The organism is Streptomyces thermospinosisporus, assembly GCF_039526425.1.
In the GTDB taxonomy this organism is placed as follows: Bacteria; Actinomycetota; Actinomycetes; order Streptomycetales; family Streptomycetaceae; genus Streptomyces; species Streptomyces thermocarboxydovorans.
Map to the genome: position 1 here is coordinate 124,726 of NZ_BAAAIZ010000069.1, position 55,032 is coordinate 179,757.

Below are 55,032 nucleotides of genomic sequence, written 5' to 3' on the forward strand. Positions count from 1 at the left end.
GGAACTGCCCCTGCGGGCGCTCCTCGCCGCGCAGCTTGGCCAGTTCCCTCAGCAGCCGCTCCTGCTCCGGGTCGAGCTTGGTCGGCGTCTGCACCTCGACGTGCACGATGAGATCGCCCCGGCCGCCGCCGCGCAGATGCGTCACGCCCCGGCCGTGCAGCGGGATCGACTGGCCGGACTGGGTGCCGGGCCGGATGTCGACCTCCTCCATGCCGTCCAGCGTCTCCAGCGGCACCTTGGTGCCGAGCGCCGCCGCGGTCATCGGGATGGTGACCGTGCAGTGCAGGTCGTCGCCGCGCCGCTGGAAGGTGGGGTGCGGCAGTTCGTGGATCTCCACGTACAGGTCACCGGCGGGACCGCCGCCGGGCCCGACCTCGCCCTCACCGGCCAGCTGGATGCGGGTGCCGTTGTCCACACCGGCGGGGATCTTCACCGTCAGCGTGCGGCGCGAGCGGACCCGGCCGTCGCCCGCGCACTCGGGGCACGGGTTCGGGACGACCGTGCCGAAGCCCTGGCACTGCGGGCAGGGGCGCGAGGTCATGACCTGGCCGAGGAAGGACCGGGTGACCTGGGAGACCTCACCGCGGCCGCGGCACATGTCGCAGGTCTGCGCGCTGGTGCCCGGCGCGGCGCCCTCGCCGTTGCACGTGGTGCACACGACGGCCGTGTCCACCTGGATGTCCTTGGTCGTGCCGAACGCGGCCTCGTCCAGCTCGACGTCGATGCGGATCATCGCGTCCTGGCCCCGGCGGGTGCGCGAGCGCGGCCCGCGCTGCGACGCCGTGCCGAAGAACGCGTCCATGATGTCGGAGAAGTTCCCGAAGCCACCGGCACCGAAGCCGCCCGCGCCGCCGCCGGCGGACTGCGAGAGCGGGTCGCCGCCGAGGTCGTAGACCTGCTTCTTCTGCGGGTCCGACAGCACCTCGTAGGCGGCGTTGATCTCCTTGAACCGCTCCTGGGTCTTCGGGTCGGGGTTGACGTCCGGGTGCAGCTCGCGTGCGAGCCGCCGGAAGGCCTTCTTGATCTCTTCCTGCGACGCGTCGCGGCGCACGCCGAGTACGGCGTAGTAGTCCGTGGCCACTACGACTCCGCCAGGATCTGTCCGACGTACCGTGCCACTGCGCGTACCGCTCCCATCGTTCCGGGGTAGTCCATGCGGGTCGGTCCGACCACGCCGAGCTTGGCAACCGCCTCGCCGCCCGAACCGTAGCCCACCGACACGACGGACGTGGAGTTGAGTCCTTCATGGGCGTTCTCATGACCGATACGGACGGTCACGCCCGGATCCTTGGCCTCGCCGAGCAGCTTCAGGAGCACCACCTGCTCCTCCAGCGCCTCCAGGACGGGCCGGATCGTGAGGGGGAAGTCGTGGGCGAAGCGGGTGAGATTGGCGGTGCCGCCGATCATCAGCCGCTCCTCGTTCTCCTCGACGAGCGTCTCCAGCAGGGTGGACAGCACCGTGGAGACGGTGCCGCGGTCCTCGACCTCGAACGCCTCGGGGAGGTCCTCGACGAGGCTCGGCACATCGGTGAAGCGGCGGCCGGCGACCCGGCTGTTGAGCCGGGCGCGCAGATCCGCCAGCGACGTCTCACCGAAGGGCGCCGGGCAGTCGATCACGCGCTGCTCCACCCGTCCGGTGTCCGTGATCAGGACGAGCATCACCCGGGCCGGCGCGAGCGACAGCAGCTCCACGTGACGCACGGTGGACCGGGTCAGCGACGGGTACTGCACGATGGCGACCTGCCGGGTGAGCTGGGCCAGCAGCCGGACGGTGCGCGCCACCACGTCGTCGAGGTCGACGGCGCCCTCGAGGAAGTTCTGGATGGCCCGCCGCTCGGGCGGGCTCATCGGCTTGACGCCGGCGAGCTTGTCGACGAACAGCCGGTAGCCCTTGTCCGTGGGTATGCGCCCCGCGCTGGTGTGCGGCTGGGCGATGTATCCCTCTTCCTCCAGAGCCGCCATGTCGTTGCGCACGGTGGCCGGGGAGACGCCGAGATTGTGCCGCTCGGTGAGCGCCTTGGAGCCGACGGGCTCCTGGGTACCGACGTAGTCCTGGACGATGGCGCGCAACACCTGGAGCCTGCGTTCACTGAGCACGGCGCACCTCCAGAAGCCTTCCGCCCGGTCATGTCTCTGGCACTCTTCGCACGCGAGTGCCAGACTTCCCCGGCCCAGTGTACGGCCGGGAGGTATACCCCGGGCAAGGCCGGGCGGGCCCCGCTAGCGTCGCCGATATGACCGTGACTTGGGAAGAGTCGGGCTGGGAGCGGGTGGCGGCCGGGGTGGGGCGGTGCCGGCTGCCGGTGTGGGACTGCACGGCGGGCCTCGTGGCCGGCGCGGACGGGGTGCTGCTGATCGACGCGGGCTCGAGTCTCGCCGAGGGCGTGCGGTTGCGCACCGAGGCGCAGGCGCTCGCCGGTCACCGTGTGACGCATCTCGCGCTCACCCACCCCCACTTCGACCACGTCCTCGGCGCCGCCGCCTTCGCGGGTGCGGAGGTCTACGGCGCGGTCGGCCTGGACGCGGCCCTGGCGCACGGCCGCGGCGAGCTGCGCGCGGACGCGGTGCGCCACGGTCTTGACCCGCGGGCGGCGGAGGAGGCCGTGGACGCGCTGATCCGCCCCCGGCACCTGGTGAGCGGCGAGTGGACCCTGGACCTGGGCGGCGGCCGGCAGGTGCTGCTGGCGAACGTGGGCCCCGGCCACACCGCCCACGATCTGGTGGTCCTGGTGCCCGGCGAACCCGAAGTGGTCTTCTGCGGCGACCTGGTGGAGGAGTCGGGCGAGCCCCAGGCCGGGCCCGACGCGGCGCCGTCCCACTGGCCGGCCGCGCTGGACCGCCTGCTGGAGCTGGGCGGCGAGGACGCGGCGTACGTCCCCGGTCACGGGGCGGTGGTGGACGCGGCCTTCGTACGGGCCCAACGCGAGGCGCTGGCGGCGAGGTTCGGCGTGTCGTGATGATCACGGCGCCCCGGCTCCTCGTATCGTCATCAGAATGCGCCAGTACTCCGCCGATCTGACCCCTCCGTGGAAGAAGCCGCAGCCGGCCCCCGAGGTGCCCGCCGACCCCGGCCTGGTGGTCGAGGAGCCCGCCACCGGCTTCTGCGGCGCGGTGATCCGCTGCGAGGCCGGCACCGTGACCCTGGAGGACCGCTTCGGCAAGCACCGGGTCTTCCCGCTCCAGCCGCGCGGCTTCCTCCTGGAGGGCCGCGTGGTCACCCTGGTCAGGCCCTCCGCCGCCGCGCCGGTGCGCCCCGCCCGCACCGCCTCCGGCTCGGTGGCCGTCCCCGGTGCGCGGGCGCGCGTGGCCCGCGCCGGGCGCATCTATGTCGAGGGCCGTCACGACGCCGAACTGGTCGAGAAGGTCTGGGGCGACGACCTGCGCATCGAGGGCGTGGTCGTGGAGTACCTGGAGGGCGTGGACGACCTCCCCTCGGTCGTGGCGGAGTTCTCCCCCGGCCCGGACGCCAGGCTGGGCGTCCTGGTGGACCACCTGGTGCCGGGCTCGAAGGAGTGGCGCATCGCGGAGTCGGTCACCGGTGAGCACGCCCTGGTGGTCGGCCACCCGTACATCGACATCTGGGAGGCGGTGAAGCCGTCGGCCCTGGGCATCGAGGCGTGGCCGCGCGTGGCACGGGGCGAGGACTGGAAGACGGGCGTGTGCCGGGCGCTGGGCTGGCCGGAGAACACCGGGGCGGCCTGGCAGCACATCCTGTCCCGGGTGCGCTCCTACAAGGACCTGGAGCCGGCGCTGCTGGGCAGGGTCGAGGAGCTGATCGACTTCGTGACGACGTAGGGGCCGGGGGATTCGTGACGACCTGGGCGCCGACGGGGTCGGTCCCCTTCAGCCGCCCGCTCAGTCCACCAGGTGAGCCGTCCGCTCAGTCCACCAGGTGAGCCGTCCGCTCAGTCCACCAGGTCCCGTACCACCGCGTCGGCCAGCAGCCGCCCGCGCAGGGTGAGCGCGGCCCGCCCCTCCTGGTACGGCTGCTCCTGCAGCAGCCCCTCGGACAGGGCCCTGCGGGCCGCCGCGAGGCCCTGCTCGCGCAGCAGGGAGAGCGGCACGCCCTCCCTGAGCCTCAGCTCCAGCAGGATGCGCTCCACCCGCCGGTCCTCCTCCGTGAGCACCTCGCGCCCCGCTCCCGGCGACCTGCCCTCCGCGAGCGCCGCCGCGTAGGCCCCCGGATGCTTCACGTTCCACCACCGCACGCCCCCCACGTGCGAGTGCGCTCCCGGCCCGGCGCCCCACCAGTCGGCGCCCCGCCAGTACAGCTCGTTGTGCAGGCACCGGCCCGCTTCCGAGGTGGCCCAGTTCGACACCTCGTACCACTCGAACCCGGCGCCCGAGAGCACCTCCTCGGCGATCAGGTACCGGTCCGCGTGCACGTCGTCGTCCGTCATCGGCACCTCGCCCCGACGGATGCGCCGCGCCAGCTGAGTGCCCTCCTCCACGATCAGGGCGTACGCGGAGACGTGGTCGGGTCCGGCGCCGAGTGCCGCGTCCAGCGAGGCCCGCCAGTCGTCGTCGCTCTCCCCCGGCGTGCCGTAGATCAGGTCCAGGTTGATGTGCTCGAAGCCGGCCGCCCGGGCCTCGGCGACGCACGCCTCGGGCCGCCCCGGCGTATGCGTGCGGTCCAGCACCTTCAGCACATGCGGCCGGGCGCTCTGCATGCCGAAGGAGATCCGGTTGAAGCCGCCCTCGCGGAGCGTGGCGAGATACGCCGGGTCCACCGACTCGGGGTTGGCCTCCGTGGTCACCTCGGCGTCCTCGGCCAGCCCGAACTCGTCCCGGATCACACCGAGCATCCGTACGAGATCACCGGCGGCCAGCAGGGTGGGGGTGCCTCCGCCGACGAACACCGTGCGCACCGGCCGCGGGTCGTCCCCGAGCACCTTGCGGGCCAGCCGGATCTCCTCGGCGAGCGTGTCGGCGTAGTTGTCCCGGGAGGCCAGGACGCCGCCGCTGCCGCGCAGCTCGGTCGCGGTGTAGGTGTTGAAGTCGCAGTAGCCGCAGCGGGTCGCGCAGTACGGGACGTGCAGATAGAAGCCGAGGGGGCGGTCGGCGGCGCCGGCGAGCGCGGACGCGGGGAGCGCACCGTCGGCGGGGACGGGCTCGCCGTCGGGGAGTGCGGAAGGCATGTGCTCCATTGTCCCGCACCGGGCCGGCACCCCCCTGTCCTGCCTGTCCCGCCCCTGGTCTGTGACTCCGCCGCGTCTCACTCCGCCTGGAGCACCAGCAGGGCGAGGTCGTCCGTGGGCGGCCTGGCCCCGAACTCGTGCACCAGCCGGGTGATCCGTTCCGCTATCAGCTCGGCGTCCAGGCCGGCGCAGCCCGCCAGCGCGGTGGCGAGGCCGTCGCCGTCGTCGAACTGGCGGGAACCGGAGCGCCGCTCGGTGACGCCGTCGGTGACGCAGAGCAGGCTGTCGCCGGGGCGCAGCTCGAAGCTGTCGCTGGTGTAGGCGGCGTCCTCGACGACCCCGAGCAGGGTCTGCGGCTGGGCGACGGTGTGCACGGTGCCGTCGGGGGCGAGCAGCAGCGGCAGGGGGTGCCCGGCGGAGGCGAGGGTGCAGCGGACGCCGCCCTCGAAGGGCACCAGCTCGCCGTAGAGCAGGGACAGGAAGCGGGTCTGGGGCCCGTCGCCGGGTGCGGTGGGCCGGGCCCCGGCCGCCACCAGCGCGCGGGCGGCCGCGTCCGCCGCCTCGGTGGCGTCGTCGAGGAGGAGCTGGTTGAGGCGGTCGAGGACGTCGGCCACCCGGTAGCCCTCGCGGGCGAGCAGCCGCAGCCAGGGCCGGGCCAGCCCGATCACCACGGCCGCCTCCGGGCCCTTGCCCTGGACGTCGCCGAGGGCGAAGCACCAGCGGCCCTGCCCGGCCGGGAACAGGTCGTAGAAGTCCCCGCTGGGCCCGCCCTTGTCGCAGGGCTCGTAGACGAGGGCGGAGCGGACCCCGGGGATCTCGGCGACGGCGCCGGGCAGCAGCCCGCGCTGGAGCACGGCGCTGATGGTGGCCTGCCGGGCGTACTGCCGTGCGGCCCCGATGGCGAGCGCGACCCGGCGGCTGAGATCCTCCACCAGGCCGGTGATCTCGTCCGGGAACCGCGCGATCCCGCCCCGCCCGATCACCAGCGTCCCCAGCGGCCGCCCTCCCGCCACCAGCCGGTAGGCCAGGGCGACTCCGGGCGCGCCGGAGCCGTCCCCCGCGTCCGGTGCGTCCGACGCGTACGCCGCGTCCGCCGTCTCGAGCGCCTTCTCGGGCCACGGATACGGACGCGGACCGGTGTCCGGGGGATCCGAGGGTTCCGGAGGATTCTGCTGGAGGGCGTCGCGCAGCTCCTCGATGCGGTGCTCGCTGGCGTGCCAGACGCGGGCGAGGCGGGCGCCGCCGCTCCAGGCGGTGGTGCTCCAGGCGCCGTGTCCGCCGGCCTCGTCCTCCAGCCAGACCGCGCACCAGTCCGCAAGCCGCGGCACGATCAGCTGCCCGGTGAGCGCGGCCACCAGGTCCTCGTCGAGCTGCCCGGCGAGCAGATCGGAAGCCTCGGCGAGGAAGGACAGCGCGCCCCGCCCCAGCCAGGCCCCGTCCCTCCGGGCCCTCCCCTCCAGCCAGTCGTCCCCGAAGAGCACACCCTTGGAGGCCCCGGCCCAGTCCTCCGCCCCTTCCGCATCCGGCGCCTCCAGCCGCTCCCCCGTGCCTCCCGCACCCTCCTGCACCGCACCGGAGTCCCACTCGGACCCGACGGCGGCCAGCCCGCTCCCGCCCGGCGCGGACACGAGGAGGTGAGCCGCCTCCCCGGTGTACGTCCCGCTCTCCTCGGCCGGGGTGCGGCCCCCGGCGGGGAGGCGGGCCCAGACCGTCTTGGCCTCCGGGCGGTAGGTGATCCCCCAGGCGTCGGAGAGCGCGGCCACCAGGCGCAGCCCGCGGCCGACCTCGCCCGGCTCCTGCGCCGCCGCGAGCGCCGGTGCGCCCTCGCGCGGGGCGCGGGCGGGGTGCTGGTCGGTGACCTCGACCACCAGTGCGCCGGTGTCGCCCTCCAGCCGGCAGGTCAGCTCGACATCCGTGCCGGCGTGCACCACGGCGTTGGTGACGAGCTCGCTGGCGACCAGGGTGGCGTCCTCGGCGGCCCGCGGGTTCAGGTGTTCGGTCCCGGGCAGGCGCCGTTCGGTCCACTCGGCGAGCGCGGCCCGTACCAGTGCGCGCGCGGAGCCCGGCGCGAGGGAGCTTCCGGACAGGGTGGCGTGCGCCCGCGCGCACTCCGATACCTCGGCAGTACGCGAGGCGGTCTCCCGTTGCGTCGGAATGGCCCCCATGGGCAGCTCCCCGGGCAGGTCGTACGAATGCACCTCGATCGCTGCCGACAGGGTGACAGACCGGCCCCGCCCATAAGCACCGAGTTACCGAAGTGGCCCGCCAACCGTGGGAACCCCACCCCCCAAGCGCTCAAGAACCGCCCCACAACCGGTCGTTTTCGTGCACCCGCGCACATGCGGAAACCGCCCCCGCCACCGGGCACCTCCCTGCGCCCACGCGCGCCCGGTCCGGCCGCGGAAACACCACGGCCCCGGAGGGACGTCACCAGGACGTCGGTCTCCGGGGCCGGGGTGGGTGGGGGTCAGGCCTCGCGGGTGCCCTCGTACATCTCCTCGATGAGGTGCTTGTACTCGCGCTCCACGACCGGGCGCTTGAGCTTCAGGCTCGGGGTGATCTCGCCGTGCTCGACGTCGAGGTCGCGCGGCAGGAGGCGGAACTTCTTGATGGTCTGCCAGCGCTGCAGGTTCTGGTTGAGCTTGTCGACGTAGCCCTGGACCATCTCGACGGTGGCCGGGGCGGCCACGATCTCCGCGTAGGGCTTGCCGCCCAGGCCGTTCTCCGCGGCCCAGCCCTGGAGGGCGGCCTCGTCGAGGGCGATCAGGGCGGTGCAGTAGTTCCGGTCGGCGCCGTGCACCAGGATGTTGGAGACGTAGGGGCAGACCGCCTTGAACTGGCCCTCGACCTCGGCGGGGGCGACGTACTTGCCGCCGGAGGTCTTGATGAGGTCCTTCTTGCGGTCGGTGATGCGCAGATAGCCGTCGGGCGACAGCTCGCCGATGTCGCCGGTGTGCAGCCAGCCGTCGGGCTCCAGGACCTCGGCGGTCTTGTCGGGCAGGTTGTGGTAGCCCTCCATGATGCCGGGGCCGCGCAGCAGGATCTCGCCGTCGTCCGCGATGCGCACCTCGGTGCCGGGCAGCGGCTTGCCGACCGTGCCGGTGCGGTAGGCCTCGCCCGGGTTGACGAAGGAGGCCGCGGAGGACTCGGTGAGGCCGTAGCCCTCCAGGATGTGGATGCCGGCGCCGGAGAAGAAGTAGCCGATCTCCGGGGCGAGGGCCGCCGAGCCGGAGACGCAGGCGCGCAGCCGGCCGCCGAAGGCCTCGCGGATCTTGGCGTAGACGAGCTTGTCGGCGAGGGCGTGCTTGATCTTCAGCCCGGTGGGCGCGGAGGCCGTGCCGGTGCGGCGGAAGTTGTCCTGGGTGATCTGCGCGTACTCGCGGGCCACCCCGGCGGCCCACTGGAAGATCTTGTACTTGGCGGGGCCGCCGGCCTTCGCCTTGGCGGCGACGCCGTTGTAGACCTTCTCGAAGATGCGCGGCACGGCCGCCATGTAGGTCGGCTGGACCACCGGGAGGTTCTCGACGATCTTGTCGACCCGGCCGTCGACGGCGGTGACGTGGCCGACCTCGATCTGGCCGGAGGTGAGGACCTTACCGAAGACGTGGGCGAGCGGCAGCCACAGGTACTGGACGTCGTCGCTGTGGACCAGGCCGGTCGCGGCGATCGCCTTGGCCATGTAGGCCCAGTTGTCGTGGGGCAGGCGCACGCCCTTGGGGCGGCCGGTGGTGCCGGAGGTGTAGATCAGGGTGGCGAGCTGGTCCTTGGTGATCGCGGAGACCCGCTCCTTGATCAGCTCGGCGCCCTTCTCCAGGCGGGCCGCGCCGCGGTTCTCCAGATCGGCGAGGGTGATCACCCAGTCGTCGGTCTGCACGCCGGCCGGGTCGATGACCACGACCCGGGTCAGCTCGGGCAGCTCGGCCCGCTTCTCGACCGCCTTGGCGACCTGCTCGGCGTTCTCCGCGATGAGCACCTTGCTGCCGGAGTCGGCCAGGATGTACGCCGACTCCTCGGCGTTGGTCTGCGGGTAGATCGTGGTGGTGGCGGCGCCCGCACAGAGGATGCCGAGGTCGGCGAGGATCCATTCGACCCGGGTGGCCGAGGCCAGCGCGACGCGCTCCTCGGGACGCACACCGAGCTCGATCAGACCCGCCGCGATGGCGTTCACCCGCTGGGCGGCCTGGGCCCAGGTCAGGGACTTCCACTCGTCCGGCCCCTGGCCGGAGGCCGACGGGACGGGATAGCGGTATGCCTCGGCGTCCGGTGTGGCCGCCACGCGCTCCAGGAAGAGGGCCGCCACGGACGGCGGACGGTTCTCGATCAAGGTCTGTGCGTCGCTCACGACATCCTCCGGGGCCCGCGACAGTGCGGCTGGCTCATTGCGGCTATTGCGGCTGATTACACGCGCGATTCGTTGTTTAACTCGCGAGTAACTACGAGCAGGGACAGACTAAAGGCCGACCGGCCCCCGCGTAAGGGTTTGCGGCCTGTCGCTTCGCACAGAGAGCTACCCCGTGGACGCGAAGGGGTCCGCCCCACTTTCGTGCGGCGGACCCCATTTCGCCTGCTTTGCCCGTGACCCTCGGTCGGCTTCCGGTTACTTCTTGCCCTTGCCTGTGCCCGCGCTGTCGTCGCTGGACAGAACAGCGATGAAGGCCTCCTGCGGAACCTCCACGGAACCCACCATCTTCATCCGCTTCTTGCCTTCCTTCTGCTTCTCCAGCAGCTTCCGCTTACGGGAGATGTCACCGCCGTAGCACTTGGCGAGAACATCCTTGCGGATGGCGCGAATGGTCTCCCGGGCGATGACCCGCGAGCCGATGGCGGCCTGCACCGGCACCTCGAAGTTCTGCCGCGGGATCAGCTCCTTGAGCTTGGCGACCAGCCGCACGCCGTACGCGTACGCCTGGTCCTTGTGGGTGATCGCCGAGAAGGCGTCCACCTTGTCGCCGTGCAGCAGGATGTCGACCTTGACCAGGGAGCTGCTCTGCTCGCCGGTGGGCTCGTAGTCGAGGGAGGCGTAGCCGCGCGTCTTGGACTTCAGCTGGTCGAAGAAGTCGAAGACGATCTCCGCCAGCGGCAGGGTGTAGCGGATCTCGACCCGGTCCTCGGAGAGGTAGTCCATGCCGAGCAGCGTGCCGCGGCGTGCCTGGCACAGCTCCATGATCGCGCCGATGAACTCCGAGGGCGCCAGGATGGTGGCCCGCACCACCGGCTCGTACACCTCGTGGATCTTGCCCTCGGGGAACTCGCTCGGGTTGGTGACGGTGTGCTCGGTGCCGTCCTCCATGATCACGCGGTAGACCACGTTGGGCGCGGTGGCGATCAGCTCCAGGCCGAACTCGCGCTCCAGCCGCTCCCGGATCACGTCCAGGTGCAGCAGGCCGAGAAAGCCGACGCGGAAGCCGAATCCGAGCGCGGCGGAGGTCTCCGGCTCGTAGACCAGGGCGGCGTCGTTGAGCTGGAGCTTGTCCAGCGCCTCGCGCAGCTCCGGGTAGTCCGAGCCGTCCAGCGGATACAGGCCGGAGAACACCATCGGCTTGGGGTCCTTGTAGCCGCCCAGCGGCTCCTCGGCACCCTTCTGCTGGGTGGTGACGGTGTCGCCGACCTTGGACTGGCGGACGTCCTTCACACCGGTGATCAGATAGCCCACCTCGCCGACGCCGAGGCCGTCGGCCGGCATCATCTCCGGGGAGTTGGTGCCGATCTCCAGCAGCTCGTGGGTGGCGCCGGTGGACATCATCCGGATCCGGTCACGCTTGTTGAGCTGGCCGTCGACGACCCGGACGTACGTCACCACGCCGCGGTAGGAGTCGTACACCGAGTCGAAGATCATCGCGCGGGCCGGGGCGTCCTTGACGCCGACCGGCGCGGGGATGTCCTCGACCACCTTGTCCAGCAGCGCCTCGACGCCGAGGCCGGTCTTCGCGGAGACCTTCAGCACGTCGTCGGGCTCGCAGCCGACCAGGTTGGCGAGCTCCTCGGCGAACTTCTCGGGCTGCGCGGCCGGCAGGTCGATCTTGTTCAGCACCGGGATGATCGTGAGGTCGTTCTCCATCGCCAGGTACAGGTTGGCGAGGGTCTGCGCCTCGATGCCCTGGGCGGCGTCGACGAGGAGGATGGTCCCCTCGCACGCGGCGAGCGACCTGGACACCTCATAGGTGAAGTCGACGTGCCCCGGGGTGTCGATCATGTTGAGGATGTGCGTGTTGCCCTTGTCGTGGGTCGGTGCCCACGGCAACCGCACGGCCTGGGACTTGATCGTGATGCCGCGCTCGCGCTCGATGTCCATGCGGTCGAGGTACTGAGCGCGCATCTGCCGCTGCTCGACCACCCCGGTCAGCTGGAGCATCCGGTCGGCGAGCGTGGACTTGCCGTGGTCGATGTGCGCGATGATGCAGAAGTTGCGGATCAGAGCCGGGTCGGTACGGCTCGGTTCGGGCACATGGTTAGGGGTCGCGGGCACGCAGGGTCCTGTCTCTTGAGGCGCCTTATGCCTCGGGTCGGATCGATACGTAGTCTCCATGGTCCCACGGGTGGGGAGCGGCGACCGGTTTGGGCCGGGCAAAGAGCCGCTGGTAGTCTAGGGCGCTGTGTCTCATGCCCTCTCGCACGAGACACTCCCGAAGGCTCAGGTACCACCTGAGGCAACTCAGAACAACTCTGAAAAGGCTCATTCGTGGCGAACATCAAGTCCCAGATCAAGCGGAACAAGACCAACGAGAAGGCCCGGCTTCGCAACAAGGCCGTCAAGTCCTCTCTGAAGACCGCGATCCGCAAGACTCGCGAGGCCGTTGCCGCGGGTGACGTCGAGAAGGCCGTCGAGCTCCAGCGCGCTGCCGCGCGTCAGCTCGACAAGGCTGCCTCCAAGGGCGTCATTCACAAGAACCAGGCCGCCAACAAGAAGTCGGCCCTGGCTCAGAAGGTCGCGGCCCTCAAGGGCTGACCGGCTCCCGAAGCCGGTCGATCTGCTGATCTGATCGCCGGAAGGACCCGGGCGGGCCCTCTCTCATCCGCCCCCGACCGGCACACCGAGTTCGTACGCGGCCTGCGTTCGCCACGCGGGTACGAGCTCATCAGCTGTGAACGAGGACCCCGTCCGCTCACCCCTCCCCAGGGTGACGGACGGGGTCCTCGGTGTTCACGGGGTCCCCGGTGTTCACGGGGTCCTCGGTGCTGCAGGACCGGACGACAGGACCGGAAGCCGTCACGGCCTCTCAGGCCCAGAAGTCGTTCGCCGCGTCGAGGTCGGCGACGCACTCGTCGAGGTCGGTGATCTTGTCGCCGACGATCCGGAAGACGATGCCGCCGTCCTCGTCCAGGTGCTTGCCCTGCCGGTCCCCCATCGCGTGGTGCACGGACATCGCGTGCCCCCGGCCGTCCACGAAGATCTGGCCCAGCTCGACACGGAAGGTCCCTCCGGTCTCCTCACCGAGCCGGCGGTACATGTCGAGGATCGCGTCCCGTCCCTTGTAGTCACCCGAGATGATCCCGCTGCCGGGAACATGGTGGGTTGCGTCCGACGACAACAGGTCGCGCAAGGCCTCCAGGTCCCCCTCGATGAACGCTCCGTATCCCTTGCGTACGAGCATTGCGTGCGGATGTTCAGCCATGGCGCTCGCCACCTTCCCGTATACCGGCGACCCGAGGCTGACACTCTCGATTCTCCTCCTCCGGGGAGGGGAGGCGACTCGATCACCCGGTGCGGACGGCTCCCGCTGGTGCGCCCGTTGACACGCCCTTACGCCCGGCCCCTCGACCGCGCCGCGCGGGCGATCGTGACGACCGCCTTCTCCAGCGCGTACTCCGGGTCGTCGCTGCCGCCCTTCACCCCCGCGTCCGCCTCGGCGACCGCGCGCAGCGCCACGGCCACCCCGTCCGGCGTCCAGCCCCGCATCTGCTGCCGCACCCGGTCGATCTTCCACGGCGGCATGCCCAGCTCGCGGGCCAGATCGCCGGGTCTGCCGCCGCGCGCCGACTGCAGCTTCCCGATGGCCCGCACGCCCTGCGCCAGCGCGCTGGTGATCAGCACCGGCGCGACCCCGGTCGCCAGCGACCAGCGCAACGCCTCCAGCGCCTCGGCGGCCCGCCCCTCGACCGCCCGGTCGGCGACCGTGAAGCTCGACGCCTCGGCGCGGCCGGTGTAGTACCGGCCGACGATCGCCTCGTCGATGGTGCCCTCGACGTCCGCGACCAGCTGGGACACCGCCGAGGCCAGCTCCCGCAGATCACTGCCCACGGCGTCGACCAGCGCCTGGCACGCCTCCGGCGTCGCCGACCGGCCCGCGGCGCGGAACTCGCCGCGCACGAACGCCAGCCGGTCCGCCGGCTTGGTCATCTTGGGGCAGGCCACCTCGCGGGCGCCCGCCTTGCGCGCGGCGTCCAGCAGGCCCTTGCCCTTGGCCCCGCCGGCGTGCAGCAGCACCAGCGTGATCTCCTCGGCGGGCGCGGCGAGATACGCCTTGACGTCCTTGACGGTGTCCGCGGACAGGTCCTGCGCGTTGCGCACGACCACGACCTTGCGCTCCGCGAAGAGCGAGGGACTGGTCAGCTCGGCGAGAGTGCCCGGCTGGAGCTGGTCCGGGGTCAGGTCACGGACGTCCGTGTCGGCGTCGGAGGCCTTCGCCGCGGCGACGACCTCCTGCACGGCACGGTCGAGCAGCAGCTCCTCCTGGCCGACGGCGAGCGTCACCGGAGCGAGGGGATCGTCTTGAGCAGCTTTCCTGGCCATCGCGACAAGGATGACACGGGGCACTGACAGGGCGGGGCGGCACGGGTTGCCGTCCCGGCGGGGGCGGGTGCCGTCCCGGCGGGCGCGGGTTGCCGTCCCGGCGGGCGCGGGTTGCCGTCCCGGCGGGGGCGGGTGCCGTCCCGGCGGGGGCGGGCCATCGTCCCGGCGGGGGCGGGGTGCCGTCCCGGCGGGGGCGGGTGCCGTCCCGGCGGGCGCGGGTTGCCGTCCCGGCGGGGGCGGGCCATCGTCCCGGCGGGGGCGGGGTGCCGTCCCGGCGGGGGCGGGCCATCGTCCCGGCGGGGGCGGGGTGCCGTCCCGGCGGGGGCGGGTTGCCGTCCCGGCGGGGGCGGGTTGCCGTCCCGGCGGGGGCGGGCCATCGTCCAGGCGGGGGCGGGTTGCCGTCCCGGCGGGGGCGGGTTGCCGTCCCGGCGGGGGCGGGTTGCCGTCCAGGCGGGGGCGGGTTGCCGTCCCGGCGGGGGCGGGGTGTGCCTCTCCGGGGAGGGCGGGCTGGAGACCGACCGGCGGGGCGGGCCGTGTCCGGGCGGGGGCGCGGGTGCCTGTCCGGGGGGCGGGTTGGAGACCGACCGGCGGCCGGCCGGTGGCCGGCCGGTGGCCGACCGGTGGCTACGGCTCCTCGCGCCAGCCGTCCCACTCCGCCGCGAAGCGGTCCAGCTCCTCGGGGTCGAGGCGTTCGTCCTCGTCCCGCAGGGGCACCAGCCACTGGGCGTCCTCCGCGTCGTCCTCGCCGGCCAGGGCGTCGCGGACGATCCGCACCTCCTCATTCACTCCGAACCTCTCGGCCAGTGCCTCGACGGCCTCCTCCGCGGCGTCCCGGTCCGGCAGCACCAGTACATGTCGCACATCACTCACGACACTCATTCTCGGGTCCGCCGCGACATCCCCGGTCCGCACGTCCCGGTCACCCGGGACGCCGGCTCACGGCTCGCGCACCTCCCGCACCTCGGGCACCCGGTCGAGCCGGATGCCGAAACGGTCCCGGTAGGCGGTCAGCACCTCCTCGTCCGTGTCCAGTTGCCGCTCCTCGCGCTCGCCGTCGCCCGCGCCGGTCAGGACGAGCCTGCGGCCGCTGAGGGTGACCCGGCCGCCGTCCTCGGTGACCCGTGAGCAGACCAGGGACTGACGGAAGTGGGAGCGGGGCGAGGTGCTGTGCCACCAGGCCCCTGACACGAAGTCACCGAGCACCCTCGGGCGGCGCTCCAGCCGGTACGCCGGCTTGCCGTTGCGCAGCACGTCCAGGTCCCCGGTTCCGTCGGGGTCGCCTCCGCCCCGCACCCCGGCCGCGTCGGGCCCGGCCTCGGCGATCCGGAACGTGCCTCCGGGGTCCTTCTGGTCGCCCCGCTCCCCCAGGGCCAGCGGGAAGTGGCTGTTGGCGCCGAAGCCCACGTCGGTCAGCCAGTCGCCGCCGTCCACCGTCCGCACCCGCAGCGCGAGATGGTCGTACGGGATGCCCAGCCGGCCTCCCTCCCCGTAGACCCGCGCCGCGAGCAGGGTGACGTCGTAGCCCAGCGCGGTGAGCAACGCCCCGAAGGCACCGTTGAGTTCGTAGCAGAAGCCGCCCCGCCGCGCGCCCACGACCTTGTCCAGCAGCGGCTTCTCCTCGAGCACGATCTCCTCCCCGAGGTGGATGGAGAGGTTCTCGAACGGCACGGTCTGCAGATGCCGCAGGTGCAGCGTGCGCAGGGCGTCGTCGGTGGGCCGGGCGGGACGCTCGACGCCCAGCCGGCCGAGATAGGCCTCGATCTCTTCGGAGTTCATGCGATCAGTCTCCCGTCCATGTGTTCAGTCTCCCTCCGGTGCCTTCAGTCCAGTGCGTGCAGCTTGGTGCGTTCGGTTCGGTGCCTTCAGTCCTCGGCGACTCGCAGCGCGCCGGGTGCGCCGGTGACCGCCAGGGCTCCGTGCCGGTCGGTGCGGAGCACCATCGCTCCCTGGGCGCGCAGGGCGGCGACCGTGCTGGGTGCGGGGTGGCCGTAGGTGTTGTCCGCGCCGACGCTGATCAGGGCCAGCCGGGGGGCTGCTCGGCGCAGCAGGTCGGGGTCCTGGTAGGCCGAGCCGTGGTGGGCGACCTTCAGGACGTCCACGTGGGCGAGTGCGGCGCCGGCCGGTGAGCGGGCCAGGGCCCGCTGGGCCGGGGGTTCCAGGTCGCCGAGCAGGAGGAGGCGCAGGCCGGCCGTGCGGACGAGCATGGCCACGCTGGCGTCGTTCGGGCCCAGGGGTTCAGGGAGAGCTGCTCCGGGTGGGGGCGGCCACACCACCTCCCAGGTCAGGTCTCCCGTGCGCCGCTGCTCCCCGGCGGCGGCCCGGGTCAGCGGGATGCCCCGGGCGGCCGCCAGTCTGCGGACCGACGCCGCCTGCTCTTCGGGCTCTCGGAGTCCCGTGGTCTCGATGGCGCCCACGGACCGTCCACGCAGCACTCCGCTCAGGCCTGTCACATGGTCGGCGTGGAAGTGGGTGAGGACGACGAGCGGGATGGTGGTGATGCCGAGGGAGTGCAGGCAGCGGTCGATCGGCTCGGGGTCGGGGCCGGTGTCCACGACCACGCCGGTGCCCTCGCCCGCCGCCAGCACCAGCGCGTCGCCCTGGCCCACGTCGCACATCACCATCCTCCAGCCCGGCGGGGGCCAGCCGGTGACGGCGCGGGTCAGCGGGGGCGGGCGCAGCACCACGAGCACCAGCAGCAGGGCGCACGCCCCGCACCACCAGGGGTGCCGCAGCAGCCGCCGTCCGGCGAGCAGCACGGTGAGAGTCAGGGCGCCGAGCAAGGCCGCGCCGGTCCAGGTGCCGGGCCAGTCCACGCCCGCGCCGGGGAGGGCGGCGCCGGTGCGGGCGATCTGCGCGATCCACTCCGTGGGCCAACTCGCGCACCAGGCGAGCGCCTTGGCGACCGGCATCGCCCGCGGGGCGGTGGCCAGCGCGCCGAAGCCCAGCACAGTGGCCGGTGCGAGGGCGAACTCCGCGAGGAGATTGCACGGCACCGCCACCAGACTCACCCGGGCGGAGAGCACGGCGACCAACGGAGCGCACAGGGCCTGTGCCGCACCGGCCGCGGCCAGCGCCTCCGCGAGCCGGGGCGGGACCCCGTGCCGTTGCAGCGCCGTGCTCCAGCGGGGTGCGAGCGTGAGCAGCGCGCCGGTGGCCAGCACGGAGAGCAGGAAGCCGTAACTGCGGGCCAGCCAGGGGTCATAGAGCACCAGCAGCAGGACGGCCGTGGCCAGCGCCGGGATCAGGGATCTGCGGCGGCCGGTGGCGAGCGCGAGCAGGGCGACGGATCCGCAGGCCGCCGCCCGCAGCACGCTGGGGTCGGGGCGGCACACCACGACGAAGGCGAGGGAGAGCACGGCTCCCATGAGTGCGGTCGCCCGGAGCGGGATGCCGAGCCGGGGTGCCAGGCCGCGGCGCTCCGCGCGCTGGGCCAGGCCGGGAGGGCCGAGGAGCAGGGCGAGCAGGATGGTGAAGTTGGCGCCGGAGACGGCGAGCGTGTGCGTCAGGTCGGTCTCCCGGAACGCCTCGTCCAGCTCGGGCGTGATCCGTGAGGTGTCGCCGACGACCAGCCCCGGCAGCAGTGCCCGCGCGTCGGCGGAGAGCCCGTCGGTCGCCTCGCGCAGACCGGCGCGGAGCCGTTCCGCGAAGCGCTGTACGGCCGACGGTTCACCTACGATGCCCGGTCCGCCCCGGCCTTTGACGCGCAGTACGGCCGCGAAACGGTCACCGCCCGCGAGCGCGGGGGCGAGCCGACCCTCGACCGCCAGACGGGTGGCGGGCAGCAGCGCCAGCCAGGCCGAGCGGGCGTCACGTGGCCGGGGAGCCGCAGGGGTTGGTGCCGTCGGGGGCCTGGTCCGGGTCGTGCCGGTCTTTCCCGAGCGGGGGTCGACGATCAGCAGGACCGGGGTCCGGGTCAGCTGCTCGGGTCCGCCGTCCGTCCGCCGGACCCGGCGCACCTCGCCCTCGATCAGCACTACCGGGGGAGCCATGTGGGCGCCGCTGACGCGGGGGCGGCTGAGCCGGGGGTCGGAGGTGACCTCGACCTCGGCCGTCACGGGCACGAGCTCCCGTGCCAGCGCCGGTACCGGGCCCCGGCGCAGATCCGCCCCGTGGAGGCCGGCCGATGCCGCCGCCGCGGCGATGCACACCAGCAGGGCCGAGGCGGAGACGCGTGTCCGTGCCCTGCGGAGGCTCCTTAGGAGGACGAGCAGCACGCCTGCTGCGAGCAGGGCGACGACCACCACCCCGGCGCCCACACCCGAGGGGGCGGGCAGGATCACGGCCGCCGTCGCCCAGGCCGCCAGCGCCGGTGGCACCAGCCGGAGATCCGCCGGCCCCTCCTGGCGCGGCCGGGCGGCTCCCAGCGGATGCCCGGAGCGGGCGTGCACCGGTGACCGGGTGCCGGGGGTGTCCCGTACGCCGCTCATGGCCGCACGAGATCCCGCAGCTCCGCGAAGCGGCGGTCGCCGATGCCGTTCACCTCGCGCAGTTCGTCCACCGAGCGGAAACCGCCGTTGCGGGTGCGGTACTCGATGATGTGCTGGGCCAGCACCGGGCCGACGCCCGGCAGGGTGTCGAGTTGCTCCGGGGTGGCGGTGCTCAGGGAGATGGGAGCGGTCGGGCCGGCGGCTCCTGCTGCGCCTGCGGTCCCGGTCCCGCCTCCGGCCGTCGTGCCGGCCCCGCCTGCCGCGGGCCCCGGCGCCGGGCCTCCGACGACGACCTGCTCCCCGTCCACCAGGAAGCGGGCCCGGTTGAGTCCGTCGGTCTTCGTGCCGGGGCGTACTCCGCCCGCCGCTCGCAGGGCGTCCTCGACACGGGAGCCCGCCGGCAGGCGATGGATGCCCGGGTCACGCACCTTGCCGCTGACGTCCACGACGATCTCCGCGGCGGCGGAGGCCGGGACCTTCGCCGCAGCAGCCGGGGGAGACTCGGGAACGCTCGGTGCCGCGGCCGCCCGCACCACCTCCGGGGGCTCCACCGGCCGGGTCCGTCCCGTCCAGAAGTGCTGGACGGCAAAGCCCACCGCGACCACCAGCACCACCGACAGGGCGATCAGGCTCCGGCGTTCCATTCCGCACCGCGACTGGATCCACAGCGGTAACCGCTCGCGCAGGGCGAGCCCCCATCGCTCCCGCCGGCTGGGCGGCGCAGGCGTGAGGCCGGGGGCCTCCTCCGAGTTCAACTGCTCGTCGTCCGTCGCGGCGTGCGGCGTCACTGGCGCCGCTGGCGCCACTGCCGCGTCCGGCGCATCCGGCACGCCCGGCGCCACCAAGGGTCCCGGCGGATCCTCGCGCAGAGCCCAGCCCGGCACCCGCCGCCCGTCCCGCGCCCCGAACAACGCCTCCGCGCGGCGCCGGAGTTCATCCGCCGAGGCATCACGGTCCCGGTGCCGGTGCCCGCGACCGTGACGGGGCCGCCGGTGTCGGACACGGCCGTCGGAGGCGGGACCGCGGCCCGGTCCGCTGCTTGCAGTGGCTGTGCGTGAACGTGATCGAAGTGCCATGCGACGAGGATCGGGGACCTCGCCGTACCCGCGATGATCTTGCTCGATCTCCGTGGACTACCCGCAGGTTGTGGACAACTCCGTCACCCGTACGTGACAGTCACAGGCACTATCCGCCCGCCGCCGAGCCCGCCCAACCACCGCGCCCACCCGGCGGCGCACCCGAGCCCACCCGCCACCGAGCCCGCCCGCCGAGGCCCAGGGCGCCTCACCGCGCCGAGACCACAACCCCCAGCAACCCGGGCCCGGTGTGCGCCCCGATCACCGCCCCCACCTCGCTGACATGCAGATCCGCCAGCCCAGGGATCCGCTCCCGCAGCCGCTCCGCGAGCGCCGATGCCCGCTCCGGCGCAGCCAGATGGTGCACGGCGATGTCGACCTCCGCGCCGCCCGCCCGCTCGGCGGCGATCTCCTCCAGCCGGGCGATCGCCTTCGACGCCGTGCGCACCTTCTCCAGCGGCTCGATCCGCCCGTCCGCCAGCTGCAGCAGCGGTTTCACGGCGAGCGCGGAGCCCAGCAGGGCCTGCGCCGCCCCGATCCGGCCGCCGCGGCGCAGATAGTCCAGGGTGTCGACGTAGAAATAGGCCGAGGTGCCCGCCGCGCGTTTCTCGGCGGCCGTGACCGCGTCGTCCACCGTGCCGCCCGCCTCCGCGGTCTGCGCCGCGGCCAGGGCGCAGAAGCCGAGCGCCATGGCGATCATGCCGGTGTCCACGACCCGCACCGGCACCGGTGCCTGCCGGGCGGCGACGACGGCCGCGTCGTGGGTGCCGGAGAGCTCGGCGGACAGGTGCAGGGAGACGATGCCGGTGGCGCCGGCCTCGGCGACCTTGCGGTACGTCTCGGCGAAGACCTCGGGGCCGGGCCGTGAGGTGGTGACCGGGCGGCGCTTCTGCAGCGCCTGGGCCAGGGAACGGGTGGAGATCTCGGTGCCCTCCTCCAGCGCGCGGTCGCCGAGGACCACGGTCAGGGGTACCGAGGTGATGCCGTGCCGCTCCATCGTCGGGGCCGGGAGGTAGGCCGTTGAATCCGTGACGATCGCGACATGGCGGGACATGAGCTGGAGGTTACCTGGCGCGCCGCCCGCACGGCAGCCCGGCCCCGTGGGCGGGGTGCTGCGGTGTCCGGATCATGTGGTGCTCTCGGGGCGGCGCTTCTTCTCCCAGGGGTAGGCGGGGCGCGGTGCGGAGGGTGCGATGGCGGGCCGCTGCCGCTCGGCCTCCGGCTCCTGCGCCTTGGCCGGTTCCTCGGGCCAGGCCTGACCGGCTGTCGGGGACTGTGCGGGCGCCTCGGGCCACGGCGCGGCGGCGGGCCGCGAGCCGGCGGCCGACCGGCCCGCCCCGGTCCCGGAAGGGGTCTGCCCACTCGCCGGCGGCTCTTCGGTGGTCCAGTGCCGCAGGGCCCCGGCCTCCATGTCGATCTGCGTGCTGAGCGATTCCAGGTCGTCCTCGGCGAAGCGGCGGGCGCGGTCGCGGGCGGCCCAGCGCAGGGAGTCCGCCGACTGTGTGATGCGCTCGGTGCGCTCGCGCAGGCCGGGCAGCCGCTCGGCGAGGGTGGCCCGGTCCGGCTCGGCCTCGAGCCGGCGCAGCTCCGCGTCCAGCTCGTGGCCGTGGGCGCTGAGGCGCTCGAAGAGGGCCAGGGACTCCTTGATCGACTCGTCCTCGGCGGCGGCCGCCTGGAGCGTGTCCTGGGTGGCCCGCATGGAGGTGCGCAGCTTGAGCCGGAGTTGGGCGACCTCACCCGCGGCGCCTGGCGCGACCAGGGACTTGACCTTCAGGGTGTGGTCCTCGACCGCGCGGCGGGCCTGGGTGATGTGGCGGTCGGCACTGCGCTTGGCGGCGCCGACGACCTTCACCGTGGCGTAGGCACCGAGCACCATCAGGAGCACGAAAAGCAGGACGACGACTGCGAACACTGCCTCCACGGGGCTCCTCCTGAGGGCCGTAGCACCTGTACCGGCACACTCCGCGCCGCTCTTCCACGGTAAACGCAACGGGCAGGCGCGGAGTTCCGGCGGAACCCCGAACCTGCCCGCAGACGACGCCCCGGCTACCCGTAGGGGAAGCCAGGAACGGCCTCCCTCGGGGCAGGGATGATCAAGCCCCTCAGGGATGATCAAGCCGGAACGATGTTCACCAGCTTCGGCACCCGCACGATCACCTTGCGGATGCCCGCCCCGCCCAGCGCGGCGACGACCTTCTCGTCGGCCAGGGCGGCCTGCTCCAGCTCCTGCTCGGAGATGTCCGGCGACACCTCCAGGCGGGCCTTGACCTTGCCCTTGACCTGCACGACGCAGGTGACGGTCTCGTCGACGACGTACGCCGGGTCGGCCACCGGGAAGTCCTGGTAGACCACGGACTCCTTGTGGCCCAGCCGGTGCCACAGCTCCTCGCCGATGTGCGGGGCCAGCGGCGCGATCATCTTCACCAGCGGCTCGGCGACCGAGCGCGGCACCGGCCGGCCCGCCTTGGTCAGGTGGTTGTTCAGCTCGGTGATCTTGGCGATGGCGGTGTTGAAGCGCAGGTTCTCCAGGTCCTGGCGCACCCCGTCGATCGCCTTGTGCAGGGCGCGCAGCGTGTCCTCGTCGGGCTCGGTGTCGACGACGGTGACCTCGCCGGTGGCCTCGTCGACGATGTTGCGCCACAGGCGCTGCAGCAGCCGGAACTGGCCGACCACCGCACGCGTGTCCCAGGGCCGGGAGACGTCCAGCGGGCCCATCGCCATCTCGTACAGGCGCAGGGTGTCGGCGCCGTACTCGGCGCAGATCTCGTCCGGGGTGACGGCGTTCTTCAGGGACTTGCCCATCTTGCCCAGCAGGCGGGTGACCCTCTCGCCCTGGTAGTGGTAGGCGCCGTCGCGCTCCTCCACGTCGGCGGCCGGCACCGCGATGCCGCGGCTGTCGCGGTAGACGTAGGCCTGGATCATGCCCTGGTTGAACAGCTTGTGGAACGGCTCGGACGAGGAGATGTGCCCCAGGTCGTACAGCACCTTGGACCAGAAGCGCGCGTACAGCAGGTGCAGCACGGCGTGCTCGGCGCCGCCGACGTACAGGTCGACGCCGCCGTGCGGCATGCCCTCGCGCGGACCCATCCAGTAGCGCTCGATCTCCGGGTCGACCAGCTTCTCGCTGTTGTGCGGGTCCAGGTAGCGCAGCTCGTACCAGCAGGAGCCGGCCCAGTTGGGCATGGTGTTGGTCTCCCGCCGGAAGCGGCGGGGCCCCTTGCCGTCGCCCAGGTCCAGGGTGACGTTGACCCACTCCTCGTTGCGCGACAGCGGCGTCTCGGGCTGGGTGTCGGCGTCGTCCGGGTCGAAGGTGCGCGGCGAGTAGTCGTCGACCTCGGGCAGTTCCAGCGGCAGCATCGACTCGGGCAGGGCGTGGGCGATGCCGTCCTCGTCGTAGACGATCGGGAAGGGCTCGCCCCAGTAGCGCTGGCGGCTGAACAGCCAGTCGCGCAGCCGGTAGTTGACGGTGCCCTCGCCGTAGCCCCTGCTCTCCAGCCACTCGGTGATGCGGGCCTTGGCCTCGGTGACGTTCAGGCCGTCCAGGGAGACGTCCTCGCCGGAGGAGTTCACGATCTTGGCGTCGTGGGAGACGAAGGCGTCCTCCCAGGTGGCCGGGTCGGTGCCGCGGCCGTCGGTGGGCTCGACCACGCAGCGGACAGGCAGTTCGAAGGCGCGGGCGAACTCGAAGTCGCGGGAGTCGTGGGCGGGGACGGCCATGATGGCGCCGGTGCCGTAGCCCATCAGGACGTAGTCGGCGATGAAGACGGGCACCTGCTCGCCGTTGACCGGGTTGGTGGCGTAGGCGCCGATGAAGACGCCGGTCTTGTCCTTGGCCTCGGCCTGCCGCTCGACGTCGGACTTGGCGGCGGCCTGGGCGCGGTAGGCGGCGACGGCCTCGGCGGGGCTGGCGTGGCCGCCGGTCCACACCTCGTGGGTGCCCTCGGGCCACTCCTGCGGGGTGAACTTCTCCACCAGCGGGTGCTCGGGCGCCAGCACCATGTAGGTGGCGCCGAACAGGGTGTCGGGGCGGGTGGTGAAGACGGTGATGCGCTCGCCGTCGATCGGGAAGTCGACGCGGGCGCCCTCGGAGCGGCCGATCCAGTTGCGCTGCTGCAGCTTGATCGCCTCGGGCCAGTCCAGCGCCTCCAGGTCCTCCAGCAGGCGGTCCGCGTAGGCGGTGATGCGCATGTTCCACTGGCGCAGGTTGGCCTTGAAGACGGGGAAGTTGCCGCGCTCGGAGCGGCCCTCGGCGGTGACCTCCTCGTTGGCCAGCACGGTGCCCAGGCCGGGGCACCAGTTGACCGGCGCGTCGGAGGCGTAGGCCAGGCGGAACTCGCCCAGCACGTCGGCGCGCTCGGCCTCGCTCAGCTCGCTCCAGGGGCGGGTGTGTCCCGGTACCTCGCGCTCACCGGACTCGAACTGGGCGATCAGCTCGGAGATCGGGCGGGCCTTGCGGGCCTTCTCGTCGTACCAGGAGTTGAAGATCTGCAGGAAGATCCACTGGGTCCACTTGTAGTAGTCCGGGTCGATCGTGGCGAACGACCGGCGCTTGTCGTGGCCCAGGCCCAGCCGGCGCAGCTGGGTCTTCATGTTCTCGATGTTGGCCTCGGTGGACACGCGCGGGTGCGTGCCGGTCTGCACCGCGTACTGCTCGGCGGGCAGGCCGAAGGCGTCGAAGCCCAGGGTGTGCAGCACGTTGTGGCCGGTCATGCGCTGGAACCGGGCGTAGACATCGGTGGCGATGTAGCCCAGGGGGTGGCCGACGTGCAGGCCCGCACCGGAGGGGTACGGGAACATGTCCATGATGTACTTCTTGGGCTTGGCGACCGTCTCGGGGTCGCCCGCCAGGTCGCCGGTGGGGTTGGGCGCGGCGTAGGTGCCCTCGGCGTCCCAGAAGTCCTGCCAGCGTGCCTCGATCTCGGCGGCCAGGGCGGCCGTGTAGCGGTGCGGCGCGGCCTCCGCGGCGGCGGCAGCGGGGTTCGTCTCGCTCATGTCCTCAAAGCTCCATCGATCGTCTCTGCCTGCGACCTGCGACTTCCGGGAAATGAAAAATCCCCTCGCACAGGAGGGGACGCCGCGCCGATTCCGGCCACCCGATGCGAACGGCTCTCGGGCGGTGGCCGGGACTGATCAGCGCGGCCCGCTAAGCAGAAGGCGTACGGCACGCATGGCGCAAGGGTACCGCAGCGCCGGAGCCGGTCGCGACGCGCTTCCCGGCGCGTATCGCCTGAACGCCGCGCAAAAGTTACTTCGCGTAACAGTCACTAAGGGGCATTACAACGACCAGATGCTCTTTTGATAACAGCGCAATAACTCAAACCTCGTACCCACCGGTATCGCTGGGCTTAGAGTGCGGCAGCGGGACCGCTTTACCGAACCGTTCGGAGTTGCCCCATGAACCTGCCTCCACACAGCAGCCCGCCGCCCGTGAAGGGCCGGCCGGCTGCCGATGCGCCGTGCCCGTCCGCCGCCGAGACGCGGGGAGGTAGGCAGTGAGGCCGGACGACAGCACGGCGGACGACTGGCTCCTCGAGTTCCTCAACTTCGGCGTGGGCGTCCTGTCGCTGGTGTGCCTGAGCTGCTCGGTGATCTGGGGCCTGGTCGCCCAGGACCGCGTCCTGCTCGGGGTGCGCCAGCGGATCATGGCGCAGGCGGTGCACCGCACCACGGCGGTCGCCTCGATCGCCTTCCTGCTGGTGCACATAGCCATCAAGCTGATCCTCGACCACACCTCGTGGATCGCGGCGGTGATCCCCTTCGGCCTGGCCCTCACCGACGACGAGGTGGTCATGGGCCGGACCTTCCTGATCGGCCTCGGCACCATCGCCGCGATGCTGATGATCTTCGTGGGCATCACGGGCATCCTGCGCAACCGCTTCGCCACCCCGGCGCCCGTCGCCGCCCACTGGCGGGCCATGCACATGCTGGCCTACCCGGCCTGGTGCGCGGCGCTCGTCCACGGGCTCTACGCGGGTCGAGCGGCCAAGCCGATCTTCATGATCCTCTACGGCCTGTCGGTGCTCGGCGTCACCGCGGCCCTGGTGCTGCGCGCCTCCCCGCGCTCGGTCAAGCGCAGGGTCGCGGACGGGATCCGCAACTTCCTCGGCATCACCGAGGAGCAGCCGCGGCGCGAGGAGCTGCTGGAGGAGAGCAGGTCGCGGGCCGCGGAGGCCACGCTGCCCGGCTACGAGGGCCGGGGCGGCGGGTCGAAGCGCGACGCCGGCCCGCGCTTCGAGCAGGCCGAGCGGCCGGCCGCCGCGGAGCCCGCGAACGGCTTCGCCGCCGCCTACCGCGCGGTGTCGGCGCCGGCCCAGACCCAGCAGATGCCGCAGTTCACGGACCAGACCGCCACATCCCCGCTGGACCTGCAGTCCACCGGCGCCATGCCGCGCGTGGACTCCACGGGGAGCCTGCCGCGGATGGACTCCACGGGCGGCATTCCGCAGGTGGACGCGACGGGCAGCCTCCCCCTGATGGACTCGACCGGGAGCATGCCGCGGGTGGACTCCCCCGCCAGCACCTCGGGCAGCTGGCCGATCCCGTCCCCGCCGCCGGTCGGCGAGGCCCCGCCGTCGGCCTACGACCCGCTCAACGACACGGGATACACCATCCCGGCCTACAACAATCCGGCCGGAACCGGCTACGGCTCGAGTGATGTGTACGACACCGGTGAGACGAACACCCTCTCCGGGACGTACAACCCGAGTGACACGTACAACAGCGGTCCCGCCACTGAAACACTCCCCGGTGCGTCCTCGTCCTACGACTTCGACGCTCCGGGCTCGGGCGAACCTTGGAACATGCCTTCCGGAGGCTATAAGTGAACGAGGCCCTGCCCGACGTCCCCGAAGTCCGCGTCGTCGGCCTTCCCCAGCTCACGTCGGGCTTCGACCTTGTCGACCGGCTCGATCTGCCCATGCACCTCAAGGTGCACGGGCCGCTCGAGCCGATGGGCGGCGAGCAACTCGCGTCGCTCGCCGAGCGCATCAATCTCAGGGGACGCGGCGGCGCGGGCTTCCCCTTCCACAAGAAGCTGCGCTCGGTCGCCGAATCGGCGATCAAACGCGGTGTCCGGCCGGTCGTGGTCGTCAACGGCAGTGAGGACGAACCGGCCTGCCGCAAGGACACGGTGCTGATCAACCGTGCCCCGCATCTCATCCTGGACGGCGCGCTGCTGTGCGCCGAGGCCATGGGGGCCCGCACGCTCGTGGTGGGGGTCACCCGGGAGTCGACCCAGCGCTCGATGGAGAAGGCGCTCGCCGAGCGCGGCCTGAGCAACGGCCGCCGCTCGGCGCTGCGGGCGCGGGTGCAGCGCAACCCGGTCCGCATGGTGACCGGCGCCGCCGCCTCCCTGATCCGCTCCATCGACGGCGGCCCGGCGATCCCGCCCGGCCGCAAGATCAGCGCCTCCAAGAGCGGCGTCGGCGGCGCGCCCACCCTGCTGTCCAACGCCGAGACGTTCGCGCAGCTCGCCATCGCCGCCCGCATCGGCCCGGAGCGCTACTGCAACACGGGCCTGTACGACGAGCCGGGCACCGTGATGCTCACGGTGTCCGGGGCGGTGGCCCGTCCCATGGTGATCGAGGTGCCGACGGGCGTGCCGCTGCGCTACGTGCTGCAGCTCGCCGGGGCGCCGCCGGTGCCGCAGGGCGTGCTGACCGGCGGCTACCACGGCAAGTGGATCGACGCGGCGACCGTCAACGAGGCGATCGTCTCGCGCAACTCGCTGGACGCGGTGGGCGGTTCGCTCGGCGCCGGCGCGATCCTGCCGATCAGTCAGGAGACCTGCCCGCTGGGCGAGTCGCTGCGGGTGGCGCAGTGGCTGGCCGAGGAGAGCGCGGGCCAGTGCGGCCCCTGCTACCTGGGGCTGCCGGCCGCCGCGCGCGGCATGGAGGACATCCTCAACGGCGGCGGTCCGGCCGCCCTGGAGGCGCTCAAGCAGGTCGCCAAGAACGTGAAGCGGCGCGGCGCCTGCTCGCACCCGGACGGCTCCGCGATGTTCCTGGAGTCGACGGTCAAGGCGTTCACCGACGACCTGGCCGCCCATGTCCTCGGCAACGGCTGCGGACGGCCCGTGCACGGCGTTCTGCCGCTGTTCGAGGGGGGCAGGGCCCCGACGGGCATCCCGGGCGGCGGGCAGTCGGAGGAGAACGGCCCCAGCCGCCAGAAGATCTTCGTCGACTGGACGCTGTGCCGGGGCCACGGCCTGTGCGCGGACATCCTGCCGGAGGTCTTCCAGCTGGGCGCGGACGGCTTCCCGACGGTCGCTCAGGCCCCGGTGCCGCGCTATGCGGAGGCCAAGGCGATGCGGGCGGTGCGCCGCTGCCCCGCGCTGGCCCTGCGCATCGAGGAGGAGGGGCCGCAGGCGAAGGCCCCGACCCGGAATCTGCCGGTGCTCTCCCAGGGCCGCGGACGGCGCGCCCTGGGGCGCTGAGGACGCGCCCGCGGCGCGCGGGCCCCGGTACACCACCGGGGCTCGCTCGCGCCCGGAGCGTGTACAGGGCCGTACACGGCGGTACAGGCACGTACGCACCCGCACAAACGACGATCCCCCGGTCCGTCAGGACCGGGGGATCTTTCTGTGGAGCTAAGGAGAATTGAACTCCTGACCTCCTGCATGCCATGCAGGCGCTCTACCAACTGAGCTATAGCCCCTTGTTGTCCGCCTTCCGGGTTTCCCCGGCGGCGACGCCAACATTACACGGTCCACCCGGTCCAACACCAAATCGTTTCCGGTCTGCCCGATTTGGCACCTTTATTCTTTCGATCAAGGAGCCTCGCGGGCGGCGGGCCGCCGGACCGAGCCGTCACGGCCGTCGCCTCAAGCGGTCACGAAGGAATAGAACCGCTTGAGGGTGCAGTGCTCCTCCAGGAGCCGGCCGTAGATCGGCTCCCCCTCGAGTTCCCGGTAGGTCTCGATGGGGTCGCCCTTTATGATCAGCGCCCGCGCGCATTCCTCGCACCAGTACTGGTAGTCGGGGTTGATCGGCTCCATGTCGCGGACGATCGGCGTCCCGCTGCCGCACCAGTCGCACTTCCGCCTGTGTGCACCCATCGATCAGCTCCAGCTGTGGCCGCAGGCCGTGCACACGTACGAGATTCCGCCGTTGTCGCCGAGCACCTGGGCGACATGGGCGGAACCGCAGGAAGGGCAGTGGATGCGGGTCGAGGTCCGTAGCGTCAACACCGCTGTGAGGAGGTGTCCGACCTCCTCGCGGATGCTCGCAGGCATCGCAACTCCCTCCCGTCGGGCCGCGCCCCCTTCCGGCCGTTTGATTCTGCCACGACCGGGCCAATACGGTCAGCGACGCCGTGGTACCGGTCGGGACACGAATGGGCGCCTCGTAGAGGTATACGCCTGTCGGACGTGGTCTGCTCAACCCGGAGAACGAAAAATCCCGCCCCCCTGAGGGGGACGGGATCTTCTTCTGTCGAGCTGTGGAGCTAAGGAGAATTGAACTCCTGACCTCCTGCATGCCATGCAGGCGCTCTACCAACTGAGCTATAGCCCCTTGGTCACGCGGCCAAGCCGCATGTTGTTCCGGCCCCGCTCGGCGGGCGAACAAGAAGAACTTTAGCCTGTGACCTGCCGGAAAGTGAAATCCGGGTCCCGGCCCGGCGCGACCTGCCCGGTCGCCGTCTCAGTCGTCGTCGCCCAGCACCGGTTCCGGCAGCGTGCCGGCGTTGTGCTCCAGCAGCCGCCAGCCGCGGGCGCCCTGGCCGAGGACGGACCAGCAGCAGTTGGTGAGACCGCCGAGGCTCTCCCAGTCGCGCGGGGCGAGACCCAGCAGCCGGCCGATGGTCGTACGAATGGTGCCGCCGTGGCTGACGACGACCAGCGTGCCGTCCTCCGGCAGCTTCTCCACGTGCCGGAGCACCACGGGGGCGGCCCGGTCGGCGACCTCGGTCTCCAGCTCGCCGCCGCCCCGGCGCACCGGCTCGCCGCGCTTCCAGGCGGCGTACTCGTCGCCGTACCGGGCGATGATCTCGTCGTGCGTCAGGCCCTGCCAGACGCCCGCGTAGGTCTCCCGCAGGGCCTCTTCGAGGGTCACCTCCAGGCCGGTGAGCGCGGCCAGCTCCGCGGCGGTGTCCGCGGCGCGCCTGAGGTCGGAGGCGATGATGGCGTCCGGGCGCAGGCCGGCCAGCAGCCGGGCGGCGCGGCGGGCCTGGGCGCGGCCGGTCTCGGTGAGCTCCACGTCCGTGGTGCCCTGGAAGCGGCGCTCCACGTTCCAGAGGCTCTGGCCGTGGCGCCACAGGATGATGCGGCGGCCCCTGGTCCGGGAGCCGCCCACCTCACCGGTGGTGCTCACCGCCACTCACCGCCCGTCTCCGCGGCGGCCTCGGCCTCCTGCTGCCGGGCATGCTCAGCGGCCTTGCCGCGGGTCGCCTTGGCGTCCTCGGGCAGCTCCAGCTCGGGGCAGTCCTTCCACAGCCGTTCCAGGGCGTAGAAGACGCGCTCCTCGCTGTGCTGGACGTGGACGACGATGTCGACGTAGTCGAGCAGGACCCAGCGGGCCTCGCGGTCGCCCTCGCGGCGCACCGGCTTGGCGCCCAGCTTCTTCTGCAACCGCTCCTCGATCTCGTCCACGATGGACTTGACCTGGCGGTCGTTGGGCGCGGAGGCGAGCAGGAAGGCGTCGGTGATGGACAGCACGTCACTGACGTCGTAGGCGACGATGTCGTGCGCGAGCTTGTCGGCGGCCGCCTGGGCGGCGGTGGTGACGAGCTCGAGGGAACGGTCGGTTGCGGTCACTACAAGGCTTTCGGTCGGCGGACACTACGCCCTCCAGGGTCTCACGGACCGGCCAGGGCACCTGACGCATTACCGCTGACCGCCGGCGGGACCACCCCCGTGTCACCGGTCACCGCCGGCCGGAGCACCACGAGGCGCGCAGCCCCGGAGCACCACGAGGCGCGCCGCCGCCCGGAGGCCTACGAGCCGGGGTCGTAGTCCTGGCCCAGGACGACCGACACCCTGGCGCCGGCCGAGACCTCGCCCTTGGTGACGGAGCCCGCGGGCAGGCCCAGTGTCTTGGCGACCTCGGTGGCGTGCTCCTTGTCGGCGGCCTGGGCGTAGACGACCTTGGACGCCGCCGCGGCGCCGGTGGTGCCGCCCTCCAGGAAGGTGAAGCCGCCGTTGAGGAGCGTCACCCGGGCCTTCTCGGTGTTGTCCTTCACCCCTGTGGCGTTGCGCACGCTGACGCTGACGGCGGCGTCCTTGTCGGGGCTCTTGGCGGTGCCGCCGAGGATCTTCTTGACCACGCCGTCGCTCGCCCGGGCGCTGATGGTGCCGTCCTGCTGCACCGGCAGCATGGTGGTCCTGTGGTCGCCGCCCTTGGCGAGGTCGGAGAGCCGGGCGAGGAAGGAGCCGAGGTCGGCGTCGGTCAGGGGCGGCTCGATGATCTGCCCCAGGGTCTGCACGGTGGTCGTGGCGGCGTCCGGGTCGGAGGTCATCTTGCGCAGCACCCCGTGCATGACCTGCCCGAAGCGCTTGAGCTGGGCGTCGGAGGACTCGCCGGGTGCGCGGTAGGTGGCGTAGGCGACGGCCATCTTGCCGCTGAGGGTCTGCTTCTCCCCCTTGCGCACCAGCGGGGTCTGGCCCTTCTTCTTGGCGTCCGGGTCGGGCACGTCGGTGTCGGTGTCGATCTCGATGTTGCCGACCAGGTCCACGAGGGTGAGCAGGAACGGCGTGTCCAGCCGCCAGGTGCCCTCGATCTCGGTGCCGAGGACCGTGTCCAGGGCGGTCCGGGTGGCCTCGGAGCCGTCGTCCTCGACGGACTTGGCGAGCGTGGTGGTGGTGCCGTCCTCATCCGTCAGCGCCAGCGAGTTGGGCACCAGCACGGTGGTGCCCTGCTTGGTGGTGGTGTTGTCCACCAGCAGCGCGGTGCTCGTGCCGCCCTTCTTGGTGTCGTGCAGATGCACCACGATCACGTCGCGCTTCTGCGCCCCGGCGGCGGTCGTGGTGCCCGTGCCGCCGCCGGAGCCGGACAGGCCGGGCAGCTTCCCGGCGTACCAGAGGTAGCCCACACCGCCGGTGGCGACCAGGGCGAACACCACGGCGAGGGCGATGAGCCGGCTGCGGGCGCGGCGGCGGGCCTCCTCGCGGCGCTCGGTGCGGTTCTCGGTGAACTTCAGCCAGTCGATGACGTCCTCGGAGGCGTCGTCCGGGTCCTCGACGAAGGCGAACTGCTCCGTGCGGTACTCGCGCTCCGGCTCCGCGGACCGGTCCGGCTCGCCGGGGGCGGAGGGCTCCCCGTCGACGGGCCCGGGCTGGTGCGGGATGTGCGCGGTCTGGGGGCCGCCGTACGGGTCGTACGGGCCCTGCGGGGGCTGGGCGGCGTGCGGCGGGGTCTGGGCGGGGATGTGCGGCTGCCGGGGCTGCTGCGGCTGCTGAGCGGTGCCGTAGGGGTCGTAGCCGCCGTAGCCGCCTTGGGACTGGCCCGACGGGTCGGGCGGGTACGACGACGGGTCGTAGCCGCTCTGGGGGGCGTAGCCGGTCCCGGGCTGACCGGCTCCGGTGGCGTACGGGTCGTAGCCGTACCCCTGCTGTCCGTGCTGCTGGTAGGGGTCGTGGACCTGCTGGGGCGGGGCCTGCCGGTACACAGGCCGGCCGTACTCGTCGTAGCCGACGAGCTCGTACGGGGCGGACCCGTCGGTCCCGTAGCCCGCGTCGTATCGGTCGTTCACCGCTGCCCCTCTCGGCTCACTCGCCGCGATACAGCGCTCGCTTGGCGATGTAGCGCACGACTCCGTCCGGCACCAGATACCAGACGGGTGCTCCCTTGGCGACTCTCGCACGGCAGTCCGTGGAGGAGATGGCGAGGGCCGGAACCTCGACCAGGGTGACCCCGCCCTCCGGCAGCCCGGGGTCGCTGAGGTGGTGACCGGGCCGGGTGACGCCGATGAAGTGCGCCAGGGAGAACAGCTCCTCGCTGTCGCGCCAGGTCAGGATCTGGGCGAGCGCGTCGGCACCGGTGATGAAGAACAGGTCGGTGTCCGGGTTGAGCGCGCGCAGGTCGCGCAGCGTGTCCACGGTGTAGGTGGGGCCGCCGCGGTCGATGTCGATGCGGCTCACCGAGAACTGCGGGTTCTCGGCGGTGGCGATCACCGTCATCAGGTAGCGGTCCTCGGCCGGGGACACCGAGCGGTGGCTCTTCTGCCACGGCTGGCCGGTGGGGACGAAGACCACCTCGTCCAGGTGGAACTGGGCGGCGACCTCGCTGGCCGCCACCAGGTGCCCGTGGTGGATCGGGTCGAAGGTGCCGCCCATGACACCGAGGCGGCGCTTGCCCGACCTCACGGGGCCGCAGCCGGGGCCGGTAGGCATGTCCTGCTGTCCCATGCGTGCAGACCCTACCGGCCCGGCCTGCGGGCCTCGGTCACCAGTTCCCCTGGCCGCCCGCGACGGGCTCAGCGGTCGCGGTTGAAGCGGGTGGTGATCCACAGCAGGAGCAGCAGGGCGAACAGGGCGCCGCCACCGGTGAGGTAGGGGCTGAGGCTCTCGTGGTTGCCGCCCTCTCCGCCCTCGGAGGCGAGGGTGACCAACTGGGCAGCGGTGCTGTGGAAGCTCATCTTCGGCAGGACCTATCGCGTGTGGGCGGGATAAAGACGTCGGCTCATCGTAAGCGGGCGCCTTCGCGGCGATCACGCCGACTCCGCGCTCGCGGCAACCTTCGCGCGCTCTCAGTCGTCCTTCTGCCTGTAACCGCGGAGCAGGAACCACGCGGTGAGCGCACAGCCCACCAGCATCACGACGAGGGCGATCCTGATCACCTGGGTCTCCTTGGCAGGTCCGGCACCGTACTGCCCGTCCACGGTAAACCCGCCTAGGCTGGGCCTCGGCCCGGGGAGCACGGCAGCGCACGCAGGAACCCGGGGCCACCCGACGCACTTGGGGGAAACATGTCCGACGGCCACCAGCACAACGGGCACGAGCACGTGCCGGGCAGGCAGCGCAGGCGCTTCCCCGGGATCTCCTCACGTGCGTACGAGCATCCGGCCGACCGCTCCGCCCTGGTGGCGCTGCGCAAGCTCAGTGGCTTCGACACGGTCTTCAAGGCGCTGAGCGGCCTGCTGCCGGAGCGCAGTCTGCGGCTGCTGTTCCTGTCGGACTCGGTGCGCGTCTCGGACCGCCAGTTCGCCCATCTGAACGACATGCTGCGGGACGCCTGCTACATCCTGGACCTGGAGAAGGTCCCGCCGATGTACGTCAAGCAGGACCCCAACCCGAACGCGATGTGCATCGGCATGGACGAGCCGATCATCGTGGTCACCACGGGCCTGGTGGAGCTGCTCGACGAGGAGGAGATGCGGGCGGTCGTCGGCCACGAGGTCGGGCACGCGCTGTCCGGGCACGCCGTCTACCGCACGATCCTGCTGTTCCTGACCTCGCTCGCGGTCCGGGTGGCGTGGATCCCGCTGGGCAACTTCGCGATCATGGCGATCGTGACGGCGCTGCGGGAGTGGTTCCGCAAGTCGGAGCTGTCCGCGGACCGCGCCGGGCTGCTGGTCGGCCAGGACGTGCAGGCCTCCATGCGCGGCCTGATGAAGATCGCCGGCGGCAACCATCTGCACGAGATGAACGTGGACGCCTTCCTGGAGCAGGCCGAGGAGTACGAGGCCGGCGGCGATCTGCGCGACTCCGTGCTGAAGATCCTCAATGTGCTGCCCCGCTCCCACCCGTTCACCACCGTGCGGGCGGCGGAGCTGAAGAAGTGGGCGGCCTCCCGCGACTACCAGCGGCTCATGGACGGCCACTACCCGCGCCGCGACGAGGACAGGGACGCCTCGGTGCGGGACTCCTGGCGGGAGTCGGCCGGCTCGTACGCGGACGAGGTGAAGACCTCCAAGGACCCGCTGATGAAGCTGGTCAACGACATCGCGGGCGGCGCCGGTGACCTGGGCGAACGGGTCCGGCGCGGCTTCAGCGGGTTCGCCTCGCCCAAGCCGCCCCGGCCCAAGGACGAGCAGCCGCCCCGCGACGACGACTGAGCCCGCGGCCGGTCACCTCGGCCGCCCGTTGCCATCCGTCACGGCTCGGTCCGTCAGGGCTGTCCGTCACAGCTCGGTCCTTCAGGGCTGTCCGTCACAGCTCGGTCCTTCAGGGCTTCGGCTGGGCCGCCGGTGCCAGTGCGCCGCACAGGGCGGGCGTGCTGCCGGTGACGTACGGGTCGGTGCCGGCCGGGCCGCCCTGGTCGGCCGTCTGGCCGGCGAGCAGCGGGCGCAGCCGGGCGGCGGAGTCCTCGGCGCAGGACAGCGGGCCGGCCTGGACGTGCGAGGCGACCAGCTGGGCCTGGCGCAGCCGCAGGTCCTCGCGGTCGAAGCGGAAGTGCAGCTCGCGCCGGACGGTGAACAGCGACGCCCGCGCGTCACGGTCGGCGCCGGCCGGGCGCAGCGCGTAGACGAAGGTGTGGTCGGAGAGGACCTCCAGGGTGGAGGAGTCGGCCTCGGTGGCCTGGAGGGTGCCCTGGACGCGCACCTTGCGGTCGGCCAGCTGCGCCTGGGCGGGGTCGAAGCGGACCAGCCACCCGGTGAGCGCGTGCCGGCCGTCGGCGGCGGGCCGGGTGATGCTCCGGTCGAACTGGTCCAGCTGGTCGGGGTCGAGCAGCACCCGCACCGAGCGGGTCGCGCGGCCGGTGAGCACCTCGGGGTCGAGCGAGGAGCGGACGATGTAGTCCTTCGCCGTGGTCAGCGCGGAGACCACCTGGCTCTCGGAGAAGTGCGCGGTACGCCGCGAGGCGGGCAGCGGGACGCCCTCGGCGCCGATGCGGAACTGGGCCGCGGGACTGCTGGTGTACAGGTGTTCGACGTCGGAGTGGCCGGGCACCTTGCCCTCGGGGGCGAGCGGCACCACCGACATCCGCAGCGGCTCGGCAGGCTCCCGTGCGGTGGGGCTCTCGTAGGGGTGGCGTATGCCCATGTAGAGGGCGGTGCCGAAGGCGAGGGCGATCAGCACGACGAGGACCAGCGCCTGCCGGGAGAGTCCGGCCCGGCGCAGTGGCGGGCGCCGCCGGACTGCGGGAGCGTGGTCGGTGATGCGTTCCTGGGCGGAGTACTCCTGGAGGCGGGCAGCACGGACGAAGGACTCGTCGAAGACGACGGACCGGTACTCGTCCTCGCCACCTCTAGGGGTGCCCTCGGGGGTCCCCTCGGGTGGGTCCGCAGGCCCTTCCATATCTTCAGGGTAGGTCTGCGGGACGCCGGGTAAACGCCCCGCCGGGCGACAAGTTCTGACAGGTTCTCACCAAGAACAGCGCCCCCGGCCCGGGGTGCCCGCAAGGCCTGCGTCAGGGGCTGGGCGGGATCACCGGCACGGTCGGCGAAGAGTGGTCGGCGGACGCCGACGGCACCACCGTGCCGCCCTGGGCCGGCTCGGTGGTGGCGGGCGGCGGCACCTGCTCCTCGCGGCCGGAGGAGGCGCCGCGGTAGACCGCCGAGAAGGCGAGCGCCACCATGCCGATGCCCATCATCAGGGCGAGCACCCAGGCGACCGGCCGGTGCCAGCGCACCTGTCTGCCGTACGGGCCCGGGTGGCCGTAGCCGTCCTCCAGGACGTCGAGGTCCTCGTCCTCGTCGTCGTCGGGGTCGGGTCCGGCCCGGTAGCGGCCGTAGCCGTCGTCGTAGCGCTCGCCTCCGGCGCGGGCGCGGTGGGCCTCCGCCTCGGCGGCCTCGGCTCTGGCCTGCGCCGCGGCCAGGAGGCGCTCGACGGCGGTCGGCTCGTGCACCGTGGCCGCACGTACGAAGGCCTCGTCGAAGACCACGGAGGCGAACTCTTCGTCCGACACCCCGCGGTCGTGGTCGTCGTCGGGCTCCCAGCCGTCAGGGAACGGCGTGCCCCCCACGTCCTCCGGCACGGATCCAGAGTAGACCTGGGGGGTCAATTTGGGCAGACGGTATGGAAATTCGTCCGGCGCTCCGGCGGGGTGCCGGGACGCTCAGCGCCGGGTGTGCCCGTCGCCGGTCACGATGTACTTGGTGCTGGTCAGCTCGGGCAGGCCCATGGGGCCGCGGGCGTGCAGCTTCTGGGTGGAGATGCCGATCTCCGCGCCGAAGCCGAACTGGCCGCCGTCGGTGAAGCGGGTGGAGGCGTTCACGGCGACGGTGGTGGAATCCACCAACTGGGTGAACCGGCGGGCGGCGGCCTGGGAGCTGGTGACGATGGCCTCGGTGTGCCCGGAGGTCCACAGCCGGATGTGCTCCACGGCCTTGTCGAGCGAGTCGACCACGGCGGCGGCGATGTCGTAGGAGAGGTACTCGGTCTCCCAGTCCTCGGCCGTCGCCTCGACGACGGTGGCCTTGGAATCCTTGGCGTACGCCATGACCCGCTCGTCGGCGTGCACGGTGACCCCGGCCTCGGCCAGGGCGTCCAGGGCGCGCGGCAGGAACGCGGCCGCGATGTCCTGGTGGACCAGGAGGGTCTCGGCGGCGTTGCAGACGCCGACCCGCTGGGCCTTGGAGTTGACCAGGATCTCCACGGCCATGTCGATGTCGGCCTGGGCGTCGACGTAGACGTGGCAGTTGCCGGTGCCGGTCTCGATCACCGGGACGGTGGACTCCTGCACCACGGTGTTGATCAGCGAGGCGCCGCCGCGCGGGATGAGCACGTCGACCAGGCCGCGGGCGCGCATCAGCTCGCGCACGCTGTCGCGGCTCTCGCCGGGCACCAGCTGCACGGCGTCGGCGGGCAGCCCGGCCCCGCCCACGGCGTCCCGCAGCACCCTCACCAGCGCGGTGTTGGACCGGTACGCGGAGGAGGAGCCGCGCAGCAGGACGGCGTTGCCGGACTTCAGGCACAGGGCGGCGGCGTCCACGGTGACGTTGGGCCGGCCCTCGTAGATGATCCCGACGACACCGAGCGGGACGCGGACCTGCCGCAGGTCGATGCCGTTGGGCAGGGTGGAGCCGCGGACGACCTCGCCGACCGGGTCGGGCAGCGCGGCCACGTCGCGCACGTCGGAGGCGATGGCGCGGACCCGCTCGGGGGTGAGCGTGAGCCGGTCGATCATGCCCTCGCTGGTGCCGGCCTCGCGCGCCTTGGCCACGTCCTGGGCGTTGGCCTCGACGATCTCGGCGGTACGGACCTCCAGCGCGTCGGCGATGGCGAGGAGCGCGTCGTCCTTGACGGCGCGCGGCAGCGGCGCGAGGGTCGCGGCGGCGGCCTTGGCCCGGTAGGCGGCCTGGTTGACCGGGGACATCGAGTCGAACGGCGAGAGCGTGGTCATGAGGGAAGAGTAGTGCGGCCGGCGCCGGTGATGGCGTCCGTCCCGCACACCGAGACATTCCGGAAATCGTCCGGCACCGCCTTCCGCGCGGCCGCCGCGGGCGCCGAGAACGCTCAGAACGCGGGCGCCGAGAACGCTCAGAAGGGGTGCACGCCGACCGGGCTGGCCGGCGGCGGCCCGTACCCCTCGGCGATGCGCTGGTGGTAGGTGGCCCGGTCGATGACCTCCAGGCCGACGATCTCCCAGGGCGGCAGGCCCGCCGACTGCCGGTGCTCGCCCCACAGGCGCAGCGCCACCGCCGCCGCGTCGTGCAGGTCGCGGGCCTCCTCCCAGTAGCGGATCTCCGCGTGGTCGTCGGCGTAGCGGCTGGTCAGCAGGAAGGGGTGGTCGTGGGCGAGCTGCTCCAGGGCCCGCCGGACCTCCTTGAGCGGTGCCTGCTCGCCGGAGACGCTGAGGGTGATGTGCCACAGGCGGGGCAGGTCCACGCTCTCGCCCCCGGCGACGCTGTCGCCGGTCGCGACGCTGGTGAGCCCTCGTTCCTCGCCGGCCGCCCGGGAGCCGGCACCACCGCGGGACGTCGTCCCCGGGCGCACTCGCCTCACGTCGGCCTCCTTCTCACGCTGCCCGTGCCGTACGGGACACGCCCGCGCGGGGGCGCGTCCTCGGGTCAAAGTGCAGCAGGCCGCACAGGGATCGTGGGGCGATTTTGCGGAACGTCCACCACCGGGGTCGGACGTTTCCCCACATTACAGATGCAGGACCACCAGGTCGTCCCTGTGTACGACCTCCCGTTCGTACGCAGGTCCGAGATCGCGGGCCAGCTCGCGGGTGGAGCGGCCTATCAGAAGGGGGATCTCCTTGGCGTCGAAGTTGACGAGTCCCCGCGCCACCGCCCGTCCCTCGCCGTCCCGCAGCTCCACCGGGTCGCCGGCGCTGAAGTCGCCCTCCACTCCGGCGATGCCGGCCGGCAGCAGCGACTTGCGGCCGTGCACCACCGCGCGCACCGCCCCGTCGTCGAGAGTGAGCGCGCCCTGCGGGGTGGAGGCGTGCTGGAGCCACAGCAGCCGGCCGCCGGAGCGGCGGCCGGTGGGGTGGAAGTAGGTACCGGTGTCCTGGCCGCCGAGGGCGTCGGCCGCGTGGATGGCGCTGGTCAGCACCACCGGGATGCCGGCCGCGGCGGCGATCCGGGCGGCCTCGACCTTGGTGACCATTCCGCCGGTGCCGACCCCGGCCTTCCCGGCGCTGCCGATCTCGACATGGGCGAGGTCGGCGGGGCCCCGCACCTCCGCTATCCGGGAGGTGCCGGGCTTGCCCGGGTCGCCGTCGTAGACGCCGTCGACGTCGGAGAGCAGCACCAGCAGGTCGGCGCGGACCAGGTGGGCGACCAGGGCGGCGAGCCGGTCGTTGTCGCCGAAGCGGATCTCGTCGGTGGCGACCGTGTCGTTCTCGTTGACGATCGGGAACGCGCCCATCGCCAGCAGCTTGTCCAGGGTGCGGGAGGCGTTGCGGTGGTGGGCGCGGCGGCTCATGTCGTCGGAGGTGAGCAGCACCTGGCCGACCCGCACCCCGTAGCGGGCGAAGGAGGCGGTGTAGCGGGCGACCAGCAGCCCCTGGCCGACGCTGGCGGCGGCCTGCTGACGGGCCAGGTCCCGGGGGCGACGGCGCAGGCCCAGCGGGGCGAGCCCGGCGGCGATGGCACCGGAGGAGACCAGCACGATCTCCCGCTCCGATGCGCCGTTGCGTCCGCCGTTGCGCCCCGTGTCGCCGCCGGCGGAGGTGGCGCGGGGCACACCCTGGCTGCGCACCTTGGCGAGCACGTCGACGAGCGCGTCGACGCGGTCGGCGTCCAGGCCGCCGCTGGCAGTGGTCAGCGAGGAGGAGCCGACCTTGACGACGATCCTGCGCGCCTCTCGCACGGCCTGCCTTGCCCCTGCCACCTTGCGGTCCGTCCCCTCGGGTCACGTCATTGTCGATACGTCGCTCGCCTGGCAATCTACGCGAAGCGGGTGGCGTGCGGCGCACCGGTCCAGTCCCCGGACGACTGAGCCCTGCTTCGAACGCCTGACCGCTCTGCATGCGTAATGCGTCACAGACGGGCGGGACGGCCGGGGCTCCGACGGTCGTGCGGGAGGTCCGGGGCACCCGCGTGTCGTACGGTGGCCGCCGCACGTTATAACCGGTCGCACGAATTCCCCCCCGACCCTGGAGTCACCGCAGTGCCCACGTCCCTGTCCCGGATGCCGGCGCGAGCGCTCGTCACAGCGCTACTGGCCGCCGCCTTCGTCGTCCAGGCGCTAGCCGCCCTCGCTCCCAACGTCCCGCTGCTGATCGCGGCGACGGCCGTGTCGCTGACGGTCGAAGGGGTGCTGTACCGCTGGCAGCCCGGGCTGCTGTCGGTCTTCGCCAAGTCGCAGGCCGACCTCACGGTCCGGCATGTGCTGCGGGACCTGCTGCTGGTGGCGGCCGTGCTGCGGACGGTCGAGGAGGACAAGGAGGCGCAGTACGCCCCGGTCCTGGTCGGCCTGCTCGGCTTCTACGCGCTGCACTTCGCGATCCAGGCGGTGTCGGTGCTGGTCCGCCGCACCCGGACGCTGCCGGTGGTGACCCGGAACATCGACGCCTCGGCGCTGCGGCTCTCCCCTGCCCCGCACACGCTGCTGCGCCGCCCCGGCCACCGGCTGCTGGTCTTCGGTCTGCCCGCGACGGCCGGGCTCACGGCGACGGCCGCGACCAGCGCCGCCGTCCCGGCGGCGGCGGGTGTGGCGCTGTCGGCGCTGGTCGCCCTGGTGGGCCTCGGCATGCTCATGTCGCGGCTGCTGCCCGGCCGGCGGCCCGCCGACGAGCAGACGGTCCTCGAGTGGTTCGACTCCTGGCTGGCCGAGTACCGGCCCACGGTCGGCCTGTACTTCTCCGGCGGCACCTCCTCCGCCTACCAGGCGAACATGTGGCTGGAGCCGCTCGCCAAGCTCGACGGCCGGCCGATCATCATCCTGCGCGAGCGCTTCATGGTGTCGAAGATCGCGGCGACCGACGTCCCGATCGTGTGCCTGCCGAAGGTCGCCACGCTGATGCGCCTGGAGCACTCCACGCTGCGGGTCCTCATCCACCCCTCGAACTCCGGCAAGACCTCCCAGGTCCTGCGCATCCCCACGATCAAGCACACGTTCGTCAACCACGGCGAGAGCGACAAGCTGTCCTCCTGCAACCCGTACGCCAAGGCCTACGACGAGGTGTGGGTGGCCGGTCCGGCCGCGCGGGAGCGGTACGCGCTCGCCGACGTGGGCGTCGAGGACAAGGACGTGGTGGAGATCGGACGTCCGCAGCTGGACGCCGTGCGCCCCTACGCCGGCCCGCCGGCCGGTTACTACACCACCGTGCTGTACGCCCCCACCTGGGAGGGCTGGGACGGCAACCCGGGCAACACCTCGGTGATCGAGGCCGGCGAGAACGTGGTGCGCGCGCTGCTCGCCGACCCGGGCGTGCGTCTGCTGTACAAGCCGCACCCGCTGACCGGTTCGGTGGACCCGCGGGCGGGGGCCGCGGACCGCCGCATCCGGGAGCTGATCCGCGCCGCGAACCGTGAGCGCTCCGGGGCGCGTCCGGCGCCCTCGGCGGACCTGGACCGGCTCACCGCCGAGCTGGACCGGCTCACCACGTCCGTGTTCCGTCCGAGCGCCGACCAGGTGGAGCGGATGCTGGTGCAGTCCGCCCCCGAGCCCGGCCGCGCCGAGGCGGTGGAGCGGACCACGGCCGCCTGGGAGGAGCTGTACTGGGCGTCGCTGCCGGAGTGGGAGCACCAGATCGTCACCGACGTCCGGCCCGCCCTCTACTCCTGCTTCAACGTGGCCGACCTGCTGATCAGCGACGTGTCCAGCGTGGTCAGCGACTTCCTGGCCAGCGAGAAGCCGTACGCGGTGGTCAACACCAGCGGGCTGTCCGAGACGGAGTTCCGGGCCACGTTCCCGACGGTGATGGCGGCGACGGTGCTCACCCCGGACGCGTCCGGTGTGCCGGGTCTGCTGGCCGCGGTCCGCGACCCCGGGAAGGACGAACTGGTCGAGGCGCGCAAGGAGCTGAAGCTGCGCCTGCTGGGTCCGGCCGAGCCGTCCTCCCAGGAGCGCTTCAACGCGGCCGTGCAGGACCTGTACGAGGCCGCGGAGGCGCACCGCACCCGCATGGCCCGGCGGCTCAACGCGGTGCCGAGCCAGCGCCGCGAGACGGTGACCGAGGTGACCGGGGCGACTCCGTGACCGAAGTGACCGAGGTGACCGCCGCGGCCGGCCGCCGCTGACCCGAGCGCTCCGCAACGACCGACTGCCCGCCCCCGACGAAGGGGCGGGCAGTGTCGTGTCAGCGCCGTTGCGGGCGGCTGCGGTCCGTCTCAGCCGGCGTCTCAGCGAGGTCTCGGACGGCGCCTCAGCCGCCGTCCGTGCCGGAGTCCCCCGCCGCCGGCACGCGCTGCACCGGCACCGCCTCCGCCAATTCGCTCTCCGGTCCGGTGGAGGCCAGTTGGGAGCGCTGGCGGAGGTTGCGCGACTCGGCCCGCAGCGCGAGTTGCTTCACGGCGTGGTTGAACTGCTCGATGGGCGGCGGCTCGTCGGGGCCGAGCAGGTACCGCTTGAGCTCGCGCCGGTCGCCGGCCAGCGGGTCGGTCTCCGGGGAGCGGACCGCGTCCAGCAGCTCGTCCAGCCCGGCCGCGCTGTTGTTGAGGATCACCGCCGCGCGCACCGCGGTGTTCTGCCGCTTGAACTCCTCCGCGCCCAGCTCCGCGGAGTCGGTCACCGCGTACGGCTTGCCGCTCGCGATGAAGTCGGAGACCACGCTGGAGATGTCGGAGACCAGCGCGTCGGAGACGTTGAAGCAGTCGTACAGCGGCGGTTCGGGGCCGGTGATCACCCGGTGCTCCCAGTCGGGGAAGGAACGCCAGTAGGCGGTGTTCCACTCGGCGCGCAGCCGGGCGATCTCCTCGTGCCGGGCCACGTCGACCAGCCCGTCGCGGGTCGCCTCGGCCTCGTCGCCCTTCTCGGCGTCGCCGGTCAGCTCCGCGAGCCGCGCCTCGATCCGCGCCAGTTCCGCCCTGGCCCGTGCCTGGGCCTCCTCGTCGGCGGTGAAGCGCGGGTCGGCGGCGCGTTCGGCGGCGGCCTGCTCGACCAGTGCGGTGATCCGCTCGTGGGCGGCCTTGGCCTCGGGGCTGCGGGTGCCGGTGAAGGGGTGCGGCTTGTACAGCACGCGCACCGCGGGTTCGGCGGTGATCAGCCGCCGCACGATGTTCTCGCCGGCCCGCAGGATCGAGGTGTTGCCCGGGTTGTCGTCCCAGCCCTCCCAGGTGGGCGCGTACAGGACGGTGGGCATGCGGCCCTCCGGCACGCCCTCCCAGGGCCGGATGGGGGCCAGCTGGGGGCGGCCGACCTCGACGATGTCCTCGTCGCGGACGCCGACGTCGGCGACGGCGTAGCGGTCGCGGCCGGCCCGGCCGGCGGTCCACACCTCGTCGTAGACCTTGCTGAACGGGTTGACGCTGGCCAGCTTGTCGCTGTCGCCGTGGCCGATGAAGACGTGCTTCATGGTGGGTACGCGCAGCAGGTGGATGTTCTTGCCGACGTTCGCCGCGTAGAGCGCGACCCGCACCGTGGACAGGTCCATGTTCATCAGGTGCACCCCGCCGGGCACGCAGAGGACGGGGACCGTGGTGGGCGCCAGGCTCTGCAGGATGACCCGCTCGCGCAGGATGATCAGCGGGCGGGTGTCCAACTGCTCCATGGTCTCCAGCCACATGTTGACCTGGTAGGCGGACTCCTTGGAGCCGGAGAAGTACAGCACCGTCTCGGGCCGGTACTCGCGCAGCCAGTCGTCGACGGCCTCCAGGACCGTCTCGGCCCTCGGCGGGATGTTCCGCGGGCGCAGGGCTGGCATCAGGGCGGCGACGTAGAGGGTGCCCAGCAGTATCGTGACGGCCATGCCGGCGAAGCCGGTCAGGGGCTCGCCGGTGGCCGCGGCCAGCAGTATCCCGGCGACCGCCGGGATGTCCAGGTGCAGCATCTTCTCGGCCGCGCGGTGCATCAGGAAGCGCGGCGGGGCGTCCGGGATGCGGATGCGCGAGGCCAGATCCACATTGCGGGCGACGACCGGCATGCGGCGCCGGTTGCGGATCAGCACGGTGAGCGCGCCGTGCGGGGCCTGGAGGCCGTAGAAGGCGATGAAGCAGGCGATGGCTCCGTAGTAGAGCAGGTCGTCCGCGAGGGACAGCCGCGCCAGCAGCAGGATCAGCAGCAGCTGCCGGATCAGGAAGCGGATCGACAGGCCGGCCCGGACCTTGCTGAGCCGGCTGATCAGATAGCTGCCCTTGCGGTGCAGATAGTGGTCCGCGAGGTAGGTGACGGCGGCCGCCGCGGCGAAGGCGGGGACGCTCGGCAGCAGCGCGGCCAGCATCAGGCAGGGGAAGCCCAGCATCATGAGGACCGCGGCGGCGAGTTCGGCGGCGGTACCCACCCGGGCGACACGGATTGCGGTGGTCAGCACGGATAAACCTGCTCTGGGATGGATGGTTGCCGGAGCTTGTTCAAGACAAGAATCACACTCCGTCCTGCCGGTCCAGTACCGAGGCCAGCGCCTGTTCGAAGCCGGAGGCGCGGGCGGCGCCCGCCGTCGGGTCCTGCTGGCGCACGTCGATGACGTGGCCGGTGAGTTCCGACAGCAGCACGTCCAGCGAGGTGCGGGCCACCGCCTCGGAGGACAGCAGGGTGCCCGCGGGCTCCTGCCCGAAGGCCCTGGTGCGCATCGGCGTGGCCGTGCGTTCGGGGTTGATGCAGTTGACGCGGACGCCGTCGGCGGCCCACTCGTCGGACAGGGCCTGGGTGAGGTTGACGATGGCCGCCTTGGTCGAGGAGTACAGGCTGTACTCGGCGCGGCCCCGGGTGTAGCTGCTGGAGGTGTACAGCAGCAGCTGCCCCTTGGTCCTGGCCAGGTAGCGGTGGGCGGAGCGGGCGATCTGCACGGGGGCGAGGTAGTTGACCTTCAGCGCCTCCTCGATGGTGGCGTTGTCGGTCTCGGCGAGCTTTCCGATGCGCAGCACTCCGGCGGTGTTGACGACGTAGTCGATGCGCCCGGTGTCGGCGTAGGCCTTGGCGAGGGCCTCGTCGACGTCCTGGGGGTTCTCCACATGGGTGCCGGTGGTGGAGCGGCCCAGCGCGTACACCGTGGCGCCGTAGGAGCGGGCGAGGTCGGCGATGTCCCGGCCGATGCCGTAGGAGCCGCCGAAGACGACCAGGGTGCGGCCGGTGAGCAGCTCCCGGTAGACGTGCTCGTCGTTCTGCTCCGGTGCGGCGGTGGAGGCGAGCTGGAAGAGCTTGTCGGCGATGAAGACATCGACGGGCTGGGTGACCTTCATGTTGTACTCGTCGCCCGCGACGACGTGGATCGGCACGTTCGGCAGGTACTTCAGCACCACGGTGCAGTCGTCCGTGGCCTGGAAGTTGGGGTCCTCGGCGGCGATCTCGTAGGCGCGGCGGATGGTGGACAGCTTGAAGGCCTGGGGGGTCTGGCCGCGGCGCAGCCGGGAGCGGTCCGGGATCTCGGTGATGAACTCGCCGTCGTCGCCGTGCGTGCGGGTGACGATGATGGTGTCCGCGGAGGGGATGGCCACGTCGACGGCCTGGTAGCGCTCCAGGGCGGCCACGCAGTCGTCGATGACCCGCTGCGACAGCAGGGGGCGTACGGCGTCGTGGAAGAGGACGTTGAGGTCCTCGCCGTCGGCGAGTGAGGCGCTCAGCTCCGCGATGGCCCGTTCGGTGGTCTCGTTGCGGGTGGCGCCCCCCTCGATGACCTTGGTGACCTTCGTGAAGCCGGCCTTGGCGACGATCTTCTCGACCTCGGGGACGTAGCCCGGCGCCATCAGCACGAGGATGTCGTCGACCGAGTCGGCTTTCTCGAAGGTGTTCAGGGTGTGCTCGATGACCGCCTTCCCGGCGATCTTCAGCAGCTGTTTGGGAATCGACAGCCCCACCCGCTGTCCGGTACCGCCGGCCAGGATCACTGCGGTGGTACGGGGCTTGTCCGTGCGGGACACAGGCGACCTCCCTCAGGGCTGCCATGAAGAACGACAATGGGTCGGGAAATTCCGAACTTGACGGAGCGCGAGCGGATGGCAGCGTTTGTGCCTTTCAGGGTGTATCAGCAGGGGGAGATCTTCAACTACCACTTCGCCATTCACAGGTGTCGCGCGGTCCGGGCCGTCCGCGGCCGAGGTCTCCCCGCTCGCCGGCCGCAGCCCGCCGCTCCCGCCGGGGCCCGGTGCCCGGCGCTCCCACGCACCGCCGGCCGCTCCTGAGGAAGCCCGGCTGCGCACCCGGTTGGCCGCACGGCGGCCGGCTCGGCGACGGCAACATACCGGGTCCAACGAGAGGCCGAGCCCCAGGTCACCCGCATCCCGAGGGCAGGTGCCGGGCGGGGCCGCCGCACACCGGGAACATTTATACGGACCACATAATCTGCGTGAGTCAGGGCGGTATTCGTGAACTCACCCGACGGGACGATTCGACAAAGCCGCCGAGGAGATCGGGCGGACAATCCCCGCGCAATACCGGGATCCGATTCCCGCCCGGCCGGGAAAGCCGTCACCAAAGGGTGAGGGCCCGCCCCGTCGTCCGGAGCGGGCCCTCACCCGTTTCGCTTCTCTCACCGACTCTTCATGTTCTTCATGTTCTTCATGACTGCGGCCTGCTGCTCTTACCGACTTCTCACCGTCACTGATGCCGGTGGCGCCATCCCCGCCAGGCCGACTCGATCATCTCGTCCAGGCCGTGCCGGGCGGTCCAGTTCAGTTCCTGGCGGATCCGGTCCGCCGAGGCCACCACGCGGGCCGGGTCGCCGGGGCGCCGGTCGGTGATCTCGGGCTGCATCTGCTCGTGGCCGGTGACCTTCAGGATGCGGTCCACCATCTCCCGGACCGAACTGCCCTCGCCACGTCCGATGTTGAGGGTGAGCGCCGTGCCCTCGGGAACGTCCGCCAGGCGCCGTGCGGCGGCCAGGTGGGCGGAGGCGATGTCCTCGACGTGGATGTAGTCGCGCACACAAGTGCCGTCGGGCGTCGGGTAGTCGGCGCCGAAGATACGCGGCGCCCGGCCCTCCTCGAGCCTCTCGAAGACCATGGGGATCAGATTGAACACGCCGGTGTCGGCCAGCTCCGGCGAGGCGGCACCGGCCACGTTGAAGTAGCGCAGGCTGGCCGCGCGCAGCCCGTGGGCGCTGGCCGCCGCCCTGATCAGCCACTCCCCGACGAGCTTGGTCTCCCCGTAGGGGCTGACCGGGGCGCACGGGGTGTCCTCCGTGACGAGATCCACATCGGGCATGCCGTACACGGCCGCGGACGAGGAGAAGACGAGCTTGCCGGCTCCGGCCGCGGTCATCGCCTCCAGCAGGGTCTGCAATCCGGTGACGTTCTCCCGGTAGTAGTGCAGCGGCCGCTCGACGGACTCGCCGACCTGTTTCTTGGCCGCGATATGCACCACGCCTGTCACAGCCTTGTCACGAATCGACTGCTCCAGCAGTTCCCGGTCCAGGACGCTGCCCTGAATGAAAGGCACCGCCTGAGGCACCCGGTCGGCACTTCCGGTGGACAGGTCGTCGTAGACGACCACGGACTCGCCGCCGGCGGTCAGAGCACGCACCACATGCGCACCGATGTAGCCCGCCCCACCCGTGACCAGCCAGCTCATTGTCATGCCTCCAGGGTCGTCTTGACTGAGTGCAGCCTCTTGTGCGGGCCGTGGAAAATCGAGTCCGGCAGATGGTACACACCCCAGGAAATGTCACCAGATCAACCACTCACGAGGGCCGGGACGCCACCCGGAAGGCGCCCCAATTCGGGCAAGTCAGGAACTGGCCGACCCGTCGCAGGTCGGCCACCTCACCCACAGAATGTTCACGCGAATCCTTTACGCTGATGGACTGACGTGGCCGATTCCTCCGGGCAGTTGGACGCCGGGAGCCCGGTCGGCCCTCACAGCCCGTGCGCACGTGGTCGTTCTCGGAACAGGTTGTAAGGATGCCCAGACTCTCTCTCGTTGTTCCCGTGTACAAGGTGCAGGGCTACCTGTCCGAGTGCCTGGACTCCATCCTCGGGCAGAGCTACACGGACTTCGAGGTCATAGCGGTCGACGACTGCTCACCGGACGACTCCGGTTCCATACTCGACCGGTACGCGGAGCACGACGCCCGAATACATGTGATTCACCTCACGGAGAATGTGGGTCTGGGGCGCGCGCGCAATGCGGGTCTGGAGAAGACCCAAGGGGATTACGTCCTGTTCCTGGACAGCGACGACACGTTGTCCGAGGGCGCTCTCGAGGCGGTGGCCGAACGCCTGGAGGCCACCGGGGATCCCGACATCCTCATCTACGACTATGCGCGCACCTACTGGGACAACCGGGTTCTGGCCAATCAGCGCGCGCATCTGCTGAAGCAGCAGGGCCCCGACGTCTTCCGCCTCGCCGACCGCCCGGAGCTGCTGGAGCTGCTCCAGATCGTCTGGAACAAGGCCTACCGCCGCGACTTCATCAACCGCACGGGCCTCACCTTCCCGCCCGGGTACTACGAGGACGCCCCCTGGACGTACTGCTCGCTGATCAGCGCCGAGCGCATCGCCGTGCTGGACCGGGTCTGCGTGCACTACCGGCAGCGCCGGCAGGGCGGCAACATCCTCAAGACGGTCAGCCGCAAGCACTTCGACGTCTTCGACCAGTACCGCCGCGTCTTCGGCTTCATCGCCGAGCGCGAGCAGCTCGACGCGTGGCGGGAGCCGCTGTTCCGCAAGATGGTCGACCACTACCTGACCGTGCTGGAGCGCCCGGGCAGGCTGCCGCAGGACGCGCGGGCGGAGTTCTTCCACCGCGCCGCCGCCGACTACCGCACCTACCTGCCCGCCGGCTTCCGGCGCCCGGAGGGCGGCCGCGGCCGCAAGTACGCGCTGCTGGAGCGGGACGCCTACGCGGCCTGGGTGGGCGCCACCGCGGCGATCAAGGTGCGGCGCGCGGTGAAGAAGCGGGCCCGCACCGCGGTCACCCGGTCCCGGCGCAGCGCGATGGCCGCCTTCTACCAGTCGCAGCTGCGGCTGCCGCTCGACGAGAACCTCGCCGTGTTCTCCGCCTACTGGAGCCGCAGCGTCTCCTGCAACCCCGCGGCCATCGCCGCCGAGCTCGGCCGTCTCGCCCCGCACATCCGCCGGGTGTGGGCCATCCGGCCGGACGCCGTGGACCAGGTGCCCGAGGGCGTGGAGTTCGTACGGGTCGGCTCGCGCGAGTACTGGGCGGCGCTGGCCCGCGCCAAGTACCTGGTCAACAACGTCAACTTCGCGGACGCCGTGGTCAAGCGCGAGGGCCAGATCCATGTGCAGACCCACCACGGCACACCGCTGAAGACCATGGGCCTGGACCAGCAGAAGTACCCGGCCTCCACCCACATGGACTTCGCCAAGCTCCTCGAGCGGTGCGACCGCTGGGACTACAGCCTCAGCTCCAACCGCTTCTCCACCGCGATATGGGAGCGGGTGTACCCGTGCCCCTACACCTCCCTGGAGACCGGCTACCCCCGCAACGACGTGCTGGTGAACGCCACCGCCGCCGACGTCCGCCGGGCGCGTGCCGCGCTGGGGCTCGGCGCGGGCACCCGGGCGTTCCTGTACATGCCCACCCACCGCGAGTACCAGCCCGGCTTCGTGCCGAGCCTCGACCTCGCCCGCCTCGCCGACGAACTCGGCCCGGACGTCACGCTCATGGTGCGCGGCCACTACTTCTACGGCAGCTCGCCGCACGTGGCCGAGCTGCGCCGCAGCGGCCGCATCGTCGACGTCTCCGGGCACCACCCCGTGGAGGAGCTGTACCTGGCCGCGGACGCCCTCATCACGGACTACTCCTCGGCGATGTTCGACTACGCGGTCCTGGACCGGCCGATCATCACCTACGCACCCGACTGGGACATCTACTCCGCGGTCCGCGGAACGTACTTCGATCTGCTGCAGGAGCCGCCCGGCGTGGTGGCGACCTCGCAGGCGGAACTGATCAGGCTGCTCGGCTCCCACGAGTACGACGGGCCGGACGCCGCCGAGCGGCGCGCGGCGTTCCGTCGTCGCTTCTGTGAGTTCGACGACGGTCGTGCATCCGAGAGGGTGGTCCGGCGCGTCTTCCTGGGTGAGAAGGACATGCTGCCGTTCGTCCCGTTCGCCGAACGACCCCACGCACCGACTCCCGCCCAGGCGCTCGAACTGGTCGAGCGGGCCTGAACCCCCCGAAAGGAGACTGCACACACATGGCCCCTCGGCTCAGTGTCGTCGTCCCCATCTACAACGTCGAGCGCTACCTGCCCGCGTGCCTCGACTCGCTCGCCGCGCAGACGTTCCAGGACATCGAGGTCCTGATGGTCGACGACGGCTCACCGGACGACTCCGCCTCCATAGCCGCCGAGTACGAACGCCGCGACGCGCGCTTCAAGCTCATACGCAAGGAGAACGCGGGGCTCGGAGCCGCCCGCAACACCGGCATCGCGCACATGTCCCCGGACTCCGAGTACCTGACCTTCGTCGACAGCGACGACGTCATCCCGCCGGACGCCTACCGGCAGATGATCGCCAGCCTGGACGAGTCCGGCTCGGACTTCTGCACCGGCAACGTGCACCACCTCAAGGGCGAGAAGTCCTGGCAGGTGCCGCTGCTGAAGATGCTCGCCGGCGAGGCCCGCAAGCGCACCCACATCTCGAAGAACCCGAAGCTGATCGCCGACCGCATCGCCTGCAACAAGGTGTTCCGGCGCACCTTCTGGGAGCGCGAGGGCTTCTCCTTCCCCGAGGGGATCCTGCACGAGGACATCCCCGTGGTCGTGCCGGCGCACTACCGCGCCCGGGCCGTCGACATCATCGGCGAGCCCACCTACTACTGGCGGCTGCGCGAGGGCGAGTCGGCCCCCTCGATCACCCAGCGCCGCAAGGAGCCGCAGGCCATCCGCGACCGGGTCACCGCGGTCAGCATGGTCAGCGACTTCCTCGCCCAGCAGCCCGGCGAGGAGTTCGCCGAGTACAAGCGCCAGTACGACGACCGGGTGCTCCGCGACGACCTGCGGCTGTTCCTGAGAGTGGTGCCGGACGCGACGGCCGAGTTCCACGAGGCGTTCCTGGAGGCCACCAACCGCTACCTCGACATGGTGGACCCGAAGATCGTCATGGCGCTGCCGGCCGATCTGCGGGTCCAGTGGCTGCTGGTGCGCAAGCACGCCATGCCCGAGCTGATCGCCCTGCTGGCCTCGCAGCGCCGCAGGGAGCCGATCGAGGTCTCCGGCACGTTCCGCAAGTACGCCAGCTTCCGCACGCTGGAGGAGAGCGGCTTCGAACTGCCCAAGCAGGCGCTGCGCATCGACAACGACCTGGACCTGCGCGCCCCGCTGCGCTCGGTGGAGTGGCGCGACGGCAAGCTGCACCTGTCCGGCGACGCCTGGATCGACAAGATCGACATGTCGACGAAGCGCAGCAGCGTCAAGATCGTCCAGCTGAAGCGGGACGGCTCCCGGCGCCGCATGTTCCTGCCGGCGAAGAATGTTTACCGGCCGGAGTGCACCACCGACTCGGGCCAGCAGCGCTACAACTACGACTGGGCCGGCTGGGAGCTGACGCTGGACCCCGCCAAGCTGCGCAAGGGCGGCAGCTGGCAGGAGGGCCTGTGGCACGTCGGCATCAACGTCTACGCCTCGGGCCTGGTGCGGCGCAGCGGCATCTGGGCCCGCGGCGGCTCGGCCGCGAACTTCCCGCCCTACCAGTGGCTCGACGAGGACTTCCGGCTGCTGCCCTCCGTGGAGCGCGGCGCGCTGAAGCTGCGCGTCGAGAAGGTCCGCGCCCTGATCACCGACCGCCGGCTGGACGGTGACGCGCTGGAGATCAGCGGCGAGATGCGGGTGCCGCTCAAGCCCGGTGAGACGCTGACCTTCCGCCTGCACAACGCCAAGAGCGGCGAGGTGCGCAAGTACCCCATGGAGCTGGCGCAGCAGGGCGGCCGGACGACGTTCCGCGCCCGGGTGCCGATCGCGGACGTGGCTCTCCTCGGCACCACCGCCGTGGACGACCAGGCGCAGCCCGACCGCCGCCGCTGGAGCACGGCGCTGCTGGCCACCGCCGCGGACGGCAGCGAGCGCCAGTTCAGCAGCGTGGTCCGGGAGGGCCTTGAGGATCTCTCCTTCGACCTGCCCGAGTCGTTCGGCGAGGCGGGCGCCCACCGCGAGATCGCGGTGATGTCCGGCCACAACGGCTATCTGAAGATCATCGGCCGGGTGCGTCACGCCGTGCTCACCGGGACCGCGCTGGAGAACGGCAAGATCGTCGTGCGCGGTCGCGCCGCCGAGGCGCTCAAGGGCGCCGACCTGATCCTGAAGGCGACCAACCGCTTCGACGAGCGCAAGGCGAAGGCCGACTGGTCCGAGGACGGCACCTTCACCGTGGCCTTCGACCCCTCGGTCATGGGCGGCAACGGGCAGGTGCCGCTGCGCGCCGGACGCTGGAACCTGGTGCTGCGCTCCGCCGACCCCGAGGTGCCCGACGCCAAGTTCGTCATCGACCGGCTCGCGCTGCCCCAGTTCCCGCTCCACGCCGAACTGGGCGGCCGCCGCTACTGGTTCGAGAACCGCTGGAGCGACTTCCCGCAGCTCAACTGCCGCTCCGAGCTCAGCGACCTGGAGCGCGGCCCGTACCGCCAGCTGCAGCTGCGCCGCGAGGTGTACTACCCCGGCCGCCGGCAGCCGCTGCGCGACCAGGTGTTCTTCCTCAGCTACAACGGCAAGCAGTACTCCGACAGCCCCCGCGCCATGCACGAGGAGCTGCTGCGCCGGGGCAGCGACCTGAAGTTCCTGTGGGCCGTGCGCGACGGCCAGGTGGTCCTGCCGCCCACCGCCGAGAAGGTGCGCATGTGGGGCCGTGAGTGGTTCGAGGCGCTGGCCACCTCCCGGTACATCGTCACCAACGGCCATCTGCCCGAGTGGGTGGAGCGCCGGCCGGGGCAGGTGATCGTGCAGACCTGGCACGGCACCATGCTGAAGAAGATCGGCCACGACATCGAGACGCTCCACTTCGACCGCGAGTACCAGAACCGTCTGGAGCTCGAGGCGAAGAACTGGAGCCTGCTGGTCTCCTCCAACCGGTTCTCCACGCCGATCCTCAAGCGGGCCTTCTCCTACGACGGGGAGATCCTCGAGGCGGGCTACCCGCGCAACGACTACCTCTACTCGCCGGACCGCGACAAGATCGCGGAGAAGGTGCGCGAGACGCTCGGCATCCCCAAGGGCAAGAAGGTCGTGCTGTACGCGCCGACCTGGCGCGACGACCAGTCGCACAGCGCCGGCCAGTACCTGTTCGACCTGCGCATCGACCTCGAGGACGCCCGCAGGCGCCTGGGCGAGGACCATGTGCTGCTGATCCGCCGCCACTCCAACGTGGTGGACGCCGTGCCGGGCGCCGGCGACGGCTTCGTGTGGGACGTCTCGGAGTACCCGGACATCGCCGAGCTCTACCTGGTGGCGGACATGATGATCACGGACTACTCGTCCGTGATGTTCGACTACGCCCACCTGCGCCGGCCGATGCTCTTCTTCACCTACGACCTGGAGCACTACCGGGACACGCTGCGCGGCTTCTACTTCGACTTCGAGGCCGACTCCCCCGGGCCGCTGATCTCCACCTCCGAGGAGCTGATCACCGCGATCCGGAACATCGACGAGGTGTCCGAGCAGTACAAGGAGCGCTTCGAGCGCTTCCAGAACCTGTTCTGCGACCTCGACGACGGTCACGCCTCCAAGCGGGTCGTGGACCGGATGCTGGAGCAGGCCAAGGAGGTCTGAGCTTCAGGCACGTGAGTGACAGGGGCCGGCCGGGTTCGCCCGGCCGGCCCCTCGTCGTCGCATCCCGTCGTGGGTCCTCGTCCGCCGTTGCTTCAGCGGCGCAGCCACCTGCGCATCCGGCGCAGGGTGGCCGCGGTCGTCCTGCGGCGGGGCGCGGGACGTGACGTGCCGTGCGCCTGCGGCGCGGGCGTGGCCTTCGTCTGGTGCTCGGACTTGGGCTGCGGCTTCGGCGGCTGCTTGGCCTTGGGCCGGGGCGCGAGCGTGCTGAGGGCCGCGAGCTCCTCCACCAGCCCCTGGCGGATCAGCAGGCAGCGCAGCCGGGCCAGTGGCGGCAGCCGGGCGATGAGTTCGTCGGAGGCGTAGTCGTCCAGCAGCCGTCCGGCGAGCCGCACATGCAGGGCCTGGGTGTCCTCGGGCAGGCCGGCGAAGGGCTCGTTGAAGCGGCCGAGGATCTCCAGGACGACCCAGCGGTGGATCAGGTCGTCGCGCTTGCGGCCGGGCGGCACGTGCTCCGCCACCAGGTCCAGCACGGCGCGGACGTTGGCGTAGAAGGGTCCGGGCTCGGGCTCCTGCTGCGTCAGATGCGCGGCGCCCTCGCGGCGGACCAGGTAGTAGCAGTCGTAGTCGGCCACCACGGAGACCGACCGGGCGAGCAGATAGGCCGCCACCACGAAGATCTGCTCCTCCGCGAGCCGCAGCCGCTCGGCGAAGCGCAGGCCGTGCTCCATGACGAGCGAGCGCCTGAAGAGCTTGTGCGCGGTGAGGCTCCACACCGCGCGGGTGGTGTGGACGTCACCGCCCTGCACGTTCTTCCGGAACGGGGTGACGGGCGCCTTGCGGCCCACTCCCCTGATCCTGCCGAGCACCACATCGGCCCCGTCGCGGCGGGCGGCGGCCACCAGCCGCTCCAGGGCCTGCGCCCCGAGGTAGTCGTCGGGGTCGGCGAAGAAGAGGAACTCCCCGGTGGCCATCCCGATGGCCCGGTTGCGGGGGCCGCCCGGCGCGCCGGAGTTCTCCTGGTGCACGACCCGGACGCGTCCGGGGTGCCGGCGGGCCCACTCGTCGAGCAGGGCCCCGCTGCCGTCCGTGGACCCGTCGTCCACGGCAATGATCTCGACATGGCCGAAACCGATCGACTGACCGGCGATCGACTGCAGGCATTCCGTCAGGTGGTCCCCGGCGTTGTAGACCGGGATGATCACCGACACGATCGGATCCGATGCGGGCTCAGGGCCCATGCGTTTCCCCCACGGAGCAGAAGGTGGCGTTCGACTCGGCGCACGGGCTGGTCGGTTCCCGTGCGCCGGGCGGGCCGGTCACCGTTCAGCGCGATGCATTCGATCGGATTCCGGTGATTCGTCAGTGGATGACCCCGCTGCGACAGTTGACGGGTGTTCACGCAGCTGGGTTGCCTCGGCCCGCCGAATGTGACCGACGCCGTGTCGTTGGAGAGCAGGCCGCCCTAGACGGCGACCGTTTTGAACGCCAGTTGCGCGGCCGTGGTGCAGTACGGCCGGATCTCGACCTTGGCCGGTTCCTGGGCCGCCGCCGCACGGTCACCGCGGTCGCCGCGGT

General features: G+C 71.8%; 40 protein-coding genes and 2 tRNA genes (1 of these 42 only partly in view). 9 read left to right on the top strand and 33 right to left on the bottom strand.

Going from position 1 to position 55,032, the window contains the following annotated elements:
- Together dnaJ and hrcA are read right to left on the bottom strand one after the other, a co-directional pair.
- Positions 1 to 1,081: the 5' portion of a molecular chaperone DnaJ gene (gene dnaJ, locus ABD207_RS22595; RefSeq protein WP_344014929.1), read on the bottom strand. Its footprint begins 56 nt before the window's first position; 1,081 of the gene's 1,137 nt are visible here — the first part of the coding sequence; it begins with the start codon at positions 1,079 to 1,081; its stop codon lies beyond the left edge, outside the window.
- The gene (gene hrcA, locus ABD207_RS22600) at positions 1,081 to 2,097 is read right to left on the bottom strand and encodes a heat-inducible transcriptional repressor HrcA (protein ID WP_344014930.1); all 1,017 of its coding nucleotides are present in this window, start codon (positions 2,095 to 2,097) and stop codon (positions 1,081 to 1,083) included. Before hrcA ends, dnaJ begins: the two co-directional genes overlap by 1 nt.
- A gap of 137 nt (positions 2,098 to 2,234) precedes the next feature.
- On the opposite strand from hrcA, the gene ABD207_RS22605 reads away from it, so the two are divergent.
- Complete coding sequence (locus ABD207_RS22605) at positions 2,235 to 2,957, top strand: MBL fold metallo-hydrolase (protein ID WP_344014931.1); 723 nt, start codon at positions 2,235 to 2,237, stop codon at positions 2,955 to 2,957.
- A gap of 37 nt (positions 2,958 to 2,994) precedes the next feature.
- On the top strand, positions 2,995 to 3,795 hold the full coding sequence (locus ABD207_RS22610; protein WP_344014932.1) for a DUF3097 domain-containing protein: 801 nt from the start codon (positions 2,995 to 2,997) through the stop codon (positions 3,793 to 3,795).
- A 110-nt stretch (positions 3,796 to 3,905) separates the two neighbouring features.
- On the opposite strand, the gene hemW is transcribed toward ABD207_RS22610, so the two are convergent.
- From hemW to lepA, 4 genes are all read right to left on the bottom strand, one after another.
- Positions 3,906 to 5,138 (bottom strand): radical SAM family heme chaperone HemW, encoded by a 1,233-nt coding sequence (gene hemW / locus ABD207_RS22615; RefSeq protein ID WP_344014933.1) that lies wholly within the window; start codon positions 5,136 to 5,138, stop codon positions 3,906 to 3,908.
- A gap of 77 nt (positions 5,139 to 5,215) precedes the next feature.
- On the bottom strand, positions 5,216 to 7,303 hold the full coding sequence (locus ABD207_RS22620) for a SpoIIE family protein phosphatase (RefSeq protein WP_344014934.1): 2,088 nt from the start codon (positions 7,301 to 7,303) through the stop codon (positions 5,216 to 5,218).
- A 302-nt stretch (positions 7,304 to 7,605) separates the two neighbouring features.
- The gene (locus ABD207_RS22625) at positions 7,606 to 9,480 is read right to left on the bottom strand and encodes an AMP-dependent synthetase/ligase (RefSeq protein WP_344014935.1); all 1,875 of its coding nucleotides are present in this window, start codon (positions 9,478 to 9,480) and stop codon (positions 7,606 to 7,608) included.
- Between the two features lie 255 nt (positions 9,481 to 9,735).
- On the bottom strand, positions 9,736 to 11,604 hold the full coding sequence (gene lepA, locus ABD207_RS22630; protein ID WP_344014936.1) for a translation elongation factor 4: 1,869 nt from the start codon (positions 11,602 to 11,604) through the stop codon (positions 9,736 to 9,738).
- 213 nt (positions 11,605 to 11,817) lie between these two features.
- On the opposite strand from lepA, the gene rpsT reads away from it, so the two are divergent.
- Positions 11,818 to 12,084 (top strand): 30S ribosomal protein S20, encoded by a 267-nt coding sequence (gene rpsT, locus ABD207_RS22635; protein ID WP_344014937.1) that lies wholly within the window; start codon positions 11,818 to 11,820, stop codon positions 12,082 to 12,084.
- Positions 12,085 to 12,355: 271 nt separating this feature from the next.
- Here rpsT and ABD207_RS22640 read toward each other — a convergent pair whose 3' ends face one another.
- The 9 genes from ABD207_RS22640 to leuS all read right to left on the bottom strand — a co-directional run bounded on the left by ABD207_RS22640 (position 12,356) and on the right by leuS (position 24,364).
- The gene (locus ABD207_RS22640; RefSeq protein ID WP_344014938.1) at positions 12,356 to 12,751 is read right to left on the bottom strand and encodes a nuclear transport factor 2 family protein; all 396 of its coding nucleotides are present in this window, start codon (positions 12,749 to 12,751) and stop codon (positions 12,356 to 12,358) included.
- Positions 12,752 to 12,879: 128 nt separating this feature from the next.
- Positions 12,880 to 13,869, bottom strand: coding sequence for a DNA polymerase III subunit delta (gene holA / locus ABD207_RS22645; RefSeq protein ID WP_344014939.1), 990 nt, complete (start codon positions 13,867 to 13,869; stop codon positions 12,880 to 12,882).
- Between the two features lie 624 nt (positions 13,870 to 14,493).
- Positions 14,494 to 14,739 carry a hypothetical protein gene (locus ABD207_RS22650; protein ID WP_344014940.1) on the bottom strand — a complete coding sequence of 82 codons (246 nt, stop codon included), beginning with the start codon at positions 14,737 to 14,739 and terminating at the stop codon, positions 14,494 to 14,496.
- Positions 14,740 to 14,805: 66 nt separating this feature from the next.
- The gene (locus ABD207_RS22655; protein WP_344014941.1) at positions 14,806 to 15,645 is read right to left on the bottom strand and encodes an arylamine N-acetyltransferase family protein; all 840 of its coding nucleotides are present in this window, start codon (positions 15,643 to 15,645) and stop codon (positions 14,806 to 14,808) included.
- Positions 15,646 to 15,731: 86 nt separating this feature from the next.
- Entirely contained in the window at positions 15,732 to 18,296 is a 2,565-nt protein-coding gene (locus ABD207_RS22660) for a ComEC/Rec2 family competence protein (protein WP_344014943.1), read from the bottom strand.
- A complete protein-coding gene (locus ABD207_RS22665) occupies positions 18,293 to 19,372 on the bottom strand; it encodes a ComEA family DNA-binding protein (protein WP_344014944.1) in 1,080 nt (359 codons plus the stop codon). The genes ABD207_RS22660 and ABD207_RS22665 overlap by 4 nt, the downstream gene beginning before the upstream one ends.
- A 208-nt stretch (positions 19,373 to 19,580) precedes the next feature.
- Positions 19,581 to 20,426, bottom strand: coding sequence for a DegV family protein (locus ABD207_RS22670; RefSeq protein WP_344014945.1), 846 nt, complete (start codon positions 20,424 to 20,426; stop codon positions 19,581 to 19,583).
- A 72-nt stretch (positions 20,427 to 20,498) separates the two neighbouring features.
- On the bottom strand, positions 20,499 to 21,293 hold the full coding sequence (locus ABD207_RS22675) for a hypothetical protein (protein WP_344014946.1): 795 nt from the start codon (positions 21,291 to 21,293) through the stop codon (positions 20,499 to 20,501).
- Between the two features lie 191 nt (positions 21,294 to 21,484).
- Positions 21,485 to 24,364, bottom strand: coding sequence for a leucine--tRNA ligase (gene leuS / locus ABD207_RS22680; protein ID WP_344014947.1), 2,880 nt, complete (start codon positions 24,362 to 24,364; stop codon positions 21,485 to 21,487).
- Between the two features lie 500 nt (positions 24,365 to 24,864).
- On the opposite strand from leuS, the gene ABD207_RS22685 reads away from it, so the two are divergent.
- Positions 24,865 to 26,196, top strand: a complete 1,332-nt coding sequence (locus tag ABD207_RS22685; protein ID WP_344014948.1) for a ferric reductase-like transmembrane domain-containing protein — start codon at positions 24,865 to 24,867, stop codon at positions 26,194 to 26,196.
- Positions 26,193 to 27,806 (top strand): NADH-ubiquinone oxidoreductase-F iron-sulfur binding region domain-containing protein, encoded by a 1,614-nt coding sequence (locus ABD207_RS22690; protein ID WP_344014949.1) that lies wholly within the window; start codon positions 26,193 to 26,195, stop codon positions 27,804 to 27,806. The genes ABD207_RS22685 and ABD207_RS22690 overlap by 4 nt, the downstream gene beginning before the upstream one ends.
- 148 nt (positions 27,807 to 27,954) lie before the next feature.
- Here ABD207_RS22690 and ABD207_RS22695 read toward each other — a convergent pair.
- The 9 genes from ABD207_RS22695 to ABD207_RS22735 all read right to left on the bottom strand — a co-directional run bounded on the left by ABD207_RS22695 (position 27,955) and on the right by ABD207_RS22735 (position 32,944).
- A tRNA-Ala gene (locus tag ABD207_RS22695) sits at positions 27,955 to 28,027 on the bottom strand.
- Between the two features lie 166 nt (positions 28,028 to 28,193).
- Complete coding sequence (locus ABD207_RS22700; RefSeq protein WP_006136074.1) at positions 28,194 to 28,427, bottom strand: hypothetical protein; 234 nt, start codon at positions 28,425 to 28,427, stop codon at positions 28,194 to 28,196.
- 3 nt (positions 28,428 to 28,430) lie between these two features.
- Positions 28,431 to 28,604: a hypothetical protein gene (locus ABD207_RS22705; protein ID WP_344003467.1), complete on the bottom strand. Its 174-nt coding sequence runs from the start codon at positions 28,602 to 28,604 to the stop codon at positions 28,431 to 28,433.
- Between the two features lie 207 nt (positions 28,605 to 28,811).
- A tRNA-Ala gene (locus tag ABD207_RS22710) sits at positions 28,812 to 28,884 on the bottom strand.
- Between the two features lie 129 nt (positions 28,885 to 29,013).
- A complete protein-coding gene (locus ABD207_RS22715) occupies positions 29,014 to 29,682 on the bottom strand; it encodes a histidine phosphatase family protein (RefSeq protein ID WP_344014950.1) in 669 nt (222 codons plus the stop codon).
- A complete protein-coding gene (gene rsfS / locus ABD207_RS22720; RefSeq protein WP_344014951.1) occupies positions 29,679 to 30,125 on the bottom strand; it encodes a ribosome silencing factor in 447 nt (148 codons plus the stop codon). Before rsfS ends, ABD207_RS22715 begins: the two co-directional genes overlap by 4 nt.
- A 179-nt stretch (positions 30,126 to 30,304) precedes the next feature.
- On the bottom strand, positions 30,305 to 32,059 hold the full coding sequence (locus ABD207_RS22725; RefSeq protein ID WP_344014952.1) for an LCP family protein: 1,755 nt from the start codon (positions 32,057 to 32,059) through the stop codon (positions 30,305 to 30,307).
- Between the two features lie 16 nt (positions 32,060 to 32,075).
- Entirely contained in the window at positions 32,076 to 32,714 is a 639-nt protein-coding gene (gene nadD / locus ABD207_RS22730; RefSeq protein ID WP_167996426.1) for a nicotinate-nucleotide adenylyltransferase, read from the bottom strand.
- A gap of 68 nt (positions 32,715 to 32,782) precedes the next feature.
- On the bottom strand, positions 32,783 to 32,944 hold the full coding sequence (locus tag ABD207_RS22735; protein ID WP_167996425.1) for a hypothetical protein: 162 nt from the start codon (positions 32,942 to 32,944) through the stop codon (positions 32,783 to 32,785).
- 330 nt (positions 32,945 to 33,274) lie between these two features.
- Here ABD207_RS22735 and ABD207_RS22740 point away from each other — a divergent pair, with 330 nt between their 5' ends.
- Positions 33,275 to 34,363, top strand: a complete 1,089-nt coding sequence (locus tag ABD207_RS22740; protein ID WP_344014953.1) for a M48 family metallopeptidase — start codon at positions 33,275 to 33,277, stop codon at positions 34,361 to 34,363.
- Between the two features lie 109 nt (positions 34,364 to 34,472).
- Here the strand turns inward: ABD207_RS22740 and ABD207_RS22745 are convergent, their stop codons facing one another.
- From ABD207_RS22745 to proB, 5 genes are all read right to left on the bottom strand, one after another.
- On the bottom strand, positions 34,473 to 35,546 hold the full coding sequence (locus ABD207_RS22745; protein WP_344014954.1) for an SCO2583 family membrane protein: 1,074 nt from the start codon (positions 35,544 to 35,546) through the stop codon (positions 34,473 to 34,475).
- Positions 35,547 to 35,658: 112 nt separating this feature from the next.
- The gene (locus ABD207_RS22750; RefSeq protein ID WP_486388837.1) at positions 35,659 to 36,225 is read right to left on the bottom strand and encodes an SCO2584 family spore wall biosynthesis protein; all 567 of its coding nucleotides are present in this window, start codon (positions 36,223 to 36,225) and stop codon (positions 35,659 to 35,661) included.
- 81 nt (positions 36,226 to 36,306) lie between these two features.
- Positions 36,307 to 37,593: a glutamate-5-semialdehyde dehydrogenase gene (locus ABD207_RS22755; protein ID WP_344014956.1), complete on the bottom strand. Its 1,287-nt coding sequence runs from the start codon at positions 37,591 to 37,593 to the stop codon at positions 36,307 to 36,309.
- Positions 37,594 to 37,730: 137 nt separating this feature from the next.
- Positions 37,731 to 38,195: a hypothetical protein gene (locus tag ABD207_RS22760; RefSeq protein WP_344014958.1), complete on the bottom strand. Its 465-nt coding sequence runs from the start codon at positions 38,193 to 38,195 to the stop codon at positions 37,731 to 37,733.
- Between the two features lie 144 nt (positions 38,196 to 38,339).
- Positions 38,340 to 39,530, bottom strand: a complete 1,191-nt coding sequence (gene proB, locus ABD207_RS22765; RefSeq protein ID WP_344014960.1) for a glutamate 5-kinase — start codon at positions 39,528 to 39,530, stop codon at positions 38,340 to 38,342.
- Positions 39,531 to 39,830: 300 nt separating this feature from the next.
- Here proB and ABD207_RS22770 point away from each other — a divergent pair, with 300 nt between their 5' ends.
- A complete protein-coding gene (locus ABD207_RS22770; protein WP_344014961.1) occupies positions 39,831 to 41,843 on the top strand; it encodes a hypothetical protein in 2,013 nt (670 codons plus the stop codon).
- A 166-nt stretch (positions 41,844 to 42,009) separates the two neighbouring features.
- Here the strand turns inward: ABD207_RS22770 and ABD207_RS22775 are convergent, their stop codons facing one another.
- The 3 genes from ABD207_RS22775 to galE form a co-directional block, all read right to left on the bottom strand.
- The gene (locus ABD207_RS22775; RefSeq protein ID WP_344014962.1) at positions 42,010 to 44,112 is read right to left on the bottom strand and encodes a hypothetical protein; all 2,103 of its coding nucleotides are present in this window, start codon (positions 44,110 to 44,112) and stop codon (positions 42,010 to 42,012) included.
- A 52-nt stretch (positions 44,113 to 44,164) separates the two neighbouring features.
- The gene (locus ABD207_RS22780; protein WP_344014963.1) at positions 44,165 to 45,658 is read right to left on the bottom strand and encodes a D-ribitol-5-phosphate cytidylyltransferase; all 1,494 of its coding nucleotides are present in this window, start codon (positions 45,656 to 45,658) and stop codon (positions 44,165 to 44,167) included.
- 676 nt (positions 45,659 to 46,334) lie between these two features.
- Entirely contained in the window at positions 46,335 to 47,306 is a 972-nt protein-coding gene (galE, locus tag ABD207_RS22785; RefSeq protein WP_344014972.1) for a UDP-glucose 4-epimerase GalE, read from the bottom strand.
- A 329-nt stretch (positions 47,307 to 47,635) separates the two neighbouring features.
- On the opposite strand from galE, the gene ABD207_RS22790 reads away from it, so the two are divergent.
- Entirely contained in the window at positions 47,636 to 49,867 is a 2,232-nt protein-coding gene (locus tag ABD207_RS22790; RefSeq protein WP_344014964.1) for a bifunctional glycosyltransferase/CDP-glycerol:glycerophosphate glycerophosphotransferase, read from the top strand.
- A 26-nt stretch (positions 49,868 to 49,893) separates the two neighbouring features.
- Entirely contained in the window at positions 49,894 to 53,457 is a 3,564-nt protein-coding gene (locus ABD207_RS22795; RefSeq protein WP_344014965.1) for a bifunctional glycosyltransferase/CDP-glycerol:glycerophosphate glycerophosphotransferase, read from the top strand.
- Between the two features lie 92 nt (positions 53,458 to 53,549).
- Here the strand turns inward: ABD207_RS22795 and ABD207_RS22800 are convergent, their stop codons facing one another.
- Positions 53,550 to 54,665 carry a glycosyltransferase family 2 protein gene (locus ABD207_RS22800; RefSeq protein WP_344014966.1) on the bottom strand — a complete coding sequence of 372 codons (1,116 nt, stop codon included), beginning with the start codon at positions 54,663 to 54,665 and terminating at the stop codon, positions 53,550 to 53,552.
- Between the last annotated feature and the right edge of the window lie 367 nt (positions 54,666 to 55,032).

What these genes read in the sequence shown, in the direction of transcription:
- ABD207_RS22745 (WP_344014954.1), bottom strand. Translation starts at nt 35,546, where the DNA reads ATGGAAGGGCCTGCGGACCCACCCGAGGGGACCCCCGAGGGCACCCCT.
- holA (WP_344014939.1), bottom strand. Translation starts at nt 13,869, where the DNA reads ATGGCCAGGAAAGCTGCTCAAGACGATCCCCTCGCTCCGGTGACGCTC.
- ABD207_RS22795 (WP_344014965.1), top strand. Translation starts at nt 49,894, where the DNA reads ATGGCCCCTCGGCTCAGTGTCGTCGTCCCCATCTACAACGTCGAGCGC.
- ABD207_RS22770 (WP_344014961.1), top strand. Translation starts at nt 39,831, where the DNA reads ATGCCGGCGCGAGCGCTCGTCACAGCGCTACTGGCCGCCGCCTTCGTC.
- ABD207_RS22610 (WP_344014932.1), top strand. Translation starts at nt 2,995, where the DNA reads ATGCGCCAGTACTCCGCCGATCTGACCCCTCCGTGGAAGAAGCCGCAG.
- ABD207_RS22670 (WP_344014945.1), bottom strand. Translation starts at nt 20,426, where the DNA reads ATGTCCCGCCATGTCGCGATCGTCACGGATTCAACGGCCTACCTCCCG.
- ABD207_RS22740 (WP_344014953.1), top strand. Translation starts at nt 33,275, where the DNA reads ATGTCCGACGGCCACCAGCACAACGGGCACGAGCACGTGCCGGGCAGG.
- ABD207_RS22665 (WP_344014944.1), bottom strand. Translation starts at nt 19,372, where the DNA reads ATGGCACTTCGATCACGTTCACGCACAGCCACTGCAAGCAGCGGACCG.
- ABD207_RS22735 (WP_167996425.1), bottom strand. Translation starts at nt 32,944, where the DNA reads ATGAGCTTCCACAGCACCGCTGCCCAGTTGGTCACCCTCGCCTCCGAG.
- nadD (WP_167996426.1), bottom strand. Translation starts at nt 32,714, where the DNA reads ATGGGACAGCAGGACATGCCTACCGGCCCCGGCTGCGGCCCCGTGAGG.
- ABD207_RS22605 (WP_344014931.1), top strand. Translation starts at nt 2,235, where the DNA reads ATGACCGTGACTTGGGAAGAGTCGGGCTGGGAGCGGGTGGCGGCCGGG.
- ABD207_RS22640 (WP_344014938.1), bottom strand. Translation starts at nt 12,751, where the DNA reads ATGGCTGAACATCCGCACGCAATGCTCGTACGCAAGGGATACGGAGCG.
- ABD207_RS22755 (WP_344014956.1), bottom strand. Translation starts at nt 37,593, where the DNA reads ATGACCACGCTCTCGCCGTTCGACTCGATGTCCCCGGTCAACCAGGCC.
- ABD207_RS22705 (WP_344003467.1), bottom strand. Translation starts at nt 28,604, where the DNA reads ATGCCTGCGAGCATCCGCGAGGAGGTCGGACACCTCCTCACAGCGGTG.
- hemW (WP_344014933.1), bottom strand. Translation starts at nt 5,138, where the DNA reads ATGCCTTCCGCACTCCCCGACGGCGAGCCCGTCCCCGCCGACGGTGCG.
- ABD207_RS22790 (WP_344014964.1), top strand. Translation starts at nt 47,636, where the DNA reads ATGCCCAGACTCTCTCTCGTTGTTCCCGTGTACAAGGTGCAGGGCTAC.
- ABD207_RS22620 (WP_344014934.1), bottom strand. Translation starts at nt 7,303, where the DNA reads ATGGGGGCCATTCCGACGCAACGGGAGACCGCCTCGCGTACTGCCGAG.
- ABD207_RS22700 (WP_006136074.1), bottom strand. Translation starts at nt 28,427, where the DNA reads ATGGGTGCACACAGGCGGAAGTGCGACTGGTGCGGCAGCGGGACGCCG.
- ABD207_RS22660 (WP_344014943.1), bottom strand. Translation starts at nt 18,296, where the DNA reads ATGAGCGGCGTACGGGACACCCCCGGCACCCGGTCACCGGTGCACGCC.
- galE (WP_344014972.1), bottom strand. Translation starts at nt 47,306, where the DNA reads ATGAGCTGGCTGGTCACGGGTGGGGCGGGCTACATCGGTGCGCATGTG.
- ABD207_RS22655 (WP_344014941.1), bottom strand. Translation starts at nt 15,645, where the DNA reads ATGAACTCCGAAGAGATCGAGGCCTATCTCGGCCGGCTGGGCGTCGAG.
- leuS (WP_344014947.1), bottom strand. Translation starts at nt 24,364, where the DNA reads ATGAGCGAGACGAACCCCGCTGCCGCCGCCGCGGAGGCCGCGCCGCAC.